Raw genomic sequence first — 57,671 nt, forward strand, 5'->3', positions numbered from 1 at the left:
TCGACTCATCGATCCGGCGTTGCACCAGGGTGGCTAGCGCTTCGGGATCATGACCGCTGCCGTTGATATGAATAGCTACCGGTCCCATCGACCGAACGTCTCCCGCACCGACACCAATACCAGGCGATGAAGGAGTGGGAACGTTCTGGATCACGCTCGCAGGCGGCACTTGGGAGGTGACGCCCTGAGGCACGTTGACGCCAGAACCTGCGCTGCCGCGTCGAACCATGAGATTATGATCAGCATCGATCCAGTGCTCCCGCACCGAGTCGTTATCGTTGCCGGCAAGCATCTTTACTTGGAGACGACCATTGTGCATGCGCGTCTCACCCGTCGCTAGGCCAACGTGACCTCCGGTTTGCATGTAGCCTTTGCCGCCAGTTTGAAGCAGAACGTCACTCCGCATGACTTTCGCCGGATCAATGGCACTCCCATAGCGCTGAAACGAATTCGCAACTGCGCTACCGGTACCCTTGCCTCCGGCGGCCTCGATCGCCTTGTTGACGAAGCGAGCGCACCAGGCGTTGCTTCTGCCGCGAACATCACCGCCAAGAGCCGCCGCCAACACTCGGTTGTCGGTGTACTCGTTCATGCCCTTGTACTTCTCAGCCCAGGCGACAGCGTCGCCCGTACCCGCAAATCCAGCGCCAGCACCAAGTGCATTCATCTGCTTACGGACGCCCGCAGCCCAACCGCCGTTCAATCCACTTGGATCATTCGCGGCGCCGGGTGGAGCATAAGTGCTACCCATCTTGTCGAGATCGGCACCGGCTCGTCGGTAGTTCTTCGCCACGACTGACCAGTCTTGCTGATCCCCGCGTCGAGATCGGCAAACCGCATCTTGCGAGCCATGCCGGTTGCCGGGTCCATGATGCCACCTGGGTTGTTGCCCGAAAGCACGACGCCGTTACCCGTTTCATGTGCGATGATGCCGGCCAGCAACGCGGATGGAATACCGTTCGTCCTGGCGGCGGCGACGATTTTGTCATACTTGCCAGCGGGGCGGTGCCGGCGAAGGCGGACCGGCTGATATCGTCAGCACCTCCGCTGAAGGACGGAATTTTGTCGCGCCTGATGATGCTGTCGGAATTGAACGAGGGGAGCGCTTGACCTGGGATGCTCTTCATCAAGCCAGGTACGCCGTCAAAGAAGTTGCGTCCGCTAGTCTGTCTCGCACCGCGCCCCGAACCACCCATAGTGTCATTCGGCCTGCAATATTGACCCCCTAAGCCGGGGGATCGGCGTCCAAAATTGCCCCCCTGTAGATTGGTCTGTTGCGCTGCCTGCTTTGGAATGAAGCAGGTGGTCGGGGATGCTGGTCGTGGAGACGATTGCGCGGATTCGGCGCGAGCACTTCATCAAGGGCAAGACGATCAAGGAGATCGCCCGCGACCTGAAGGTGTCGCGGAACACGGTCCGCAAGGTGCTGAGGTCCGGAGAGACGTCCTTCGAGTACGAGCGGCAGGTGCAGCCACGACCAAAGCTGGGGCGGTGGGCATCGGAGCTCGATAGGCGCTGGCGGCGAACGCGACCAAACCGGCTCGTGAACAGCTGACGCTGATCCGGATCTTCGAAGAGCTGCGCGGGGGCAGCTACGACGGCGGTTACGATGCCGTGCGGCGTTACGCCAGGCGGTGGAGCAAAGAACGCGGGCAATCGACCGCGGCCGCTTATGTCCCGTTGAGCTTTGCCCCCGGCGAAGCCTACCAGTTCGACTGGAGCCACGAGGTGGTCTTGCTGAGCGGCACCACGGTGATGGTGAAGGTCGCCCATGTCCGGCTCTGTCACAGCCGCATGCTGTTCGTGCGGGCCTATCCGCGGGAGACGCAGGAGATGGTGTTCGACGCCCACGACCGGGCGTTCGCCCTGTTCAAAGGCACCTGCACCCGCGGCATCTACGACAACATGAAGACCGCCGTTGAGACGATCTTCGTCGGTAAAGGGCGTCTCTACAATCGCCGCTTCCTGCAGATGTGCAGCCACTATCTGGTCGATCCGGTCGCCTGCACGCCAGCGTCGGGCTGGGAGAAGGGGCAGGTCGAGAACCAGGTAGGGCTGGTCCGGGAGCGCTTCTTCACCCCGCGGCTGCGGTTCAAGAATCTCGACGAGTTAAACGCCTCGCTGCTCGACAAATGCATCGCCTACGCGAAGGCGCATCGCCACCCGGAGCTGGTCGATCAGACGATCTGGGAGGTGTTCGAAGCCGAACGTCCCAAACTCATTCCCTATGCCGGGCGCTTCGACGGCTTCCATGCGGTAACGGCGTCGGTCTCGAAGACCTGCCTGGTGCGCTTCGACAACAACAAGTACTCGGTCGCAGCCAGCGCAGTCGGACGGCCGGTCGAAGTTCAAGCCTATGCCGATCGCATCGTGATCCGTCAGGATGGACGTATCGTTGCCGAGCACCCGCGATCCTTTGTCCGCGGCGATACCGTCTACGACCCCTGGCATTATGTGCCGGTGCTCGCCCGCAAACCCGGCGCCCTGCGCAACGGTGCTCCCTTCAAAGACTGGGTGCTGCCAGCCGCGATCGAGCGGATTCGGCGCAAGCTTGCCAACACCGACGATGGCAATCGGCAGATGGTCGACATCCTCAACGCGGTGCTGACTGACGGTCTGTCCGCGGTGGAAGCGGCCTGTGCCGAAGCGCTCGGTCATGGCGTCCATTCCGCCGATGTCGTGCTCAACATCCTGGCCCGTCAACGTGAACCCGCCCCACCGGCCAACATCATGACGCCGGCCGCACTGACGCTCCGTCATGCACCGATCGCCGATTGTGCCCGCTACGACAACCTCCGGAGGACCATCTGATGGAACGAACTCAAATCTTCGACCTCATGGGCGAACTCAAGCTCTACGGTATGAAGGCTGCGAGATCATGGCAACTGCCGTCAAGCGCCAGCACGAACCCCAGCGCATTGTCGGCCACCTGCTCAACGCCGAGATCAACGAGAAGCAGGCCCGCTCCATCAAATACCAGCTCACAATTGCCAAGCTGCCGCTTGCCAAGGACATCGCCGACTTCCAGTTCGATGGCACGCCGATCAACCAAACGCTGGTCAATGATCTCGCTGGCGGCGGCTTCATCGCCCAACAACGCAACGTCGTGCTGGTTGGCGGCACCGGCACAGGCAAGACCCACCTGGCCATTGCCATCGCCAGAAGCTGCATCCGATCTGGTGCCCGCGGCCGCTTCTTCAACGTCGTCGACCTCGTCAATCGCCTCGAGACCGAGACCCGCAACGGACGGCAAGGACGGCTCGCCGAGCATCTGACCCGGATGGACTTCATCGTGCTGGATGAACTCGGCTATTTGCCCTTCGCCCAGTCCGGTGGCCAGCTTCTCTTCCACCTCGTCAGTCGGCTCTATGAGCGCGCCTCCGTCATCGTGACCACCAATCTCGCCTTCGGCGAATGGCCGAGCGTGTTCGGCGACGCCAAAATGACCACCGCGCTGCTCGATCGATTGACCCATCACTGCGACATCGTCGAGACCGGCAACGATAGCTGGCGGTTCAAAAGCCGAGACGACGATCACGCCACCCGCGCTCGTCTCGCCTCCGCTATCCCGGCCAGCTCCGACGAGACGAGCGCTACCAGCAAAGCCCGCCGCGCAGTCAAAATTGGACGCCGATGAGGGGTCAAATTTGAACGCCGATTGACACACCGTCGAAAATGTAACGCCCCACACGCTCCGCCACACGGCGGCGACGTGGTTGATCCACCAGGGTGTCGATCTATGGACGGCGGCCGGCTATCTGGGCATGACGTTCGAGGTGTTGGAACGGGTATACGGCCATCACCATCCAGACCATCTGGCGGACGCGGTACGGGGTATCACAGCCAAGCGGCCCATGAAAAAAGCCGTGGTCTGATATCAATCTTGGGCTATTTCTTGGGCTTGAAAAAAGTGCAAAACGCTAAGTATCTGAAAGTCTTGGTCGGAGTGGCAGGATTCGAACCTGCGACCCCTGCGTCCAACACGCGCAAGGCGCGGCATGGCCGCGATAAGGCTCTTGGTATAATCAGACTGTGGATTACGAAAAATCTCTTCAGTGGTGCCGCTATCGACGATTCTCCCCCGGCGCATAACTATGACGCGGTCGCTGATATGACGAACAACACTGAGATCATGCGAGATGAAGAGATAACTTACGCCGAGGCGGTCCTTCAGATCGCCGAGCAGGTCCAAGACCTGCGCCTGGATTGAGACATCGAGCGCCGAAACGGGTTCATCGCAGACGATAACGGCAGGATTTGGTGCAATCGCGCGGGCTATCGCAACGCGCTGGCGCTGGCCGCCCGAGAGATCGAGCGGCCGTCGGTCCAGCAAGGCCTCGGATAGTCCGACCATATCGAGCAGCTCAATAACGCGCTCCTGCCGCTGCCGTTTCTCGACGTCGCCCGAAAGACTATCGGATATGATGCGTCCGACCGTCCATCGTGGATCAAACGAGCTAAGAGGATCTTGGTAGATGATCGATATCGCCCGCCGCCGAGCCCGCCGTTCGCGTTCCGCGAGCGTGGTCCAAGGCCGGCCTGCAAACTGAACGACTCCATCGTCAGGCTTGTCGAGCGCCATGACCATGCGCGCGATCGTCGATTTTCCTGATCCGGACTCACCGACGATGCCCAAAGTCTCTCCGGATCGCAGTTCGAAGGAGACGCCGTCCACAGCCGCCCGTGAGGTGCCATCCGGGCCCTCAAAGCGCTTCACCAGACCTGTCGCTTCGAGCAGGATGGAACGAGCTGGCGGCAACGATTGCACGGGCGGCTGTGTTTGCCGGCCAGGCAAACGCAGAATAGTCGATGGTGAGAGACGTGAGCCGCGCGGCCGGCCTGATGGCACAGCGTCCAGCAGCTGACGAGTATAGGGGTGTCGCGGATCTTTGAATATCTGGACGGCGGGGCCGCGTTCGACGACCTCGCCTCCTCGCATGACGAGGATCTCGTCGGCCACGCGGGAGACCACTGCCAGATCGTGACTGATCAGGATCAGCGCCTTGCCCCTGGCTTTGGTTTCCTGGAGGAGTGCCAGCACATGAGCTTGCGCCATCACGTCGAGAGCGGTAGTCGGCTCGTCAGCGATAAGGATGCGTGGATCGAGTGCAAGTGCCGCCGCGATGAGAGCTCGTTGACGCTGACCGCCGGATAATTGATGCGGCAGCTGCTCGGCCTTCGTCTCCGGCTCAGGGACACCGACGAGCTTAAGGAGAGCAATGACCCGCTGCGCGAGCTCCTCGCGGGATGATACCGCACCGTGGAGGAGTAAGCCTTCGCCAACCTCTTTGCCGATCGGACGAAGCGGATCAAGCGAGACGAGTGCATCCTGTAATACAAAGCCAATCTTGTTGCCGCGGATGCGCCGCCAGGCACGATCGTTAAGGCCGATCAGGTCCGTCCCCTCGAAGCTCAGCTGGCGTGCATGAACATCGGCGTGGCGACCAGCGAGGCCTATGAGAGCCCGCGCACTTACGCTCTTGCCCGAGCCGGATTCACCGACGATCGCAAGACATTGTCCCGGCCGCAGGGAGAAGGATATACTGCGCACAGCGGCTTTCCGGGCGATGCCGCGCCCGAAAGAAACACGCAGCGAATCGACCGTGAGGAGGTCTGCCTGCTGCAAGAGAGGCTGGGGGCGGGCCTGGGACATTCACGTTTTTCCTTCCAGACGGTCCTGTAGATGGCGCCCGACGATGGTGACGCTGAGAGCAAACGCCGTCACTGCCAAACCGGGTATGATCTCCAGCCACCAGGCGTAGATCACATAGTTGCGCCCGGCATTGAGCAGCGCGCCCCATTCAGGGGCCGGGGGAGCGACGCCAAGGCCTAGAAAAGCAAGACCCGAGGCCCATATAATCGCCTGGCCTACGCCGATCGTCATCATTGCCGTCAGCGGGTTCATGGCGTTCGGAAGAATATGCCTCCAGACAATACGGGGAAATGGATGACCCAGAACCTTGGCGGCCTCCACATACCCTGTCCCTTTGATGGCAAGCATCTGGCCCCTGATCATGCGCGCATAGCCTGGCGCTGTGCCGATTCCGACAGCTATGACCTCAGTCAATACGGACGGGCCAAAAACGGTCACGAACACAAGGGCGAGCAAGAGCGTGGGAATCGCAAAGAGCACGTCGACAATCCGGCTGAGGATGCTATCGACTATGCCACCAGAAAGCGCTGCGGCGACGCCGATAACGATCGCAATGAACATGCTCAGCGCCGTTGCGCCAAGTCCGATGGCGAGGGATTGGCCCGTCCCCTCGACTATTCGAGAGTAAAGATCTCGCCCCAATTGATCAGTTCCGAGCCAATGAATGATCGACGGAGACTGCAATGACGATCTCAAGTCAATAGCGAGCGGATCGTGCGTCTGCAGTACCTTTGGGGCCATAGCCGCGAAGGCAAAGAGGCCAATTATGATAAGAGAGACGGCAACCCGGAAGGGAACATGGCGCGTGATCGCCAGGACTTCTTTGAGCGAACGAGATATAGTGACTTCGGCCAACATGCTCATGTCAACTTGATCCTCGGATCAACCAGCCGGTAAGTCAGATCGACGATCAAATTGGCAACAACGAATACGCCCGCAGAGATCAAAACAGCTCCCGAGACAATCGGAACGTCTCTCGAGGACGTTGCAGCGACGAGGACTCCACCTAGGCCTTGACGGGCGAAAACCACCTCGATCAAAATCGCGCCCGAAAGAAGTTTGCCGAGCGCCCAGCCTGACAAAGTAATCCCGGGCAATGCGGCGTGGCGGAGGACATGGCGAAGCCTGACGCCAAAATCACTCATGCCTCGGGCGCGCGCGGACGTGACGAAGGGCTGCTCGAGCACGCGCGTGAACTCGTTCTGAACGACTTGTCCGAAAAAGCCCGACAGTTCAAGAGCCAACGCAAGTGTCGGGAGAATGAGCCCGACCGGGGAATTTCCACCGATGACCGGAAGAATGCGCAGCTTTACCGCAAAAACAACCAGCAAAATTGTGGCCAGCCAGTAAGGCGGCACTGTTGCCAAAAAGACTTGCGTGTCGTTGAGCAGCTTCGACCATATGTTGTCTCTGCCGGCGATGAACAAGGTTGTCAGGATGGCGATAATCCATGCGAACAGCAACGCGGCGATGGCCAGAATAATCGTAGGCCCAATCTGCTCCGCGATGATCCCTGCGACAGGGCGATGCTGCTGGTAGGATTCACCAAGATCTCCATGCAGGATTCCCAGCATGTATTTTCCGTATTGAACCATGAGCGGTTGATCAAAGCCGTATTTCGCATTGATCGCCGCGAGTTCTGCCGCGGACGCCGGCCCGACGTTGCCACTTGTCACATTAATGATGATCTGGGCGCGATCGCCAGGCAGCACACACTGAATTAAGAACGCAAACGTTGCGGCAGCCCACACCACCACTACGCCGGACAATATCCGGCGCGTGAACCAAACAATGGGATGATGGGTTGCTATCTTCATGGCATCATTTCTTGTCGTCAAAATGGGCATCATAGAAGACAGGTTCGCCAACTGACCCACGGTCCAGCCAGACGTCTTTCAGGGTCGGCTTGGTCGCCAAAGTTACGTCCAGCACAGTAAGGCCAATAACGGGTGCCTCATCCACGATCTTCCGTTCCGCCTGCTGATAAAGGGCGGTACGTTCAGCTCCATTGAAATTCTGTTCCGCCTTTTGAATGATGTCCCAAAGCATCAGATCCTGGTAGCGTGAGGGATTAAAGCGATTGGGCTCGCCATTCTGATCGGGCTTCCACGAGATCCGGAATATCTCAGCGCCGGGGGCAACCCAATAGAGGAGAACGACCTCATAATCATCGGGGCCGAGGTTTTTCCCGGCGAAGAAGTCAGCCGGATTGGTGGGTTGAAGACGTACGTCAAAACCGGCCGCCCTCGCCTGCTGCTGGACAACTTGCAAGGCTTGCTCGCCATCCGGCTTCAGAAAAGCGTACGAATAGGAAATGCGCACGATGAGCGGACTACCGTTCTTGACACGAACGCCCGTAGGATTGCGCTCAGTCCAACCCGCCTGATCAAGCAACTGATTGGCCTTGCGAATATCGTACCCATAGGACTGCCCGAGTTCAGGCAGGTATTCCGGCGAGCTCTGACTTAGCGCACCGTTGCCTTCGAACGGTAAAGAGCCGAGGAAGGATGTGTCGACCGCGGCCTTTCGGTCAGTAGAATAGGCAAAGGCCTTGCGGACGAGCACGTCGTCAAATGGGGGCCGGGCCGTATACAATGCGAGGCGCAGGGGGGTGCCCCCCGTCAGGTGCCGTAATACTGGAAAGCGGGAGTTGGTGTCCTTCCATGCGACAGCCGGAATATCGTATATGGCATCGGTCTCCCCCGCGATCAGCGAGCCGTATCGGACAGTCTGATCGGGCAGAAACTTCCAACTGATCCCGTCAACGTAAGCCGGCCCCTGATGTCTGGCGGTGGCCGGCGCCGAATTGTAGTCGGGATTGCGGCGGAAGATGACTTCTCGCCCATGGTGCCACTTGTCGACAATGAATGGACCTGAACCGACGGGATTCTCGCAATTGACCGCAAGTCCACGTTTGAGTGCCGATGGCGAGAGAATGCCTTGTGAGGATTGGGCGAAGACGTTCAGCAAGGGCTGGAACGGCACCTTCAATTTTACCTGCAACCTCAGAGGAGCAATTGCCCTTGCCGATTCGAAGCTGTCGCCGAGATAAGGAGCGGCAGTCGGATTGCGAAGATCGGGGTCATTGCTGAGCCAACCATTGATATTGTCAGCGATGGCCTGCGCATCGAGGGCAGTCCCGTCGGTAAACTTTACATTCGGTTTTATCTCGAATGTGTACACCTTTTTGTCGTCGGAGATGGTCCAAGACTCGGCCAGCCATGGCAAAATCTTGCCGTCCTCGTTGCGCGCAACCAGATTATCGCTGTACTGGCGTTGCAGATACCATTGTTGGACCCATCCTCCGAACAGGCGGGCAGGCTCTTGAAAATGCCCATAGCGAATAACGCCTCCTCGCTTTACGCTGCCGGCTAAGCCTTCCTGCGCATGAACGCTGGGCGCCAATTGGGACAGGCCGAAGAGCATGACAAGGGTAGCCGCCAGTGTTCTTGCTCGAGGGTTGAACTTGTCAGTGAAGCGCCTCGCTGACCGCGCATTCGATAAATGCATATCCGAGCTCCAGAGATTTGGTGTTGAGGAAGCGTCAGAGCGGTGAGCTAGCTGTGGCTCGTGCCGGCTCGAACGGAGTAGAAATGCCGAAATGCTCTCGCAATGTCTGTCCCAGATATTCTTTGCGAAACAGCCCGCGCTTCCGCAGGATGGGAACCACATTGTCGACAAACGCTGAAGTGCCATCGGTGAGAACATCCGGAATAATGTTGAAACCATCGACCGCGCCGGCGCGGAACCATGCCTCAATCGAATCCGCGATCTGCTCGGGTGTACCCACAAGCAAGCGGTGGCCAAAAGCTTGAACGCTGCTGATGATCTCGCGAACCGTCCGACCTTGACGCGCCAGAGCTTCAATCGTGCGATGGTGACCGACAGAAAACGGAACATGATCTGCATCAGGCAGAATCTCCTCCGGGATTGGCCTTTCGAGGCTGAGCTTCTCGACCGCCACACCCATGCTTCTTGCAAGGGCGCCAATGGCGCGCTCCAGATCGAGCAGCCCATCAAGCTTTTCTTTGCGACGAGCCGCTTCTTCCTCGGTGCCCCCGATACAGGTGACAAGGCCCGGCAGGATGAGCGGAGCCGCAGGGCGGCCGAATTGCCGAGAGAGCGCACGCAGGCGCTCTGCCTCCCGCAGAGCCGTCGTCAAGTCCCCGGCGGCCGCAAACACGACATCTGCACTGCGGGCACCAAGCCGTAGTCCGGGATCCGAACCGCCCGCCTGAACGATGACTGGGTGACCTTGGGGCGAAGCGGGATGCGTCAGTGGGCCTCGGATGCCGAAACTATTGGTATCGGGATCGAGCAGGCGGAATTGACTCTGATCTGCGTAAACTCCCGCAGCCTGATCGGCGATGACCACCTCGCCGCTCCAGCTCAGCCAGAGAGCACGGACCGTTTCAACGAAGTCCTCGGCCCGTCTGTAGCGATCCGCTCGCCCGACTTCTCGACCGCCAAAGTTCGCTACCGTCGCCGGGCTCGACGTCGTGACTGCGTTCCAGGCAACGCGGCCACGGCTGATGACATCGAGCGATTGGAAACGCCGAGCGAGATTGTATGGTTCATTGTAGGTCGTCGACGCTGTCGCGATCAGGCCAATCCGCTGCGTTTCGCGTGCAATCACCGCAAGAACTAGGGTGGGTTCGAGCCCATTCAGCGGTGGCTGGTGCGTAATGTCGAAACTTATCGCAGGAGTATCGGCGAGGAATACAGCATCCAGCAGACCACGCTCCGCAACCTTCGCAGCCCGGACGTAGTGCTCGATATCGAAAAAGGCGCTTGGATTTGTGCCCGGCCAGCGCCACGCGGCGGAATGGCCACCAGCGCCATGAAGATTTAGGCCAAGATGAAGCATGGAGTTAACCGAAGACATCACAGCCCCGAATGCGGCCTCGGAGCCACTTGGTGGGCCCTTGAGGACAAGTCAATCTCGGCGACCGCCCCGCCCTTTCGCGCAAGCTCACGCTGGATGTGCGCCGGGCAACAGATTTGAGGCATGGATACAAACCGTCGGCTGATGCTAGAGGACTCTCACCGAAGAAGATTCGGCTACGTGCTGTGATGTTCTGCGCGCGGGCGCAGCTCAAAAGAGCTTCAACCACGGTAGTTGCCGATTGACGCCGTCCTGACAGCCAGTTTCCAGCGGCTAGATGATCCCACACGAGTACACTCACATCGGAGCTCCAGAATTCATCAGCAAGCCAGCTGCTCCTCAGTAAGGTGTTCTGATGCCCATTCGCGATCGGACGTTTTGGACTCGCGATCGGGCGAGCAAGGATCGACTAGAGGATCTTTAGAGGTCGAGACCACGCAAACGCAATAGTTGAGTATTTCAATCTACTATCGTCTGTTGGCATCCCCTTCTATTGCGACGTCTATCTGTCCATCGCTTAGCCCAAATGGTCTCTGATCAGGCTCCCCGAACATGCGCTACGTGATTGCAGCGACTTTAATTGGCAGCGCCCGGCTCAAAGCGAAGGACATGAATTGATGCGCTCGAGAACACACGACAGATTTGGCGAGACATTGTTGATCGCATGCTGCCCCGTTGCAAAGCGACATCCGATCAATAAGGCCGGCCCAAGCCAACCATCTAATATTGCGATGAAACATTCTAGATTATAGATGCCTCGGTAAGGCAATGCTTGGGTGCTGAGCTTTGTTCTGCACCACCGTGGCGCCCGCTGCATTCGAAGATCCTGCGGATCTTCGCTTGATTGTCTTGCAGGCGCCGCATGTTCTCGCTTTTTCTATCGGTATGATGACCGACCGCGACTTTGCAAGAATGCCCGTCCTCGAGGCCCCCTTCGTGAGCGCGCTCGCTATGTGCACCGGACTCAGTCACTTTTGACGACAGGCTGCCGTGGAGCGTCAAACATCGGGAGCATCAACGTTCACGAAATCACTCAGTTGGGGTATCGCAGTCCGTCTCTTACCGGTAGGTGAGGTGGGGCGCGCCTGTCGTGATGACTCGCGCGCGATCAGCTTCATCAATGCCAGTTCGATCCGTGCTAGCCTCGAGGTCTGCGGCCATCTCCGGCGAGAAAGATCAGGGACGACACGCTCCGCGCCAGCATGGTGCACGACCGCAGCCCCGGCGTTCCGACCTAAGTCATCTCCGTCCTGCCGTTAGCAACAGGAGTGCAGCCCGCGAGCGCCAAGAGCTGCTTCCTTCGGCCATCCCGGCTGGTCGTTTTGGATCGACCCAGGAAGACTGATGCTATCAATTTTCATGCGTCGGTGCCTGGGATCTATCGCTACTTTGACCGGAAACGCGCCTGGGCTCGGAGATGGGAAGGAGGGGCCGATACGACGGAGCGCGGAAATTGCCCTGCGCCTACAGGTCACACCAAAGGCTTGTGCGGCGATATGTTCGTAAGGCGCGACCAACGTTGTCGTGCATTGTGTGGCGCATCGGCTGCAAACGTCAACGCCCCGTTTTTCTTTTCCGAACTGAGGCGCCCGTGCGCCATTCTTTGCCGCCGCGGGTTCTATGCGCCCGAATCGTTTGTGGCCCAGCCAAGTCTGGTTGGCAGTTCAACGTTTCGCGGCCGTACAGCCTTTTAATGTTGAGTTTGGCCACTACCCGTGTGTTGCGGATGCCTGGATCGGAGTCGCACGCCCGGCTCTTTTTTTTTGCGACCAGCGCCCGGCGCACCCACGCGAGGCCTCGCATCAGCAGTCCTAACAGAGGACAATGAGCTTCACGCCACCCCGGCCCGGACACAAGCCTGACGGCTGCGGCCAGACTCAGCTGTTCGGATCCAGCTAGCATCTTGACGAGCATTTCAAGGAGATCCACTCGGAGCCGATGCAAGCTGGCCCAGGCATACTTCTCCACGCCGCTCAAGCTCACCGATAGCAGCGCTTCCGCCGCGCTGCTTCTCCCCGGACCTTCACACGGCCCTGCCGTGGAGCGGATAGTGACGATGGCCGTATCTCACAAACTCTGCTCCGCAATGAACAACAGCTCGCGGGGGTAGTCGGAAAGGACCCCGCGTTTTCTTCAAGCAATGAGTCTGGTCAGCTGTTCGACAGCTAAGCCTTCTAGCATGGCAGCATCTTTATCCGGACAGCAGGCCGACTTGATGGCCCAAACTCTGGAACAGAAGAATGACTTGGATCGGCAGTCAGTCCGACCCGTACGCCCTCAACACACCGATCGGTTCGAGAACCGGAGCCGGTGCGCTTTTATCGACATTGCGGGCGTCTCGGTTCTGATCCTTATCGGATCAACTTCGTACGAATGATAGTGACAAGGCTACCAAAGGGAGACCGACATGGACCCATTTGAGGACGTCAACCGATCCGAGGCTCGGACGAATTACCTCGAGCCGCAACAAGAAGAGACAGCGCAAGCAGACTTTGAGCAGCGGCTTAGAGAGTCTCAGCCAATCCTCGCAGCATTGGCTTCACCCGGGGCTGGATCGAGCCGGACGGTAACGGACGGAAACAAGAGAGCGCGAGCTATCCCGGAGAATGAAAGGTGCACGGCTGCATCCTTTGTCAGAACACGCGCTCAACTTGCCGCAACGCTGGCGTGCGCTAACATTGCGGAACTCAGAAGAGAAATCGAACTCGCTGCGCAAAGATCAGCAAGATGGTCACGAGCGAGTGGATCAGTCGACCGCGTCGATAGTGGCCGCGTTTACGACGACGTGGTGGGATCGTCATACGTGGAGCTGGAGCGCTTTCAAAACCACGCCAGCCATTGCAAGCCACATGCGTTGGACCGCCAAAGCGCGATGGCCCATTTGCGTTCCATGGCCGCTTTGCGTTACGAGGCCGCCCCCTGGAATAGCTGGGGAGGCCAACGACTTGATCTGGGTCGCGCAGCGGCAGAGCACATGAGAGGAGATACCAGTTCTTCGCCTTTTGTGTCGTTGTCCGAGGAGGCCTCACAACTGCTCCTTTCGCCGGACGATGACAACGAGTATGGCGCCAAAGCAATTGCGGAAAACGCGAATGAGTTGCACACCTACACGGTGCCGAGGGTCACAACTTGGACGGCGGAAGACATCGTCAGTATTCTCGAGGACGGGACTGAGAATGATGAACCCGCTCTGGCATGGGTGAGTGATACCCCAACTGAGGAGCGTGAGGTACTATTTCTGGGCGGGAACCTAGATGACTATCGAACCGCTAGCGCATCTAATCCATACAAAAAGTCAGGAACAAACGACTGAGTGGTACAGGCGTCGGAAAGGGTGATTTGCATTTTCCGACGCTCGGAAAACTCAAAGGTAGCGTTTCACGCTACGAATGATACTCCGGTCCAACTGCGCCGCGGACTGGCCGCGTACCGCGCTTGGAAACATGAGAGTTTCAGCCCGAACCTGTATCGTCTCTAAAAGTTCGCCGCACTTATCCTCTGGTTGTAACGGCCCTTGCCGATCATTGCTCATTCTAGCTTTCCGCCTGGCCAGGTCAGGTTTTGCGAAGCTAAGATGAGTAGCAATAGAACGCGGTAGCCATGCCCGCCGACCAAAGCATGGATCGATACAACGCGATCAGCCCAACCGATGGTCGCGCTCCCCTCTTCCGTTGGGTGCAATCTGGCTGAAAGAGGTGCTTGTCGGCACCGCGGGCAACTGCTCAAGCTGCCGAAACCACGGATCGTTTGCTCAGAGAGCTTAGATCTGCGCCCGAACGCAGTTTACGAGCGGTGAGCAAACCCATAGCGGCGAGCCCAGATGATCTTAAGCGGATGGCTCAATCACCTTGTGGCTGCATTCGGCAGCACTGAGATTTCAGGTAAAAGGATCCCAAAAGAGGCGGATGAAAGATACGAGCGCATCCTCGGGGTCCAGGCTCGCGTGTCATCATCGCGAGCCCGCGGCTGCATCGACTTGGAAATAATTCTTACGATGATCGTAGACAGCGTGAGGACGTCCTTGGCGAGCTCATCTGAAGCGCTCAACTGAGAGCCTTGGCTCCACCCCACACGACGACTGCCTGAACCGCCGATCTTCCAATCCCTGAGATTTGAATGGAGATCGGCGGCCATCATGAGTTACCTGAGCATCAAGTCCGTGCAACTTGATCCTCGTCCGTCGAAACGACCGTCAGAAACACTCTGATCGTTCCTGACGATCGAAAGGCTCCGCATCCGTGCGAAGGTGCCCGCACGATTAAAGGATCAAGTCTTTGAAGGGCCCTCTGCTCTGTGCTCTTCGTTACCAGATGAACTTTGCGCCATCCGGCAGTTCGCAGATGAATTCGCCCTGGTTCACCAGTTCGGTGGTCCCGACAACAAGTTTCGAGGCTCGCACCGTCAGCTTGCCTTCGCGGCTAAGGCTGTGGCGGATGTACTCGGTCACCGCGTGTCCGGAGCTGTCAACGGTTTGATGAGCATTGGCGAAGCTGATGCCGTTCTGGACGGTCACCCTGAAGGCATTGATGACCAGACCGGCCTGCGTCGCCGACGCAGGCTTGCCACCCTCCGCGGTGGTACAGCGGCTCATGTCCAGTATCAGCTTTACATTCTTCCCCGCCTGGAGGGCACTGAGCACCTCGGTGTATTTCGGCGAGGGCTCATCGGCTCTCGCCGGCGCGCTCACGCTCGCGGCCAAAAGCAAGGACAACAGGATCATTAGTGCTCGGCCAGTAAACTTCATATGCTCTTCTCCCTCGATAAGTACCGCAGATTGCGCATTTAAAGACGTCGTGCTCGCAAGCTGTTTGTCTGATTCCAGACACAACGCGCGCTCGCGTCTGTACAAAAGCAGCCTGTCGCAACGAGGCGCAAGTCGCTGTGATAGCTATTCCGACATCACAACCTCGTAGGTCAGGTTTGCTGAAGTGGCTTAGCTTCGCGCGCGTCGACTACAACGATCTGCACAGGGTCGCCCTCCGCTTGGAAACAACAAAACGGAAGCCGGTTGCGCTTCTCCGTCGCAGTCCGCACGGGCGAGATAATGCAGTTCTCACATCTGCATAAGGAGACGATCTCCGAAAGAAATTCGACCAGCCGCAAGCGCCAGTTCGTCCGTCTTGCTGTGCAAGGGCCGTCTCCCCAGATGAAGCGTCCGCAATGAGGTGGTGGAGCGAACCCGACGCGGGGTCCGAAAAAGCTCACTCAGGGGACCCGATCTCGGCCTGATCGAACAGCAATGCCGGAAGGCACAAGGCAGCACCGTACTATGATCCCTCGCTTCGCGCGGCTTCCGTCCATCTGACCATTCGCCTCGCTGACTGAATCTATTCGACTCATTCCAAAGCTAAATCACCTCCTTCCTGGTCCGTCAGCTTCTCGAAAGCTGCACCTGCAACAATCTACGCCGACCGCCTGCACTTCGAAGGGAGAGAGAGATGAATGTTGATCCAGCAAATGCCGCAGACACTCCCTTTGAGGTTTACAACCCGCTAGAGGAGCCGCGCCGGGTCCACGGGCCACAGGACGAGCTTAACACCCAGATCGGCGCACCGGCGCCCAATTCAGACGATCAAGCAAGCTTCGAGCAGCAGCTGAATGACTTGAATCCAGACGACGTCGATTCGGTCTACCCAACCTCGGCTTCAGTCCCCATAGCGGCAAATTCCGCCGCCGCCAGCTCCTCGTCTGCGCCAGGCGCGGCGGCCTCGGAAAGCAGTCGCTATCCAGCCCCATCATTTGTCAGCGCGCGCGCCCAGCTTGCGGCAACGCTAATGGGCGCCACGCTTCAAGAGCTCAAGAACGAGATCGCCCTCGCCGAAAAGCAATCAGCGCGATGGGCGCCAGCGAGGGACAACGGTGTCGACCGGGATCGCATTTTCGACAATATAGCGGCATCGACATATCTCAAGCTGCATCGTTTCCAGAACCAGGACAGCGATTGCAAACCGCGCACGGAAGACACCACATCTGCAATATCACACGTCCGTAACACGGCGCGAGATCATTCTTCCATTGGAGATCCTCTGGAGCGATATCCCCTGGACCTGGCACGCCAGGCTGGATGGCATATGCGCGGTAAGACCGCTTCTCCATTCGTGTCGTTGGTCGAAGACCCTTCGAAACTCAGCGTCTCCCGAGACCACTGGGCGAGAGCGATCGCAAACAATGCCGACAAGCTGCATACCTACGTCGTGCCGAAGTCTGCGGTCTGGACGCCCGACGACGTACTGAGCAGTATTGGCCTTGCAATGAATGTGGAGGATAGCGACAACATCGATGCGGATGTGGATTTGATGTGTTCGCTTGGCAGAACGCCAACTAGTGAGACAGAGCGCTTGTTCCTGGGCGGCAATTTGGAAAGCTATCGAGTCGCCAGTGAAGACAATCCCTTCAAGCGGAAGACTGGAGAGTAACGATCAGTCAACTGGCGACTGCGCCATGCTCGTAGGTCCCTTAATGCTGACTAGATGACCACCGGAAGGAAGGGTCGTCCCAGCGAGCCCGCTTCAGGAACAACGATAATGGCTTGGCCACAGGCTCTGATACCTATCCCTTGACCCGCGCGAGGGACGGAGGGGCGCCCACATCCCAAAGAGGTACCCGATAGTGTGGCGGAGGACGCACTCGTGCCATTGTTTGTTCTTGCCCGGCCTCGTTCGGGTGCTGCGGCCTCCTCGCATCGACCCAGCCGCCGCCGACATCGATCGTTTCCGCAGCTCGACCTGCCATTGATGGTGCGATCAATCGCAAGAGCTCGAACGCGATCGCATCAAAGACCAACTCAATAGAGTCTCGCTCACGCGGCAAGCCGTGCCGTCGCACAATTGTCTATTCGCTACCTGGATGCGTTCCATCAAAAGAATCGATTTTGCCGATCTTGCCTAAAAGCTCCATAGTCGATCGTGATGTATGGAGGCAGCATTCAAGAATGTCGTTTCGCAATTCTTCCAGTCCCTTGCCGATCAAATCAGCTTGCGAGCTCCGGCGCCTGCATCCCATAGCTTAGCTCCTGCGCCTCGCATAGAAGCATCACGGGGCGCCACTGTCTCCCTGCTGAATTCGCACGCACAAGGTCGACCGCTCGACAGCGACGTCACACTTAAAGGGCCAGCAAAGACGACCGCCTTCACACACTGCCATCGCCTTTGGCTCAAGCTACGCTTTGATTGGACCGACGAAATGCTCACGACATTAAGGAGAGGGACGCGCGCTACGCGCAACTCGATAGTTTGGTTAGGACGTGTCGTCGTGGCTAAAGACTCCTTGCGAGTTCGAGAGCACCGCTACGGACCAGCGGTCAAAAGCACTTGAACCTCACCTAGCGTCAGATTGTAGGATTTCTGACAGTCGCGACACCGACCCCGCTCGCGTGAACTCTTCCTGACAGGTAGCAAGAATTGCGAACGTCTCAAAAGAACAATGCTCCGCTACGCCGCCCAATCATGCTGCTGAATAGCTCCTCTCCAGGGCCAGCGTCCCACACCGCCTATGTGGAGATCGAAGGACGCAGCGCCGATCCTATCCCAAGCGAATCAAGATGCGCCGTCCGAGAAGAACGCTGGCGGCCGCTATCTCGGCCTTGCGGGGCACACTCCAACTCCGAAATCGAGATCCGATCATTTTGGCGCTGTGCTCTCCGTGAGGCGAAGTGGTTCTGGTGTAGGCGCCGGGATCTATGCGCGATCGCAAAACTGTGGAGCTCGGTTCTGCAATCGCTCGCAGCTTTCGCTGGGCTGCGACATATGCGGGGACCTCGGGCGCGTCAGAACTTCAGCAGGGTTGACACCTTGCGTGCGAACAATTGCGAGCGAGAGGGTGCTCTTCCGGCCGCGAGGGGCATTGATCGTTTCGGCGTGCATCTCGGCCTGTGAAGCCAGTGGCCAGATGCCTCGCGTGATGTGTCCTTGAATACCGGAAAGACTTGCACTGTCGTGACTTCACGACACGACAGGCTCGACAGCCCAGCAAGACTGGCCGCAGACCAAGACGAATTGGGGAGTTTCCATGTCGGTTTCGCTCATCTGTTCAGCCACAAATCCGATCGTCTCCCGCGCTTGGGTTTCGCTTGCGCGGCTCGGCGCTATTCGTACTGCGGGGGCCGGGTCGGTGCGTGCAAGAACGGCCGTGATCGGCCCACGGACGCGTCAGCGGGCTGCCGCGGCTGTCACCCTCTTAAACAGAATCAGATCTGGCATGAGGGGCATGTTGAGCGGCGCCCACGCCGTAAGCAGGCCGCAGCGGTCTGTGGTCCATCCGACAACAATCGACCCGCAGATATTGATCGCCAGTCAACATGCTCCGCCCTTTCGTTTCGGGCTGTCCAAACTCACGCCAGTCCAGCCTCCTCTCAGTTCCATCGAGCCCCATGCTCAATCGTGACGCGCTCAGGTCTTCGTGGATGGACGAGAGGCAATGAAATGCGAATTCTCCTGGTTGATCACCATGCGGACTTTGCCCGCCACGTGAAGGAAGTGCTGTTAGGTTGCGGCTTCGCCGTTGACGTAACACGCTCGCTGGATGAGGCGGCGGCCGCGCTCGATTGCGCGAACTACCACATGGTCCTGCTCGAATCGACTTTGCCCGATGGAGACGGATTGGACTGGCTGAAGCAGTTGCGGCGCGAGGGACGGTCAATGCCCACCATGATGATGAGCAGTCTCAATGATCTCGGCCGGCGGATTGCGATTTTTAATGCGGGCGCGGATGATTTTCTGCCTAAGCCCGTGTCTACCGACGAACTCATTGCTCGCATGCGAGCGATTCTGCGACGGTCAACGCAAATGACGGCGCCGGTCGTGACATTCGGGAATCTGCATTTCGATCCGATCGCGCGACAAGTCTCGGTCGGTGGTCGACTCCTCAGAATTGCGCGCCGTGAAGTGTGCATTCTTGAACATCTGCTCAATCGCGCGGGGCGTACCGTGCCGCGCGCATCGCTCGAAGATAGCTTGTATACATTTGACGACGAGGTCTCGACCAATGCGCTGGAAGTCGGGATCTATCGCTTGCGCACGCATTTGAGCCAGGCGGGTGCAACGCTCAGGATCAAGACCGCGCGCGGTGTCGGTTACACCCTTGAACTCATTGGCGCAGCCTCGGCTGCCTAGCCGATCGAACTTGAAAGCGACACTCCCTTGAACATCGTTAACAATGCCGCCGGCGCTGACGAGCCGTCCATGGTGGCAGGCCGCTCGCACTGTGCCACTTTTCGCCGCCTCTGGTACACCCTGTGCGCAGTCGCTCTGTTATTTCCGTTTGCTGCCACAGCTCAGACAAAGCGAGATGGCACAGCAGAACAGCCACGCGCGGCGTCTGGCAGCACCACCGGCACGCTCAGCCTTACTTCCTCACAGGGCAAGACAGTTCATCTGACCGGACCGGCTGCGAGCATTTTTGTCGCCGACCCGGCGATTGCGGACTATCAGGCGCCCTCAAACACCACGATCTTCGTCTTTGGCAAAAAGGCGGGACGGACCAGCCTGTTCGCCCTGAACGACAAGGGAGAGGCTCTGGCTGAGCTGCGTATTGTCGTTACCCAACCGATCGAGGATCTGCGGGCCGCGCTAAGGGCTGAGGTCGGCGACTATCCGATACAGGTCAGCTATACTCCCCGGGGCGCGATTCTTAGCGGGACCGCGCCCACTGCCGATGTCGTCGAGAACGCCAGGAAGGTCACTGAGCAGTTTCTTGGGGCGGGCGCGCTGGTTGCCAACAAGATCCAGGTGGCTGGCTCGTTGCAGGTGAATCTCAGCGTACGGGTGGCAGAAGTCTCCCGCAGCGCCGTCAAGGATCTCAATATCAACTTCACCGCCTCCGGCCCAAACGGCGCTTTCCTTATTACCGGAAAAGGGGGCGGGTCCGGCGCGGCCGACGGCGGCGGCACGATCGGAATCGGGTTTAGCGCCGGCAATACCAATCTCAGCGCTGTTCTCGACGCTCTCGCGAGCGAGCACCTCGCCTCTATCCTGGCTGAGCCGAATCTGACGGCGATGTCCGGCGAAGCCGCAAGCTTTCTCGCCGGCGGGGAATTTCCGATTCCGGTCATGCAGGACAATCGACAGGTTTCCGTCCAATTCCGGCAGTTCGGCGTCAGCCTGGAATTCGTCCCAACTGTGCTTAGCAACAATCAGATCAATATACGTGTGAAGCCCGAAGTCAGTGAACTGTCGAGCCAAGGCGAAGTCAAAATCAATGGCATGGCGGTCCCTGCACTCTCGACGCGGCGCGCGAGCACCGTTGTGGAGCTTGCCAGCGGTCAGAGCTTTGCAATCGGCGGCCTCATCAGGCGCAACTTCAACACTGATATTGGCGAGTTTCCCTGGCTCGGCGATGTGCCGATCCTCGGTGCGCTGTTTCGCTCTTCATCGTTTCAAAAACGTGAAACCGAGCTGGTCATTATTGTCACGCCGTACATCGTGCGGCCGGCATCGAACCCGAACAAGATGAGTGCGCCGAGCGATCGCATCTCACCGCCCTCAGACGCGGGGCGCATTTTGACGAACACGGTGGCCCGGCCTCCGCGAGACCGCGATGCTCCTCGCACCAGCGCACCAGGATTGACCGGCAGTGCCGGCTTTATCATCGAATGAGGATCGTCATATGACCTTGCGACATTTGTGTCACTTGATCGCTATAGGAGCAACATTGGGTGGCTGTGCAAATAGTGCCTCGATCGATCTCGGGCCGGCTGAACAAGCAATACAGGTCGAGCAGAAGAAACGTATCTTGTTCCTGCGGAGCCTGCGTGGCTCCGAAAAGCGTCAACTGCGGAGCTTTATCGCGAACGCCAGTGGCGGCCGGCGGGATGCGCTCCATGTGGATGTCACCGGCTCACCCAGGCTCCTTGCCCAAGTGGCGCACGAGGCCCGCGCCATGGGCGTTTCACCTTATAACATCCGCCTGTCCGCTTCCCCCGTCGATTTACCGCCCCATTTCGGCGTGAGGATCGAGGCGATCACCTTTGATGCCCATCCTCCGATCTGTCCGTCGCTTTTGATCGTCGGACCAGCCGTGAACGACAATTCGTTCGAACCCACGCTTGGTTGCTCGACCAAAAACAATCTGGCAGTTATGGTAAACGATCCGCTCGACTTGCTGGATAATCGGTCTGTCATCACAAGTAATGGCGATCGCGCCGCCATTCCTCTGGCCAACTACGGTACCTTCGCCCCGCGTAACAAGAGCAACAGAGAAGATGGAGCAGGTACGGCAGCCCCGAACGCGGCGGGAACGACAGAACCGAATGTGCAGCCGCTCCGATAGCGATTTTTGGCGAATGTCCGGAAATCACAATCGCTGCTGCCATGTGGCTAGCAAGGAGAGGCGGCTCGATCGTGACACACAAACCCGCGCTATGTTTCGGGAGCGGTGACGATCAAGCGCAACGTGCTGCACAGCTCTCAGCGAGAACGGATGGCGGATCTTGTTCACCCGCACCAATGGATTTCGTCCAGAAATTCCACGTGGCGTGCGCGTGCTCAACAAGGCCGCCATCACCACCCTGAGCGCTTCGACAGTGAAACCGTGACCGGACGTGCCTAAGCGAGATCGAGGGCGGAAGACCGAGCCTACGATCTATGGGGCGTCTCCAAGAGGGTGACTTAGGCGTGGCGACCACGTCGGTCGTTTGGCTCCGCGCCGTTATGGCTATGGAGCACCCATTTGTGGCTCCAGTTCAGTAACGCGCTCGGCAGCAGGTCTGCATCATCGTCGTCCTATCCGATCAATGCAATGCCCTCTTGCGCGAGTACCACAGTTGCCCCGCGCTGGACGCTATGTAGGAGGCACATCGGATTAAGCGAACAATAACATGGTTTGTCCTGGGTGCCTGAATGCACGCGGCTTCAGGCGCGGGTTCCTGGGAATGCTGGTCAGGAACGCGCAAGAGTGCGCTCAATTCTGGTGCCGCCCATACCGATATCTCGTTGGTTCAAGGAGCGAGCGCCCCGTCGCCGCCTCACGCCCGACCTCCGAGTAATCGAAAGCCCCCGGATCGCCCGGTCCTCACGATCATAGCGCCGTGAAGGGACGGAGATCTGAAGATCAAGATGATCGCGAACGCTGTGGCGCATCACACCACCATTTCAGCTCAACACTTCAGTTGAAGACGCTGTTTTTCATCCGGCGCTTTCTTTTGCCTGCTCGAGCGATGCTACAGCGCACGCCGGCCATCATTCACATGTCATTCTACCTTTCCGCCGGCCACGTCAGATTTTGGAAAGCTAACGTGAGTAGCGAAATAACGAAAAAGCGATGCCAGCGGACTGACCATGGACCGATTCAACACGATCAACCCAGCCGATAGAGAGTCCACTGCGTCAGATGGCAGCGTGGAACAGCCGCAACAGCCGCATGTTGCGTTTGAGCAGCACCTGGCAGGCGCGCGAGAGGCGGGCCCCGTATATCCTCACGCGGCATTGTATGATGTCACTGACGAAGACGATCGCCTCATCCAGGCGGCATCGGCCGCTGCTCTCGATCGAGGGCCACCGCCGAGTAAAACCACCGTCGAAATTTATGATCGTCGGCTTCGCAAATTGGCCGACGCACTGAAGAAGTCTGGCAAATCAATCTCTGGGCTGGATGACGATACGTTGGCCGGTTACGCTAAGAAGCTGCTGCCGGGCGATAAGGTCATCGCCCCAGCATTGTCAATGGTCAGTCAGTACCGCGATCCTGACGCCGACGCTGGCCCCATCTCAACACATTATCGTCCTTCCAGGGAAGATGAGAGGCTCATCAGGAAGGCCGCCAACGCGGGTTTTGGTCGACGGATCGGCAAGAGAACGGCCGAGAGCTATGCGAGCCATCTGCGGAAGTTGGCGGTAGCGCTCCGACCCTTGTCCATGGCCGAGCTCAGTGATGATAGACTGCTTGGCCACGCAGATAAGTTGTTTCCAAAGGACAAGACGCTCGTCGCCGCCTTGAACGGCCTTCGGGATTATCGCGCGACTACCCTGCAGAACAATTTAGGCGGGGAAGGAGGCAGCTCGCGTCAGGTCATTCAGCCGTCCGCGCCCTCGCCCATGCCCCCGGCCGATGGGCACGCGATGGGGAGCGTCGCGGATGGGGGCGGCTCATTGCCGCCCGGGTTCGATGTTCCGCAGGTCAGGCATGCATTGGGTTTAGCGGCCCATTCTCCTATACAAAGTGTCGCCCAGGACGAGCTTTTCGATGCAGCGGATCGCGAGAACCTCGTGCCAGCGTCGACCTTCGATGCACCGGTGCCTTGGCCAACGATGAGTCCAACCATCCCCTCCCCGGTGCAAGGTATCGCTCAGGAAGAGCTCTTCGATGCCGCGGATCGCGAGAACCTCTTGCCCACCCCGACCTTCGATGCACCGGCGCCTTGGCCAATGATGAATCTAACAATCCCCTCGCCCGTGCAAAGTGTCTCTCAGGAAGAGCTTTTCGATGCCGCGGATCGCGAGAACCTCTTGTTGGTCCCACCCTTCAAGGCGGTGCCTTGGCCAACGATGAGTCTAACCATCCCCTCGCCGGTTCAAAGTGTCGCTCAGGAAGAGCTTTTCGATGCCGCGGATCGCGAGAACCTCTTGCCGGCCCCGGCCTTCGATGCACCGGGGCCTTGGCCAACGATGACTCCAACCATCCCCTCGCCGGTGCAAGGTATCGCTCAGGAAGCACTTTTCGATGCCGCGACTTGGCAGCCGAGCTCGCGGCAGCCGAATTCCGCCTCTGAAGATCACCCTAGACGGATGATGGACCAAGGCGCTGCGGCCCAGACCACGCTTGAGCAGACGTTCGCGGCAGCCGGCGACGCCTTTGATGCGTCTTTGAGCGTTCCCGAGGATTTCTCGCACGGCACCCAGGCCGCGCCCAATATGATGCACACGCTTCGCCGCTGGGGCCTCCTGCCGGATGCAGCACAGCGGATAAAGACCTACGACATTCTCGGTGAACGCTATATCGCCGTCTTGGGACCGGGAGGGCTCAATGATGTTCGGCTCGTCCATCTGCGGTCGCCCGCTGTCGGCGATACGTTTGATGTTTCCTTCGCCGTTCCCGAGAATTTTTCCCATCGCACCCAGCTGGCCCCCGACATGATGCTGTCCACCTTGGGGGATTGGGACTTCTTGCCTGTTGCGAAACATCCAATCATGAACTACGAAATCGGCGGCGAACGCTACACCGCTATCTTGGGACCGGAAGGCCCCAAGGATGTTCAGCTCATTCATCACCCTCGGCCCGCTTCGCCGGGTGAAGCTACGCCTTCGGCACCGAGGACTTCCTCGGATATTTACGGCGGTCTTCCCGCCGGCTTTGATTCGCCGGCACCTTTCGAATGGCGTGAGGACCCTCCCTCGGCACTGGCACAAAGCCTTTCCCTGCCGTCTGCCGCACCGGCTTCAGGCCATCAACCCTTCCCCCAAGTGCCTGAACTGGGAGAGTTGTTGGGCGACGACTGGACGCACGGCCCCCAAGAGGCTTCGCCTGCCGTGATCGACATATTGCAGATCCTTGGCCTTCTGCCGAGCCGCGACGTCCCAATGACCATGTTTTTGATCCACGGTCAGCGCTACACGGCCGAAAGCCTAGCGGGAGGCGGCGTTCTTCTGTTCCATCGGCCATGATTTGGCTGAACGAGCGGCTCGTCGGCACCACAGGCCCGCTGAGAGCGTGCTCCAGATGGGAGCCGTCCTAGTTGATGATCAGCAGTACCGAGTCATCCGAGTGGCAGCCCCTCTAGCTGCCGTACAAGTCGACGTCCTCGAGGGTGCAGGCGCGGAAAGCAACTCGAAATCGGCGAACAAGTTGTTGCGCTTGGCGCCGCAGCTGATCCAGTGATCCGGTCGGCGAGCCGTGGCCCAGAGGCTATCTGGGCGAGCCTGTCGGCCCGTCGCGCAAGATCCCAGCGTCCGTTGGGCGCACTCTGCAGATCGCAGCGTCAGGACAGGATGATCTAGACTAGCCCCGCCGCATAGAGTGCTTTTGCGACCGACTCGAAATATTGCGAGGGAACCGGGTTGCCGAGCTTTGCTTGGCCGAGCAGCTGACGCGTCAGGACATCGTCATCCACAATGTTGAGGCGCAGCGCGCGCGCCTCACCAAGCAGCTGTGAAGCAGCTTCGCCCTCGCCACGGCAGACCAAGACCGGCACGCCGGTCTCGCCGCGAACATAGCGCAGCCCAATCAACGTTGCCGATCCCCGCAATATCAACGTGGCCCGACTGATGCCGAGCGGAGCCTCGTTGGCCGACTCTTGCCGCAGACGCCGGTGCTCACGCTTCACCTGCGGATTGCCCTGCTGTTCCTTGTTCTCCCGCTTGGCCTCGGTTTCAGTCATGCGCATGTCCTGCATAAATAGCCAGCGCTGGATTAGGAGGTCAGCCAATCCGCCGACCAGAAAAGCTCCAGCGGCAATCCCAGTCAGCAATTTAACCTCGGTGAAAACGAAGCCAAAACAGCTCATCCCGCAGACTGGCAGGTACACCAGCGCTTTCCAGCTGGCGGTCACCGTGAGAAAGAAAGTCGCACTAAGCAAAACCACTTTAGCCAGTGTCTTGCCAAGCTCGATGGCCGAACGTTTCGAGGCGATGCGTTTCAAGCCTTTGATTGGATCCAGTTTCTCGAGCTTCGGCTTGAGCGGCTCCGAAGCAAACATAAAGCCGCCATTGGCCAGGACATTGGCGAGAAGAGCTGCTGTGACGGCAGCAGCGAGCAACGGAGCGACGGTCGCAATCGAAAGTTCTAGCAAGCCGCTGAGCGCTTGTGGCACTGCGTTTGTGAACGGCTGCTCCTGCAGTTTATCGACCAGTTGGACCGTCTCTTGCCACTTGTCCTTGATCGCACCCGCTCGCCACCACAGGCAGCCGAAACCGGCACAGGCGCTGACGCCGCTCACCAGATCCGAGCTGCGCGCGCTCTGCCCCTTCTTGCGGGCATCACGCAGCTTCTTGGGCGTCGGAGGAAGCTTTTTCTCCTCACTTGTAGAGCTCATTTCAACAGCTTCTTCAGATACTCAAGCATGTTGTTCGAGGTCAGGATTTCAGCTCCGGCGTATTCAAGCAGATAGACGGCGTAGCTAACCATGATGACCCCGAATGCAAGATTCTTGATCATTGGGGAGAGATCGTTCAGCTTGAGCTGAGATGCAAAACGGCCGAGTATCATGACTGAGACATCGACCAGCAGCAGCAGGGCCAGCACCGGCCCGGCAACTAACAAGGTCGTCATCACGATGCGATCGAGAAGGGCCAGACATTCCATTGCACCCTGCGCTGTCACGGCAGGCAGAAACTGATAGACAGGCCACACTAGGTAGCTGCCATAAAGGCCGCTCACCATGGTCTGCAGCCCGCCGACGAGTACGAAGATCGTAACTGCCGTAACGCCGAGAAAAAGCCCGGTCCCGGACGCTTGGCTGTGCGTCGCGGGATCCTCCCCCGCAACTTGGCTCGAAATTCCTCGTTGGGTATCGATGATGTCGCCGACTGCCTGTATGCTCCATAGTGGAATACTGAGCAGGATGCCGAGCATAAGACCGACGAACACCTCCTTCAGGCCAAGCATGGTAACGCTGACTAGGCGCGTGTTCGGGTCCAGGGTCTGCAGACCTAGCTTAATCTGAGCGAGGCACGGTAAGCCGATCGCAATCGTAAGGCTTCCCCGAACCAGACCGCTGATGCGCGGCCGGGTGAAGACCGGAAGCACCAGCATGATGCCGAGGGCGCGGGCCGCACTCAGGCCGGTTGCGGCGACGAGCTCGATCGTGCCCTGAACGAGAGCTTGCGCCTCCGCGGGTGACAGGCCAGCCATCCAAGCTCTGCTAATATCTTGCGGTGAGTGCTGGAAACTCGCTGAAGATGTGCTCGGCCTGGTCGATCAGTGGAGCACTGAGCACGGGAGAAAACCCGGCGAGCACGGCGACGACAACCAGAAGCTTGACTGTCAGTGGCAAGGTTTGATCCTGGAGCTGAGTTGCCGCCTGGATTAGGCCAATGATCAGTCCAGAGATGAGAGCTGCGAGCAGCGGCGGCAGAACCCAGATCATGAAGAGCACGAGCGATTGACTCAGGTGCGTAAGGATACTGGCTTCGTTCATGGTCAACCTCCTGGGGTCGTGTAGCTTAATACCAGCCCGTGCATGAGACGTGACCAGCCGTCGATCGTGACGAACAAAAAGAGCTTGAAGGGGACAGATATCACCGTGGGGGATACCATCGACATACCCATGGCCATCAAAATCGTTGTTACAATGAGATCGATCGTGATGAAGGGAAGATAGAGAAGAAAACCGATTTCGAATCCACGCTTGAGTTCGGAGATTAAAAACGACGGCACGAGAATCGCAAAATCATCTGCCGTGACGCTGCCGCGCATGTCCTCAGACCAGACGTGTTCCGTTGAGGACAGGAAGAAGCGGCGTTGCTCTTCATTGGTGAATTTCTTCAGATGAGCTCGGAGCGGCTCCTGTCCCTCCTTGGCGGCAGTCACCCAGTCATCGAAACTTTGGTAGCGAAGTTGCGGATCGGTAAGGCGGTTATAGGTCTGCTCGAAGACCGGAGCGCTGATGAAGACGGTCAGGATCAGTGCCGCTCCGTAGAGGACGATGTTCGGCGGTATCGATTGAGTCCCCAGCGCATTGCGCACGAGGAAGAGAACAACCGAGACCTTGATAAAGGCGGTCGTTGTCACGACAGCAAAGGCCAGCAGGCCAAGGCCGACGGTAATCGCAAGAAGCGCAAGGATGCTGGGTTGAACCTCAGTCATTAAGCGCCAACCTGCCGCGCAGCCTGACGGCCAGCTCGTCCCCGATCCGCACGATGTCGCCCCGGCCGATACGTTGGCCGTTGGCAAGGATATCAACGGGCCCATCCAGAGGCCGGCCAAGTTCGAACACGTGGCCTTCGTTGAGGGTTCGCAAGGTCCCCAAGGGCATCGGCCAGCGGCCACATTCGAATATGAGTGTGATCTCGATGCTGTCGATATCCGCCTCTGACGGAGGCTGCTGTTGCACCTGGTTTTGGGGCATCATATCTTCACTTGTTAGGGGGTGGGATCGCAAGCGGAATGATCCTCGCAGCACCAGCCTGTCGCCGCCAATCTCTGCAGGGGCCCACAATCGGTCTGCAGCGAGAATGATCTGTCCTCGCGCGAGTGGAATTACGTCCGGGAGCAGCGCGTCGCCTTGCTCTGCTCGGCGAAGAACGCCCATCGCGACGCGAAGCGAACCGACTTGGCCTGCAACGATGACCGGGAGTTCGGAAGGCAGCTTGGCCGTCTGTCGCGGTAATCGGCCGAGCAGCTCGCCGAGGGCGGTGAAGGCCGGCGGAACGGGACCGTCAAGCGGTGAGAATAGAAGCAGCCGCGCCTTGCTGGCGAGCTCACCAAAGGCGACGTCAAATTCAAGATAAGGCCTCGTATTCGGCGCTTCCTCGGTGCGAACAAGCTGCAGATTGCGCTGCGTCATTCTTTCCAGCGGAGCAAGCAAGGGTTCCAGCGCAAGTTCCAGGACCAGCGAACGCGTCGGCTCAGAAGGTAAGGTAAGGCCATCCTGCACGGTCCCAATCAGCGCTTCCGCAAGCGCAACTGGCAAGGACAGGATCAGGGTTTCACCATTTACTTCGAAGACGCAATCAAGCATCGACGTCGCAGCCGGCTCCGCCTGCCAGACGGTTCGGCTCACGCGCACAGATAGCGGCTTCTCGCCGAGGAGGGTTTGCAGAGGCGCACGCAACGCTGCGATCTCGTTAAGCCACGCGGTCACGGCGTGCGAGAGGATCAGCGTCGGCGTGAAGGCTGCGCGTTCAGCCGGCCGATATGGCGCGGATGCGGCTTCCGCGTCGCAGGCCCCTAGCTCGCGCGGGAGAGGATCTGCAATCATGTTGGCTCACCTCCCGTCTGCCCTGATCGGCCTCGCCGGTAGCGGAGCAAGACTTCATCATCGGCTTCGATTTCGGCGGCAGCCTCGAAATGTGCATTCGTGATGCGCCGAACGTCGTGATCGATCTCACGCCATTTCTGGCTCGCCGCTGAACGCTTGGTCCAAACGGCTCGGGCCTCAAGAGCCGCAGCCTCAGCTTGCTCTTGGGCAGCACGGGCCTTGTCAAGAACGCACTGCGCCGCTGTGATCTCGTCTGTGAGTCGCCCGATGATGAGATGATAGCGTCGCTGCAGTTCGCATACAGATATCGCATCGGCCGCTAGCATCTCCCGATAGAGCTCCGCCTCGACCTTTGCGCGGCGCTCTTCGGCATGTGCAAGATGCTCGCACGCTTGTTGGACAGCTTGAATCGCGAGGTGGCGCTTGGCTTCCATGTTGGACAATTCACGAAGGGCGCTTCGTTCCCGCATGTCCTTTACCAGCCGCAGCTTTGAGGCGTGAACGGGACTTAGGCCGTCAGACGCGATATCCATGCGACCGTCTCCTCAAAGCTGCACGCCTCACCCTGCCCCTGGCGCAAAAAGGCCCGCAGCTGCTCGATCGAGGCGATTGCTCGATCGGTCAACGGATCAGAACCTTGCTTGTATTCACCGACCTTGATCAAGAACTCGGCCTCAGCGTAGCGTGAGAGCAGATCACGGAAGAAGGATGCCGCCTTGCGATGCGGCACCGACACGATCGCATCCATGACACGGCTGCGGCTAGACAGCACATCGATAGCCGGAAAATGCTCTCGAGAGGCCAGCGCGCGGGACAGAATAATGTGGCCATCAAGGATGCCGCGTGATTCTTCCGCTATTGGATCGCCCGTGCCATCACCCTCAACAAGCACCGTATAGAAGGCCGTAATGGAGCCATGCTCGCCCATGCCGGCGCGCTCCAACAAGCCCGGCAACAGCGCAAAAACGGAGGGCGGAAATCCGCGCCGGGTCGGCGGCTCTCCTGCGGCGAGGCCGATTTCACGCATGGCGCGGCTAAAGCGCGTCAAAGAATCCATCATCAAAACGACGCGAAGGCCCTGATCACGAAAATATTCCGCCAGTGCTGTCGCCATGTGGGCGCATTGGGCCCGCTCCATCGCCGAACGGTCGGAGGTCTCCACCACAACGACGGAACGGTGAAGGGCTTCGCCAAGATGACGTTCGATGAATTCACGCACCTCTCGACCGCGCTCACCGATCAGCGCAACGATGGTGACGTCGGCCGCCGCGCCTCTTACGATTTGCGACATCAGCGTCGACTTGCCGCAACCCGCATCACCATAGATTCCGATCCGCTGACCTTCTCCACATGTCAGAAGGCCATCCAGGACACGAACGCCTAGCGGGAACGGCTGTTCAATTCCGCGCCGTTTCATCGGATTGGGCGCCCTGCCGCGCAGCGGTCTGGCTTCGCCGGCTTTTATCGGGCCCTTGCCGTCGAGCGGTCGGCCAAAACTGTCGATGACGCGGCCGAGCAAACCGGGGCCGACAGCCACTTCCTGCATTCGCCCGGTCGTCACCACCTCCGCACGATTGGACAGCCCCACCATGTCCCCGATGGGCGTGAGTAACACCCCGTCCGGCAACAGGCCGATCACCTCCGCCTCGAGCGACCATCCGCTACGAGGATCCTGCAATAGGCATAGCTCTCCGACCCGGGCCTCCGGCAAGACGGCGTGCAGCAGCGTGCCCACCGCCCGCGTGATCCGGCCGCGGACGGCGCGTGTATCGATGTGCCTGGCGGAAGATCTCAAGGACGAGAGTGCGGCCTCTACACTTCCTTCTGCGGCCTCGGCATCATGGGTCGCTCGTTGCCCGGTCACGATTCAGCTTCCTCTGACAAGCCAAACCCGAGACGCAGCGCGCGCAGCTGCGCGGCAAGTCCAAGATCGACATTGCCAAACTCGCTCCACAAGACACATTGGTCCGCACTCAGGGCCGGATCCGCCTCAATCCTGACCTTCGGCCGGCCCTCAAGTCCGTCATAGTCCTTGAACTCACTGGCTAGCAGGTCGGCCTTCAGTGGGGAGACGTGGAGGCAAACCTCCGTGTTCTTATATCTTTGCTCGATGGCATGACGAACGCCGTGGACCAGCAGCTCACCCGGGTCAAACGCGCCAAGCAGATCGCGAACGATCTCGAAGACCAGTTGCGGCAATTCCCGCTCCAGAGCTGCCTTGCGCTGGGCCAGTTCACAAGTCGCCTGCGCAATCAGCCGCGCCATTTCCTCTGCGCCAGCCTTTGCACCCTCGGCGCGGCCCCGCAACCGTTCCCGCTCATAAGCCTGGCGTGCCCACCCGCGCACCCGCTGCAGATGCCGCTCGGCAGCGGCTCGCGCCCGTACGGCATCGTGCCAGATCTCAAGCTGCGCAGCTGGGATCAGCGGTCCAAGTGGCCGAATCTGCGGGGCCGCGGGTGATGCGGGATCATCGGCCATCATGCTCCGGCAGCCTCTGCACGCAAATGCGCCACGACGAGGGAAAGCAGCGGGCCTGCTGCGCTACGGTGTTCAGCAGTCGGACTCTCGGCGGCCGTCCCAACAGGCAAGCGTAGAAGCACGCGGATACGACCAACCGATGAAGTCTCTTCGAGCCAGGCGCCGAGACAAGCGTGCCCGTCATATTCGATCTGTCGCGACAATTGCTCTGGATCGACGATCGGGGTCGTTGCGACGGCACTGGATAAATGCCGGACTGCGAAAGCATGCGATTCTGCACCGATCAACTCCACCAATATCGGCAGATCGTGCCTGGAAACCAGCTTGAGGATAGAGCGTGCATGCCAGATGCTGCCCGCGAGCAGCGCAGCCCGCCGCGGCTCATGCCCCAGGAGAGCATCTTCGTTCCAGTCGGCGCAGCTCACCTCGACCTTGCCGCCCAGCAGCAGTTCGGCGAGCCTTGGCTGCAGCCTGGAACTCTGCTGTAGCCGAGCCAACGTGGAAGGCGAAAGCAGCGGGTCAAGAAGCCCAGCAAAACGACCGGGATCGACCGAGGCAGCAAGCTCGCGCAGCCGATCGGCTGGGAGCGTGAACGAACGATTGGGTTTTGTGGATGACATTGATGCCGACATGAGCGTCCAGACTATGTCGCATCAGCAATCAACTTTTTGTCCGACTCCTGCTCAGCAGACACACGCGAGCCCCTACCAAACACGCTCAGGTTGCGCGATGATCGTCCAAACTGACGCATGCGCGGGCCCAGCAATACGCAAGATACGATGCCGAATAGCGCTCCGGCGCCTCCCACAGCAAGCGCAAGTAACGGGGCTGAGCCCGCTCTTGCTGACTGAGCCGCAGGAACTACCGGCGCGGCAGACTGCTCGATTGGAGCGCGCTCGACCGGCACGAAGACGACCGCGACCTTGTCATAGGACAGGCCTTCAATGCTGTTTGCGACGAGCATCTTGATCTGCGGCAACAGTGCCGAGAGCTTCGCGCTGGAGCCATGGCGAATGAAGACCGAGGCGGAGGACGGGGTCGCATCTTGTCGCAACAAGTCGTTCTTCGGCAGAACGACGTGGACGCGTGCTGAAAGGACGCCATCTATATCGCTGATCGTGCGCGACAATTCTTCGCTTAGAGCATAAACGTAACGTGCCCGCTCCTCGATCGGCGAGGCAACGAGGCCCGATCCCTTGAACACCTCGCCGAGATTCTTGAAGGATTGGCGCGGCAACCCCTCGACATTTAGCAGGTCAATCGAATAAGCGAGCTGCTTTTCCTCGACCTGGATTGTACTGGTCCCGTCCTTGGCGACAACACGGACAGCATCAACGCCCTTGCTAAGGAGAAGCGCGAGCATCTCATTAGCCTCGCGCTCCTGAATTTTGGTGTAGAGATCAGCCTTACAGCCGATCAGCGAGAGGAGAAGGGGCATCGCGAGACACATGCGAAGCCGCCGCCACGATTGACGGCCGCCACAGCTAGCCCTCTTCATATCGCCAGTCATCAGCTTACTCAGCCGGCCGATAGCAGCTTGTTTAGCGACGAGCTGACAGCGCTGGTGCCCTTAGAGACGAGGGAAACCTGAATAACGTCCCTGTATACGTCTCGCAGATTCGTCATCATCGACTCAAAATCGGCTCCAACCGGTTTAACATCCACATGTGCACCGACGTTATCCGTCTGCAAAAGCGGCTGCGTAGCCGGTCCAGGCTGCACATTAGTCACGGCAGCCGACGCAACCGCCGGAGGAACGGCGCGGCCCTGGTACATACTGGAAAGGGTTTGGAGGATTCGGTCACCCGGCGGACTTGCCAGCACATTCGTGCGCTGGACCTCCAATATCGGCGAAGCCGCTACGGGCCGATCCGCAGGCGGGAGAGCAGATCCCTGATTTGCAGATACTTGCGCTAGGGACTGCTCAAAGCCCGCCTGCTCGCCAGCAGCTGCGGGCGAGCAGGCACTGGAAAGACAGTCGGCAGAACTGGGAGAGATCGGCGCTGCGCCTAACAACATGGAATGAGTCATTGTGCTCGTGTGGTGAGACCTAGGCGTTAACCGATGAACCGATCAAGTTCATAGGCTGGCGAGCTGACGAAAACCTGACGGAGATCGGTCTGACTACGTCATCTAAAGATCACTTTTCGCTTTCAGAGCTAGGACCAAACTCCAACTTGATGATGAGCGGAAGGCGTCCGGGAATGCTCGCGCGACCCACGATCGTACATATTCTAAAAAGAATTCTTTGTGCCGGCGTTTTTGTCTGTATCGGGATAATGCGCTCGTCTGCTGCATCCCTTTCGCTGCCGTCCGCCCCTTATAGCTACACTGTTCTCGATCAGGATCTTCCTGCGGCGCTGCAGGAGTTCGGCAACAATCTCAATATCAGGGTCAATGTCAGCGCCGAGGTCAAGGGCCGGATTCGCGGACGAATGCCGGACCTGCCGCCACGAGAATTCCTTGATCGTTTGACTGCCCTGTACAATCTTCAGTGGTATTACGACGGGCTCGTCCTTTACATCTCCGCCGCCCACGAGGCGCAAAGCCGGCTCATCGTATTGAACCCGATCAGCTTCGATGCGTTCACCTCCGCCCTCCACGCGCTCAACATCTCGGATGAGCGCTATATCGTGAAACCGGCTCCGGGAGAGGGCCTCATCCTTGCTTCTGGCCCACCCCGATTTGTTGCGCTAGTGGACCAGACCCTTAAAGGCCTTGTGGCGGAAGCGCAGGCCCGGCGCGGCCCCGTCGCAGCCGAGAGGCCACAACGCGAGCCGGTTTTGATGTTGTTTCGCGGTTCCTCGAGCACGGTCTTGCGAGACGGGCGGCCGGAAGGTTCTCCCGAAACGCCGCACCATGAGGGCACTTTGCGCGAAACCGGTCCAGGCCAGAAGTGAGGTCGAAGATGCAAAACCGCGCCGAGCAAAGTCGGTCCGTCCGGCGTACGCCTATATTCATCCGATCGTCAGCTTTTCGAAAGCTACGGTCCCCAGCATGAGCCTGCGAGGTCTGGACGGCTGCCTTGCTTGGGGCAACCCTGATAGAGGGATCAGAGACCAGGCGCTCAAGGGAAATTAGGTAGTGCTGTCTTTGCAGGCGGCGCGAGTATTAAAAATCAATGTGGGCCTCCGCACGTGTGCTTCCGAGCTAGCCGAGGCTTCGCGTAACTCGATGCGCGTCATCAGTTGGAAGGAGGAACAGGGTGGATTTCAATGCAGTCGCCCCGGCGAATACGAGCCCGGAGCCCGACGCAGCACGGACGGCTTCAGATGCAACCGAATTCGACCGGCAGCTCAGCGACGCACAGGCTCCCGCTTTGGCGCAGGGCGTCGCCCATCCACTGCTGCAGGGCGAGGCTTATTCAGCCTATCTGGACGCGGGCCATCCCTACTCTCCATACTTTGATACCGGACACCTGTATCCGCCTTACGAAGATTTAGCGCATCCCCATTCGCCAGACTCGGGTTGGCAGGATAATCTAAATGCCGCGCCTGCGGCTGTCGCCGCGCCTGAGCCGGAAAACGGCGGGCAGCATCTCTCGCCGCAGACCATCGCTCAGGCGATCGAGGAACATCCCGGCTTCGATCAAGATCTGATATGGCAGAATCTGGATGTCGACCCGTCTGATGCCGAGCCACGGCACAGTGAGCCACAAGCGGGCCCATCGCATGCAGGACCATCGCACACCGCCCCTTTTCAGGGTGAGCCGTCGCACGCCGGCCCCTCCCATGCCCGGCCATTGCAGGCGGGACCGGCCCAACCTGGGTCTTCCGCAGCTCCGCCAGAACTTTCCGAGTTCCGTCTGTGGGACGGACATCTCGCCAAGGACTATTGGGTGTTTACGCCTCAAACAGCCACCGGCGCTCAGATGGACATGCTGGAGCGCAGCGGAGTGAAGCCAAGCAAAGACAACCCGACAACAGTTTTCGCCATTCTCGGCGTGCCTCATACGGCCGAATGGAGAGAGGAGGACTTCATTCGTCTCACACCTTCGCTAGATCCGACCCTTTGGCCTGAAGAGGGAGGGCAAGACCAACCTCTAGATGCGGAAGGTCCGCCCATCCCCTAACGGCTGCAGCCGTGCAACGGAAGGGCGATCTCCGCGGGGCCGACAAAGACTCAGAGATAGCAGGACACCTGGTGAGAGGCGAGCTTGCCGGCGGGTATTCGCGGCCACCCTTCTCTTTTCCGGCCACTCCTACTGCCAGACCAGCTCGCGAGGGGTAGCGGCCAAATCAAAGACCGCGCGAGCCGAATGCGTGAAACAGTTCTCAATGGTCCGCTGAGAGGACCCGCGAGTACGGTGCGATTTAAGAGCACCGCGAGACGATCATGCCGTCGAGATGAGGGTAAGGGCGTTCCGGATCAGGAGAGTCAGGGTATGACCGACCCCCTGAGCACCTTCAACATCGAAGTGCTTGCTCTGCCGCTTGTCCGCCGTTCCTTGGCGAACGATTGATCATTCGCAAAACGAGTACTCTAGCATCCGGCGGTAACGGCCTGCTGATAACAGCTCTCAGTGACGTATGCCCGCGGATCATCCAAAGCATGATCATCAGAGATCGACGGATTGATCCGCGAAAACTCTGTTCGGCACCCCAAGGTCTCTCATCTCCTTTTTGCAGCCGGGCCAAAGCAGCCACTTGCACGCGATGGCCTGTTTCAGAAGCCGGGCAAGGCGCACCTCCGTCGATAGCTTTTTAGCTCGTATCGTGAGACAGAGGCCAGCTCTCTACGGCAGCCCAGCGCAGATGCCCATCCGATCCACTGGCCCTCAGTCGCGCCTGGAGCCGGACCGATGCGCGCCGATGTTCCTGGAGACAACAGCGGCTGAATGATTCGAACCGGCACCGTCCTTTGCGCATCAAACTCGAAAGGCGCGGAGCCACCCGAGATCACTGAGCGCAGGAATCACAGCATTAATCCAGCCTCACTCTTCGTCAGCTTCTTGCAAGCTGTCCCTGCTAGAACGGCGGGAATAGGTCATCTCGCGGCGCCGCCGCTATCTGGGTTTTATGACATGGACACAGGCACAGCCGATATCGCAGCAACGGCGCCAGAAGCTGGCACAAACACCGACAACGCCGCGAACGGCGGCGACAACTCGCCCGCAGCATTGTTGCAGCGAGCCTTCGAAAAGGCTCTGGTTGCCGTCGCCACCCAGGTCATAAGCGATTCCCAGTCAGATATGGATGACGCTATGAGCGAGCTAGATGATGGGTGAAGGCCCGGATTATCAGACGCGCACAGGGAAGACTCTTCGGAAGGCAAGCCGAATCGAGAACGACCGGGCGAAGCAGCCGACTTGGCAAACCAGCCGCTAGACGCGTCTTAGGTGATCCTCCAGGTTGGCGGTGCGGCTGGTCGCAATCCGATCGCACTGGGAACTCTCGGAAGACGCCGCAGCGTCTAGCTTAGGCGGGCATAGGCCACACTCTTCGATGCGGATTCATCGAGTGCTTTTCAGTCAGCAGGTTTCAAGCGGAACCAACCGCTTCCCCATTGATGATCAATTCCGTCAGCTGGCTGTCCTGGATCGGTTCTGCAGCCGCCCGCGACATTGGGCGTCAGAGAGACCCTCTGAGATCATAAAGTCGGCAGCTTTGGCGCTCGCTGCGCGCATACCAGCACAGCTCCTGGACCGCTGAGACCAGCATCGAAAAATGTTGCGGGTACCTGATCAGTGAGGTCATGGCTGGTCTGTCGGTACGATTGACGCCCAAGCTTAGACAGCCCCGATCGCGAGATGAGAGCGGCGATCCAGATCGATACGCCGCCGCACCTACTATCTTCATCTGCCTCGCCGAACACGAAAAGCGGGCGCTAACGCCCGCTTCAGTGACTTACCCGACAAGCTGAGAACGCTTCGCCAGGCTTGCGGCCAACTCAAGCGTCCGACGGTGTGCCTGGATTCTCATTGCTGTCGATGATCGCCTGGTTAACCTGGCGTCCAGACCGATCGACCCAGCCCGAGCCTGGTTGTTCATAAATCGTCTGGGCTCCATCCGAAGTCAGCTGATCAAGCGTACGGCCCGCATTTGACTGCGTCACCTTAAGGTTGTTCTTACCGTCGAAGCGGTCTCCAAGCCCTTCGACGACCATGGCATTGTCGCCGTTGGTAATGGTCAGCTTCGAGGCCATCGTTTTGCCGTTGCCGATATCAACGGTGTCGATGGTAATTTTCGTGCCGTCGTCGAGCTGGAAGGTCATGTTCTTTTTGAAGTCAAAATCGATCTTGCCGTCACCGTCGGCATCGACGTGGGGGTCGCCGTGGATCGCTGTGATCTTGCCCGTTTGATTGTTGCGAATGAGCACCGTTCCGTCACGTTCGTCCACCAGCATCGAATACTTATCACCAAGCTTGATCTCGGCCCTGCTGCCCCTGACCTCATGCGACCAGACTGGCGCCGGCTGAGACGACTGCGTCGGTGCCTGGGCGACCGCAACAGGCACCATCGCAAGAGGCGGCGGCGGCGGAGGAACGAAGAAGACGGGGGCGGTAGAGGCAGGCGCTGCGGTTGCATACTGGTAGTTACCAGGCCCGCGCCCTTGTTCGCCTGCATCGATGCTCGCCTGATTCACCGCGCGTCCGGCCCCATCGACCCAGCCTTGGCCACTCTCATGGATCGTTTGGGCACCATCGGACGTCAGCTCGTCAAGCGTCATACCAGCATTGGACTGCGTCACCCTTAGATTGTTTTTGCCATCCTTGTCGTCGCCGAGCCCCTCGACAACCATCGCGTTATGGCCGTTCGTAATGGTAAGCTTTGAAGAGATGGCCTCACCATTACCGTAGTCGACGTTATTGACAGTAATTTTCGTGCCGTCGTCGAGCTGAAACGTCATATCCTTTTTGAAATCGAAGTCATCTTTGCCGTCTCCGTCGGCATCAACGTGGGGATCACCATGAATTACCGTGACATGACCAGTCTGGTTGTTGCGAACTGTCCAGGTGCCATCCTTTTCATCGGCCGTAATCGTGTACTTGTCCCCAAGGTTGATCGTGGCCTTGCCATCCTTGACCTCATGCGTCCACACCGGATCCACAGCAGGCTCAGAATTTTGATTCAGCTGGCTCATCAGCATGGTGGGAGGAGGAGGCGCCATCATGTACGCTTGGGTCGTAACGACGGCTGGCGTCACGACGACGGGAACGGCGACCGAACTGACGAGGGCTGGTGAGGCTACCGGTAGGTACTGGTAGCTCGCCGGAGCATACTGTCCCAACAAGGCGTTGAAGGCGGGAGTGACAACCGCGCCTTCTGGCACCACTCCATTCATCGAGTCGGGCGCGCCCACCACCGGAAGACCGGCCACGGGAAGATACGGCATTTAGTTTACTCCTGTTGCATAGACGAAATCTGTAAAACTGCGAGCGCTACGCATAGTCAACCAAGGTACGCAGCTTCGATTTGCATGAGAACGCACCATTAGCTCATCCGAACGAACGACTGCTTCTCTTGCCAGAACCACCAGCCCTAATGAGATCTTCCTCTCGCCGCACCACGGTAACCGCACGATCACATCACGCGCATTTAACTCACAAAGACTGTAGCCCGAATACCTGTCGAAAAGCTGACGACGATGAGCGAGCGAAGCCGCACGCACTTTGACATCGATCGCATGTGCGAGACGCATCCTTCGCTAAGCTGTATCGCAAGCTTCAACGCTCCTGTCCGCAAGAATCGTCTGGTACCAGATGTGCCCCTATGTCTTCGCGATACGCCACGTCTGCGGTTATCAACGAGTCATCCATCCTCACCGAGCAATCAGCGCTCCCGCCGGTCGTGCACATCATCTGCGAGGAGCGATCCATCGGTTGAGCACGCGCGCGCACCAGGCTCTCCGGCATTAGGATCTTCGCGGAACCTGACTTTTCGCAAGCCGCCCATGTTAGCCAAGCGAGTCAAGCGCGGACTGAGACCCGCACAACTCTATGACCTTATCCCGCTTCCGCGCTCTATCCGGCAGGCCACGCGCCTGTGCAGGGTCCGCAAGGTAAACTCATTCCTGAACGCGCAGCTAAGCACCATCCAACCCGGCCTTGACCCAAGCCGATTATAGGCGGGGCTGGGAACGCCCGGGCGAGCCGGTGATTGCGAGCAGATGCAAGGCTGCCGCAAAAGATCAACCCACTCGCCTCAACATGAGACTCGTCAGCTTTTCGAAAGCTAGCGCCCCTAGCATGAGGCCGCTGAAATCTAGGCGAGCAGTCGTCTATTGAGCGCAACAAGACGAGGATAGGAGAATGCGATGATCGGAGAAATGATCGGAAGCGCTGCCGGCGGATACCTTGGCGGCCCTGCCGGAGCGGCCATTGGTTCGGCACTGGGCGGGACCGTGGACAAGGTCTTTGACAAGGTGGTCCACACCTTGGTGCCCGACGAGGGTAACTACTATAAGGCCGCAGACGACAAAGACGCCGGCGACAAGAGCGAGGTACAACCCAAGTCAGATACTCTCAGCAAGAGCCCGGAGCTGAACCTTGGGCTCAGCACGCTCGGCGGTACGCCCATGTTCCTTTCGATTCCTGCGATCATCTCGCCGGCCCACAACTCGTAACAAGTCAGAACCAAGGTTATCCTAACAGAAAGGTAAGTAGACATGGCAGTTGACAATGTTGGCGGAAATGGCGGCGCTGCTGGTGCCCAGCCGACGGGCGATACGGGCTTCCAGAACCAGATGGCTGAATTCGAGCGTGTTAGCCAGAAAGTTCAGGCCCAGGCCGTGGCAATGCGTCGAATCACGACCGAACTCTCGTCCGAGAAGAAGGTCGCCGACGAGCGCGTTCAGTAGTTCTGCAAGACGGGTGGCTCACCGCGTTGCTACCGTCGCCGCGCTGTGAATGACGAAATCTGGATGAGCCGTACGGCACTGCCGTACGGCTTCTCTCGTTATTCAGGAGGTTATCGTGAACGACTCTGTTTCGCTCGAGTTCGAGGTGCTTTCGGGGCTCTATACCGGGCTCAAGGGAAAGGCAGCGGGCGGCGAAAGCATTGTTGGCAGCGGCCTCGATGCCGACATGATCTTCGTTGAACAAGGGCTTGAACCGCATCACCTTCGGATCATCGCGCAGCGCGATTCGATCGAGGTCGAGGCGCTCGCCGCCAATATCAGCATAGACGGCCTCGCGAGCATCACTTCAGGTGAGAGCGTCAGAGTGCCCCTACCCGCGGTCATTCATGCTGGCGCGATGTCCATCCGCTGGTCGACAGAGGATGTCCAGCCACTTGCTTCGAGCAAGCGCTCTCGCAGCTCGATCATCGCACTCAGCCTGGTTCTGCTCAGCTCTGTCGTGATCGGCACCGTCTCAATTATCCTCTCCCCCGGCGATAGAGCGGTGGTGCCAAGTACCCAGTCGTCGCGCGCCGTCGAGATTGCCACTAAGCCAACCGTCGATCATTTCGATCCGAGAGCTGCTGATGAAATGGCCCTATCGCTGCGGCAAGAAATCGAACGAGCGGGCCTTCTTGACGTTAAGATCGGGCGCGGCCCCGGCGTTGTGACCGCGGAAGGCACAATTGCGCCGAACCTCGTCGCAAAATGGAAAGAAATCCAGCAATGGTTCGATCGTCAAACCAACGGTACCACGACCCTTGTGAATGCTGTCACGGTGAAAGAGGAGAAGATGCCGTCTTCGATTGCTGTCCAAGCCGTCTGGCGCGGAAGCGAACCTTATCTGCTTATTGCCGGACAGAAGTATTTCGTCGGCGCGCTCTTAAGTAATGGATGGACCGTTGATCGAATTGAGGATGGACGTGTTCTGCTCAGTCGCAACGGCCGATCTGCCGCTTTGCCATACTAAGGTCTCTACCCTGCAAGAAAGAAGGAGAAGGCGATGGCTAGGCTGCCCCAGCACTCTGTAGGGCCCGGCACCTCATCGCAGGGATTAGATGCGGGCCAGCACGCACCGGTCATCGGCTCGCCTCCCTCGCGAGGTGATAAACTCGAAGTCGGAGGCGTCCATGCGGATAGCGGCACGAAGCGCGCGTCGTGGCGGGATGCGGTTTCGCATGATCTGCCAATTGATGGTGCGAGCGAAGCGGCGCTCGAGGTCAACTCCGTCGGCGCCATCCAGCGCGTCACTCTATTCGAAAGCGAAGCAGGAGCAAATGAGCTAGATCCGCGCGCGGTATTGGCTTCGCTCTATGGTCCCAATCTGTCCCGCGGACTACTCTCCTTCGTCGTTCCACGCCTCCGTCATCCGGACGTACTGCGCGCCGACAAGCATGGTGTTCTTCTGGAGCGCTTGACGCGAACGTTGGAGGCGACGCCGAATGACAAAACGGCGCGAGAATGTTTGGCAATCCTGCAGCAGGAACTACAGCGGCTATTAATGCTCCGGCAAAATCAAAACAGCTTAATCAAGGGCTAGCCATGGTCGATCCTGATGGATTGCAGCATGTGCCCGCTCCCCTGGAGCCAGAAGTCTCCAAATCCGGCGATATTCTGTCGATCTCCGGGCCGGAGCGCGACCTGCTTTGTGCGCTCTCGTATGTACATCTCGCGTGCGGGCAGAGCGCACAGAGTCTGGCTCTGTTGCGAATTGCAGCTCGCGAGCATTCCAACGACGTCGGTTTACTCCGCATCCTAGCTTACACGCTAATCTCCGAGGGCCTTGGCGACGAAGCACTCCACGTGTTGGACCGGCTGGACGCACTCGATACGCAACCCTCTTCCCGCATACCGATGACCCTGTTGCGCAGCCACGCCCTGCGTCACGCTGGCCGCATGCCCGAGGCTCGCGAGGTCTTCCAGCGCTATGTGTCACTGCGCGCGGGCAGGGCCCTCATCAAAAAGCAATAGGGATCTACCATGGCCAACGTCTTGCGTGACTTCATCGTGCGCGCTCCGGCCCACCCGGATTTCATGGTTGCCTTGATGCTGCTTCTGGCGATCGGCATGATGATCATGCCAATCCCAATCATCGTGATCGACATGCTGATCGGCTTCAATCTTGGGTTTGCCATATTGCTGCTGATGGTTGCCCTCTATCTCACCACACCGCTTGATTTTTCGTCCTTACCGGGCGTCATCCTGATCTCCACCGTATTCCGACTGGCGCTAACGATAGCAACAACGCGGCTGATCCTTGCCGAGGGCGACGCGGGCAGCATCATTCACACATTCGGCGACTTCGTCATTTCAGGGAATATCGCGGTCGGAATCGTCATATTCTTGATCGTGACCATGGTGCAATTCATGGTTCTTGCCAAGGGTGCCGAACGCGTCGCAGAGGTGTCTGCGCGCTTCACCCTTGACGCGCTACCAGGCAAACAGATGGCGATCGATGCGGAACTGCGCAACAGCCACATCGATCAGCACGAAGCACGTCGCCGACGTGCCGCCTTGGAGCAAGAGAGTCAACTTCATGGCGCGATGGATGGTGCCATGAAGTTCGTTAAGGGAGACGCGATCGCCGGGCTAATCGTGATCTGCATCAATATGCTGGGCGGAATCAGCATCGGTCTGCTCTCAAAAGGTATGTCGCTCGATGAGGCGCTGCATCAATATACGCTTTTGACGATCGGTGATGCGCTCATTTCGCAGATTCCGGCGTTGCTGCTGTCAATTACCGCTGCGACCATTGTCACGCGCGTCAACGGGCCCTCCAAGCTCAAACTCGGCGCCGATATCGTTCACCAACTTACCGCAAGTACGCAGGCGCTTAGGCTAGCCGCCTGCGTCTTGGTATTCATGGGGCTCGTTCCCGGCTTTCCTTTGCCCCCGTTTTTCGTGCTGGCCGTCCTGTTCGCTGCGGCAAGCTTCGTCAAGGTCGGCACCAAAGGCGACAAGCCTGCCGCTAAAATAGGAGCTAGCGTCGCTGCTTCGGCGCCGGCTCCCGCAGCGGCCCAGAAGCAGCCCGTACATACGGAAGCACTTCCGATCGCGTTGTTCCTTGCACCGAACCTGACGGATTCGATCGACAAAGACGAGCTGGAAGAGAGCATTTCGCGTGTTTCAAGGCTCGTCTCGGCGGACCTTGGCATCACCATTCCGCGCATCCCGGCCCAGATCGGCGAGAGCTTGTCCTCGTCGCAATTCAGAGTGGATGTCGATAGTGTGCCAGTTGAGCGCGATGTGATCAATCCCGGGCACCTGGTGCTCAACGACGATGTGGCCAACATCGAGTTGAGCGGCATCCCCTTTCAGCAAGACCCGGAAACGAATCGGGTCTGGATCGAGGAACGGCATGCAGCGGCCCTCAAGGCCGCCGGAATCGGATATCATCGGCTGAGCGAAGTTCTTGCCTTACGTCTCCATTCCACATTGACACGCTATGCACAGCGCCTGGTGGGTATCCAGGAAACCCGCCAATTGCTCGCCCGGATGGAGCAGGAATATCCTGACCTGGTGAAGGAGGTGCTGCGTACGGCCACCGTCCCTCGGATCGCCGAGGTCCTGCGCCGATTGCTCGATGAAGGCATTCCAATCCGCAATACCCGCTTGCTCCTGGAGGCATTGGCAGAATGGAGCGAGCGCGAGCAAAACGCCGTCCTGCTCACCGAATACGTTCGTGCTACCTTAAAGCGGCAAATCTGCTTTCGGTATGCGAACGCCCATCGCGTCGTGGTCGCCTTTATCATCGAGCGCGAGAGCGAGGAAATCATCCGCGGCGCAGTACGGGAAACTGCCGTCGGCCCATACCTCGTCTTGGATGAATGGCAGAGCGAAAAGCTGCTTGCACAATTTCGTCAGATCCATGCGACCATCGCGCAAAGTAAGAGCCAGCCTGTCGTCCTTGGGTCGATGGATATCCGGCGTTTCGTACGCGGTTTTCTCACGCGCAACGGGATCGACCTGCCTGTTCTATCGTATCAAGATCTCGCCGCCGACTTCACGGTCCAACCGATTGGATCCGTCAAGCTTCCAAAGGCGCCTTCCTCGCTTCTCACAGCTGCAAACTAAGAATGGGCAGCGCTTCCTCGTGAGTAACCTATGAGATCAAATAGAATCACGCGCCGCCGGTATTTGTGCTGCGCCAGTCCAGGGCCGCGGCCGGCTCTGCTTGCGATGCTGGCTAGTGTGCTGCTCGCTGGCTGCGCTGCCGGGGATAAACATGGCCTTTCACCGCAGCAGACGTCCACATCTGACCTCGCACACAGCGAAGAGATCGACCCTGCGGTGCGCGAGCGCATTTCGCACGCGCTGGGCCGAGATCCTGATGAAGGGGCTCTGCGCGATGCATTGAAGCAACAGCCGAACAACATCGATGCGGCGATTCCTCTTGCGCGAGCCCTGCTGGCAGCCAACCGTCCGGATGATGCGCTCGAGGTGCTCGACGGCGTATTATTGGCAGCCCCTGGCGACCTGCGCGCATTGAATGCCAAAGGGGTTGTTCTCGATCACGAGGGCCGCCATCAGGAGGCCCAAGAACTATACCGCCAAGCTCTCGCAGCGGAACCCGCAAACCCGATGCTGCGCAACAATTTCGGACTGTCCCTCGCCCTTGAACGCAAGACGGAGGCCGGCGATGCCAGCCCAGCACCGCAGGCGGGCGGCCGGAACGCATTGGCTCGTTCAAGATAGCGTGGCGATAAAGAGCGGGGCGGAATAGCGAAGTGATGCTCAGCTTGCCGACAGCTCGGCTTACTATGAACGCGGAACCTCAACCGGAGCCCCCGTCGATACAAATGGAAAGTGTTATGTTTCAGCACACCGTCAATCTATCTAGTAGCGAACGTGCTTCCGAGCCCGATGAAATGAGAACGAGCGCGACCGATGACTCTTCCTCCTACACGGATCGCCAAAGGTTCTCGGATGTATTCTCTACTCTGAATTTGGCGCCATCGATCTCCTCTCCTGATGCAAGTTCGCCGGCAGTTCCGCCATACGCGATGGTTGAAGAGCCGCCGGTCGTTGAAATCTCAAGATCTTCATTCGAGAGGAAGCTGGTGGACTTTTATGGAGCAGACATAGAGGATATTGCTGCTAATCCGCAGCGATACTCTCGCTGGGTGTCCCAAAAGGCTCAACGCACAGCGGACACTGCGTTTCGCTTCGGCATCAAGTCTATTTCGGAGAAAGCGCGATTTTTCAGCTATCAGCTCGGGAATAAGAGCGTCGGGCTTCTCAGAACGGAACCCGGAGGTCGCATGAGCGAGCTGTTCAAGGGCAACAATGATTGGCGCAAACAATTTCCTGGGCGAGATCAAATCACCTCAACGACAGCTTTCCGGGTTACCCATCCGCTCGTCGATAACGCGGGCGATATCTTGCTTGAACATCAGCTCCAGATCGACGGTAACGAACCGCTCGTTCTCTCCCACTCTTCCAATCCGGAAGCGAAAGCCCGCGCAGCAGCGTTGGGCTTTCTTGAGGTAAGTGACTCGATGATGGTGCTCGATCCCACCAAGCACGAGGACAAATGGAAGAACAAAGAAGGCAAATGGCAGCGAGCGGGTAAACCGCCTTTGTATCTTGCCGCGACTGAAGACAATAGCAGCAATGCCAAGTGTACCGAAAGTGTGGCAAAGCCCGCGAACGATCCGTATGATGATGACTATGACTTTATGTAGAGCGTACACGCACCACATGAAGAGCGATTGGCCAGATCGACTTTGGTGAGGTCAGGCTCGCACTGGATAACCTAATCCGCTCGACCGATAATCTACGCTATTCTGGCACCTTCGTCCTGGACTACTTCGGCGCAGTGTACTCCAAGGAGCTGCTCGCCGACTCCCAGCTCGCGGCCATGATAAATATTGTCAAGCTACTCATCTTCTAGAGCGAGATGTGTGATGGCGAGCCTGCCGGGTGTTGTGCCGACGTCATATCGCGCTCGATTGACCTGAAGTCTCCATTGGACGCGAAGTTCTCCTGACGCGTTGTGCGCAACGTTGTTCTGTGCCGTTGCGTACGCGAGTCCGTCGATTGGTCCGGTTTTTGCTCCACTGTTTGCCAAGACGAGGCGCGGCTCCCCGCCATGTCGGATTTTCTACCATAATGACCACTGTGGAACGAAAGGCGATGCCATGAAGAACCGGCTTTCGGTCACCGGCAAGGCGGCAGGCACCGCCGCTGAAGCCTCGGAGTCGACGACGCGCACCGCCCCGGCGGTCGAGCGCATAACTGAGAATGGCACCGGCTTATACCTTCCTGACGAGGCTAGCGTCTCTGCCGGCACGGTCAAATCAGATCGACCAGCAAGCTTCACGCTCCAGAACGGCCTGCAGGTCGTCGTGATCCCGGATCATCGCACACCCGTCGTGACTCAGATGATTTGGTATAACGTCGGTTCCGCGGACGAACCGCCTGGCAAATCGGGGCTCGCGCATTTCCTCGAACACCTGATGTTCAAGGGCACATCCAAACATCCGGCGGATGAGTTCCGCAAGGCCGTGCTGCGCGCCGGCGGCTATCAGAACGCCTTTACCGGATTCGACTTCACCAGCTACTTCCAGCACGTGCCTCGCGAGCACCTCGGCAAGATGATGGAATTTGAAGCCGACCGCATGACTGGTCTCATTCTCAACGACGAGGATGTGCTGTCCGAGCGCGACGTCGTGCTGGAGGAATTCAATATGCGCGTCGCCAACCAACCAGGTGCCCGGCTTGCTGAGCAGATGATGGCGGCGCTTTACCTCAACCACCCCTACGGCCACCCCATTATTGGATGGCGCCAGGAAATCGAAAAGCTTACCCGCGAGGACGCGCTTACCTTCTACAAGCGCTTCTATGCACCCAACAACGCGATCCTGATTGTCGCTGGCGACGTAACCACCAAGGAAATGCCCTCGCTGGTGAAGGAGACTTTTGGCGGCATCCCCGCGCAACCCTCGATTCCCCTGCAACGCCTGCGGCCGCAGGAGCCGACGCCGGCCGCGCAGCGCAGAGTGACGTTGGCCGATTCCCGCGTCGAGCAGCCAGCCCTGCACCGCTATTATCTCGTACCGCCGGCTCGCACCGCGGCCGCGGGGGAGGGTCCGGCGCTTGAGGTGCTCGAGCAGTTGATGGGCGGCGGTGTCAACTCATATCTCCATCTCTCGCTTGTCGTCGAAAAGCAGCTCGCGGTCACTGCCAGAGCGAGCTACCAATCTGCCGCACTCGACCCCTCGCGATTCGAGATTTCCGCCATACCAAAACCTGGCGTCCACCTCAGCCTGATCGAGCACTCCATCGACGAGGTAATCGCCGACATTGCCCGTAATCCCGTGAGCACCGAAGATCTGCAGCGGGCGAAGGCGCGGCTGATTGCGCAAGTCACCTACGCCCAGGACAGTCGGGAAATGCTCGCGCACCGGTATGGCCGCGGCCTGACGACGGGGCTGTGCATCGAGGATATTGAACGCTGGCCGGACGACATCCGCGCTGTCGGTGCACAGCAGGTGCACGAGGCCGTGCGGAAATGGCTCGACAAGAAACGAGCGGTGACCGGCTATCTCATCAAAGAGTCTACTCCACAACACTGGGAGAAGCCCTAGTGATTTATCCGATCCTTCTCGGCGGAGCGTCGCTCTCCCTCGCTATGCTCGCTTCGCCAAATTCGGTTGCCGCCGCGGGGTCACTTGGCCGACCCAGGATCAAGCGCCTAGTTTCGTCTTGCGGTATAGAAGCCTGGTTCGTGCAGGATTCTACCGTCCCATTGATCACGATGGAATATGCCTTCACCGGCGGCGCGACTCAGGACCCCGCTCAAAAACCTGGCGTCGGTCACATGGTGTCTGGCCTGCTCAAGGAAGGTTCCGGCGACTTTGACTTCAAGACCTTTCATCAGCGGCTAGACCGTCGTGCCATTGAGTTGGGTTTTCATGTGACCCCTGATCACTTCCGCGGTGCCTTGCGCACGCTCCACGACAATGCGGACGAGGCCTTCGAGCTTTTACGAACGGCGCTAACCTCGCCGCGTTTCGACTCGGCCGACGTCGAACGGACCCGTGCTAGTGTACTTGCGCGCCTTCGGCACGCCTCGACCGATCCTTCGTCTCTGGCTCATCGCAAGTTCCTCGAAGTCGCGTTTGGGGATCATCCTTATGCTCGCCCAGCCGAAGGCTCGCTGGAAAGCGTGCCGAAGATCGAGGTCGCGGATCTCAAGGGTTATGTCCGACGCGTGATCGCAAAAGACACGCTCAAAATCGCTGTTGTCGGCGACGTCGATCCAGCGGTCGTCTGCAAGCTGCTCGACAAGACCTTTGGCAGCCTGCCGAGCAACGCAGAAGCGATGCCGGTTGCCGAAGTCGTCGCAGCAAAGCCGCCGCAACGGGTCTTCATTCGGTGCGATGTGCCGCAGACAGTTGTGACTTTTGGGGGTCCAGCCGTCCGTCGGAGCGAGCCGGATTTCATGGCCGCCTATATCGTCAACCACATCCTCGGCGACGCCGGCCTTACGTCCCGCCTGTTCCGCGAAGTCCGCGAGAAGCGCGGACTGGCCTATTTCGTCCGTGAGCACCTTGTCTGGTTGGACCATTCAGCCATGTTTCTCGGCAGCAGCGGGACCTGCGCCAATCGTGCCGGCGAAACGGTCGAAGAAATCGAGAAGCAGGTCCGCCATATCGCCGAGAAAGGACCTACTCAGCGAGAACTCGATGACGCAAAGTCCTACCTGAAGGGCTCGCAACAGGTGGCTCTCAACACATCATCAAAGCTTGCGCGAACGCTACTGCAGAATCAGCTTGACAAGCTGCCCATCGACTATTTCGAAAAGCAGAATGCCGTGGTCGATGCGGTGACGCTGGAAGACGCCAAGAGAGCAGCGCAGCGGCTGTGGGGCGAGGGTCTGCTCACCGTTATCGTCGGCCGCTCCTCGAAGGACGCCGCGCAGCGCACCACCATGCCATCGGGGACCACACCCCCGCCAGGCGCCGATCAGCTAGACGCCGGGCCGACAACGCCGCGCAATTAAACTTTCTAGCAGCGCCGGCCGCTTAGCAAGCGCATCGCTCTTGCGCGCAGAGTGCATCTAGCACCCGCCTTTAGCTCGTCGAGCTATTCCGTCGTTAGGCAGCTACCATGCGGCCGCTCGAAGCTGCTTTTTGCGCAAACGAGTTTAAACAAGGCGACAATCCGGGTTGAATCTTCAGGTTAGCCAAAGTGGGCGCTTTAAAACCGGTGCGTACACTGTCTGCCGCTTCAAGTAAACGGCCAACGAGAGTACGCACCCGCCATGGCTATCGTTCATTCCACTAAGTCCTTCTCGATCCATAGGACGTCGCTCGGCGAACTCTGTGTCCAAGACAAAGATCGCCGTGCCGGCCACCAGACGCGCGCTTCTTTCGGACGTCCGATATCGCTTCCCCACCGATGCTGCGCCGTCCGCCGGCGCCCCGCTCCGGCTTCGATCTTGTTCTCCGTTGCCCGATAATCTCGCCGCAGAGCGATGCATGGTTGCTATTGCGTCACCAACGCGCTTCAGCCTTCGCATATCCCGACATTCATCACCAGAGTGAGAGTGAGAGCTCGGTCGTTCAGGGTCATCTTTCAGGAATTAACCAGCCGCTACGCTCTCGGCCGAAGAGACGACCATCTAATCCAGCAGGGCTTTGTGGTCTGCCAAGCCATAGCCGCACCGCGTCGCATCGCCTTGACTTGCGCTTTCATCGAGCTTCGCAATCTGACGCTACGTTAGTTTCCGTCGCTTCATGAAAAGTAGATAGCGGCAGCGACGGCATCCATAGATAACCTATGGCATCACAACGATCACCACAGGCGGACAGTTGATTCTTGGCCCGCGCATTCCAGCTGCCCACAAACCTCACGTAGATCACCAATACAAGTGATTACTTCCATTCTCAGGCCTGCATCATCGGACCACGTCACTCGCTTAATGTTGAAAACGTTTATCAGTTGCAGAGCTCCAGCATCGAAGGTTCATTGCCCCTTCTTTCTGCCATGATCGCGCCCAAAGCAGAGACGCGCCGATTGCGCACTTTGCGCGCGGCAATAGCGAGTGTCTCAGGAGATGTTTCTATGGTGAAGCCAGTTGTAATTGTGGTCGGCGCGGACAAGGGAGGAGTCGGCAAGACGACCGTATCACGAACGCTACTGGACTACTTCAGCGTCAACAACGTGCAAACACGCGCATTCGACACAGAGTCGCCCCGCGGAACGCTGAAGCGCTTTTATCCAGAGATCACCGAGATCGTCGACATGACCACGACGGCGGACCAGATGAAGATCTTCGATACCTTGAACTCAGGGCTATCCGTCACTGTCATCGATGCTCGAGCAGGACTACTGTCTTCTGCGTTAGCTTCCTTGCGCGACATCGGCTTTCTGGACTCGGCACGGTCTGGCCAGATCACATTTGCCGTGTTCCACATCCTGGGATCATCCATCGCTTCGCTAGACGAGATCGCGGAAACCGCGACTTTCATGAGCGGCGCAAAGTACTACCTCGTCAAGAACTTCATCAACGACACTCAATTCTTCCAGTGGGATCAAGCGACTTATAATTCCTATTTTCACCGCATCAAACATGCGACTGAGCTGACCATACCGAAGCTCAACGAGATGGCCTATGAGCAGGTGGAAGTCGCATCCGTCCCATTCATAGACTTCGTGGCAAACAAGGGACGGAACGATGAACCCGCGCACAACTCCTTCGTGCTGCGCGGCTATGTCCGGCACTGGCTGGCAAATGTCTGGAGCGAATTCGATCGCATCAACTTGACGGAATTGGCGGGGGCCAAGTCCGCTACCCGGGCCGGCGAAAAGTAGCGTCATATCCGGCGAGCTCCGGTCGGGCCTACGTACGGAACGAAATTGATCTGCTGGCTATGTTAGCGACCCCCATCTACATCATCTGCTCTCCTAGCCCGCAGGTCGGTAAAACCCTCATCGCTCGGGCTATGAGCGAGTTCTTGCTGCTGAAAAACGGCGCAACGCTATCGTTCGATGTGAACTTGAAAGAGCCGTCATTGCTCGACTACCTCCCCAACATCACGGAGACCGCGGATGTGATCGACACTTACGGCAAGATGCAGCTGATGGACCCTCTGATCATCCACGATCGGGTACCCAAGGTAATTGACCTCGGCTTTCACGCCTTCGACGAATTCTTCAAGATGTGCGAGGAGATAGGCTTCATGAAGGAGACGGCGCGCTGCTATGTCGCCCCTATCATCCTCTTCGTCGCGGGCGCAGACCGCATCTCCTTTCGCGGTTATGAAATGCTGCGGCGGCGAATTCCGCCGGCGTCGCTGGTCACCGTCCACAATGAATTCGTGCTGCGCGGCGAATTACCGGAAGCGATGGATCACGAGCGGGTGATTCGGATTCCCGCACTTCCGCTGTTCCTCAAACGATATATAGACCGGCTTAGCTTTTCCTTCACTGGATATCTGCGCAACGAGAAGGATTGGTCCACCGAGCTGCATCAATGGATCCGACGGAATTACAGCCTGTTTCGCGATCTGGATTCGAGTGTGACGCAGCGAAGGTCCGATCGTCGGCGGGGAACGGATGTCGATAGCCTACGTTGCACAAGGGCCACTTGAAAGTTCGCTCTGATCACCATCTATTCGTCCGGCCTATGAGTGGTGGTTGACCGCTGACTTCAATGACGTCCGCAACGCGAACGCATGAATTGCGGTATACGACTGTTCGCTTGGATCTCCATCCTTACGATCCTCCGCACAGACAGCGCGAGGGGCAGTTGACGGCAGCTCATTCGCCAATGGCTGATCCAGACAGCCCGTCCTCGAAAGAAGCGGTCACAGCCTTGACTTTGTGAGGGGCTAGGCCGATCGACGCGGTCTTCCTTCGGGAGGCGCTCATAGCTTTAGGTCGAATTTGCCGCGCACCTGATGCACGACCGCGCCTTTGATCTCGCGGGCGTTTTGGCGACCACATTGCGCAGTTGCTTATCGCGCGTGACCACCGCTGTTGAGAACTCAACGACGTTGCTGGCGCGATCGCTTTCGCCTAGCGCCCTCGTGAGGCTGGTTCGAAAGGACATACCAAGCTCTCACCGCAGCGCTCGTGCCGCTCGCGCGCTGGCGTTCACCCAGCGTTTTCCTTGGAAAAGGCGCGGCTAGGCTGGGTAGACACATTCTATTGCCCGCATCGTACTTGATGATGGCTGGTCAGGCGCCCCGTGCCGACATCGAAATGGCTTTCCTGGCCATCGCCCCCGCAGGCGGGAAAACTGGAAATCAACAGGTCGTCATCGTGATGTCCACTTGCGATGGGACGTCAACGCCTGCCAAGCGGTCCTTTTATCTTTTACGCATCAACAACGCTACAACCTGGCGCAGCGCGGGATTCGAGCTATTCACTCGCTCCTCTGAGGCGTGCACAGCGGATGTCGATGTCAATGACCGTCTGTGGAATGCTCAATTGGCTCGACACTGCGTCCATCGACATTTCGGGTTGTATTACCACGATCGCAACCGCGTCCGCTTCTTTGATTGGCTGGCGCGTGCCGTGGATCGCAGTCAGGCTGGTTAGCCTTCCTCACAATCGTTCTCATGGCTATCCCATGTTGTTGGTAAGGTCCACCTCGCCCATAGATTAGTTATCGAATAAGTGATTGTGAATGCCTATAGCAGGCCGGATCTACTTAACTGCTCGTCGGCCAACCAAGCTTGTGGAGCGCTGAAATTGTGCACGACACACGATCCGGGCGCCGTGAAACCGCGAAACTCTGCCGCGATTTGTTGTCACACGTGCGGTGTCGGGTGATATTGATTGGTAAGAGTTGCACACATCTTGCTCGCCGCCTCCGGGGACGAACGGGCGGAAAGTCGTAAGTCCTCGGCTGAACTATTCGGCAGAAATGCGGAGCCAAGCAACGGCCGCTCAGACGATTGCCATGCTTAATACTCCGGGGACGAATATCTGTGATGACTTCTATTGATGATACATTAAGTGAGATCAGATGGTTGCGAAACGAAATCTGGCGTTGCCGTCGATTACTTGGCACTGAACTGCCTGGCGCGCAGCGGGAGGCCGTTGAGAAGCGTCTGCATGAACAGCTTTCTGCCTTTGAGAGACTTCTGTCGACGGCGTTCCCATTAGCCCTGAGCTCTAAAGTGTATTCGGTCAAGAGCACCACGATCGGGCGAAGCGACTCCCCTGAAGCGCGCATCGAGAACGCCGCAATGGCATCAAGCGGTTGCCTCGGGAAGTCGATCAGTGGCTAACAAAAGAGGTTTTCCTAGCTCACTCTATTACTCGAGCCCGGCAGTACAACCCAAGGTCGTTCCAAGCTGAGACTCTAAGGGAAACGGCAATGAAGCAAACGTCCAACGCTAATATTCCGGCGAATCTTTTGCCTGTCACTACCGCTTAGCCACCTGCCCAAAAACACCTGGTCGCCGACCACAACGGTATATCGGTGAGGAGTACGGATTTTCTGCGCATGTCTGGCCATTCCCTCCTCACCTGACGCACTTGTCCTTCGGGACCGTTACAGCGAACCCATAGCAACGTCATGTAAGCCTCGAAGTCGCCGAATGGCTGCAGCTCTGATTAAAGCGCAACTGCTGCCAGTCGATCCACGGATCAGTCCTCAGATAGTTGAGCTGCGCGCGGCAGGCTGATGCTTCAGTCCGATCAACTTGCAGCCACCAAGCTGGCCAAACCCCGAGGCCCCGCTAGTCTGAACACCTCACTACCGTTCGAGTTCGCAACTGCCGTGCCTCACTCTCGATGAAGGCCTACCGGACGCCTGTTGAGAGATTGTCTCGACCGGTCGTTTCTGTCGGCAGTGGCGGTAGGCATCATGCGTCGGCATTCGCGGCGTAAGTTCTTGAAGTTTTCCGTAAGACAAAACATGGCCACATCGGCATCGTTACGGCCTGTAAAGCGGTCACAGAAGCGGATCACGTCTGGTTTGCACGACACCAAGACTTCCTCGGCCCGACGATCTCGCGCGCGAGCGTATCCTGTGCACCACGTCGCTGCGATCGCGATCGCAGCGAGGACGGCTGCATAGCGATGCGCATTGCAAGTCCAGCCCATTCGTCGCTCTTGATTCACCAAACCTCTCTTAAGCCGCATATACTTCACTGTTTTTCTTTGCCCCGCGAGGCGGATCTGTTTACCGGATTCCAGCGCCTCGGTAGCCACTGCTTGTTGTTCCGGGCGCCGCAATGATACCGGCGCTCGGAATCATCGTACCGCTAGGCGCAACACGCATTGCGAGGACCGGGATCAAACAGAGATCGGCCGTTTAGCTCTTGTGTGCCGATGTTGGCTCCCAATATGGCGTTTTGCTTCGCAATGCCTACATCCTGACGTTACGGGCGGTTCAAGCACTTTGAGCGCGCGGACAGCGCATATCATCTCATATCAGCGCGTTTTTCGAAGAGAGGCTGCCAACCTTCTCCTTCGCGCAGATCGGAAGGTGCGCCAGCCGGAGGCAGCGACTTGTGTATCACTGACGCGTTTTACGGCCGCACATTCGCCGAAGCACCATCTCCAATGCGAGAGGCATGGTTTCACCCTCAGGTGCCATGTCATAGCTCCTGCATGTGCGGTTGGCGACGCGAACGTCCAAGGTCCTACGATGCGGCGATTCAGGACGCAGGGTGGAGACCGATGCAAAGCCTCCCTTGCCACTAGCCGGCCAGGTATTCCTTAAAACGGCACGCCGATTGCTGGGTAAGGATCAAGCTGCCGCGAAGGAAGCGGTCGCGGCGGAGCCAGGATTCCAATGAAGTTAATTCGATTCATCATGATCGATCTAGCGCTGATGCTACTCGCACCTGAGAGTGCAAAGGCCACCATTGTGGCGACGGACGCAAACTTCGAATCGGCTCGCGAAGCTGTGGGATCCGTAATGCCGAGTTCTGGCCCCGAGCCAGTGATCGGACAGCTTTACCGCCAAGCCTCTCAAGCGGCGCTATTCGAACATGCGCTCGGCCCGCCAAGCAGACTGACAACCTTGCGCTGCTGGAAGGGCGCTTATCTCTCAATGCCAAGTGCAGCGAGCAACGCCCGATTGCCACAATCCTAGCGGCGCGAAGCTGCTCAACAAGACTCCGGTCTTGATACCAATCTGCAGTCCGCCCCCTACCCTAGGCCCTCACGCGAGCAGAAAAGCCCGTGCTGCCGCGGGGTCGAGTGGATCGTCGGAAGCATGGGGATCAGCTCCACTGCAGCCATTGGCCTCCTGACTTAGCTGAGAAGATACAGCACATGCTAAGGTTCATCAGAGAAGCCAAAAAGGGCTATATCGAAGTTGCCTTCAACGGTTCTCTCGGAAGCATTTTGCTAGATACGCAATTCAGCGTACCAGCCAAAGGCGTCACAGCGATTCTTGGTCCGCCTGGGTGCGGCAAAACTACACTCGCGCGCTGCATCGCTGGCGTCCAGCGCCTGCCGAATGGATTCTGTGCGATTGATGGGGAGATTTGGCAGGATGAGACTACGTTTCGACCGACTCATCTTCGTCACGTCGCATATGTATTTCGCCTACCGATTCTCTCTTCTCATTTGTCTGTACGACACACCCTTTTATACAACGCGTCCAAATCGGAACAGACACTGATCGATTTTGATGGTGTGGTCGAATTGCTCGCCTTGGCGCCACTGCTCGAGCGTTTGCCATCAGATCTTTCCGGAGCGGAGCGACAGCGACTCGCCCTTGGCCGTGCGCTGTTGGGCCAGCCTCGACTACTCTTGCTGGACGATCCACTCATTGGGCTCGACCGCTCCGCCAAATGCGAGATCCTGCCCTTTCTCGAGCGCATGCGGCAAACGCTTCGATTGCCGATGATTTACTTCGGCCATGACATCGCTGATATCGAGCGTTTTGCCGATTATCTCGTCATGATGAAGGATGGCGCCGTGACTACGGCCGGTCCGCTCAATGTCATTCAGAGCGATGCGGCGCTTGCCAGGCGGGGCGAAGCGGCAGTCTGTCTTGATACTACGGTCGGCGGGTATGATGGGCGCTATGGGCTGATCATGCTCCGCCTCAAAGCTGTGCGCTTTCTGATACCTGGAGTGCCGCTTACACCGGGCGCGCCGCTGCGGCTGCGCATCGCTGCCGACGACGTCAGCATTGCGCGCGAACCTCGGCGCGCAAGCTCTATCCTCAATGTTTTTCCAGCACGCATAAAAGCCTCTCTGCCGCACGGCGAGGCTGAGGTCACCTTGGTTCTGACCCTTGAAGCCGGCCGATCTGGCGTGCCGCTTTTGGCGCGCGTCACACGCCGCTCCTTTGATGCGCTACGGCTTAGCAATGGAGGGCAAGTATTCGCGGAGGTCGCGCGCGCCGTTCCGCTCGGGCTGCCGAGCGGTTGCTTGCAACGCCTACCACATTCGCAGGAGCACCTTCGACAGCTATGCCCGATGCGAGAAAAACACCAACAAGATCCCAGCCGTGATCGATAATCTACATGAGATCGATCCGAATAGTGTTCCGGGCAGTTCTCTACCTTCCAAAAGACGAATAGGCTACTGGCCGATGTGGCTCAGGATGTCGGGCACCAATGCGTACGCATCGGCGACAGGTGCAGCGACACTCGAGGCCAGCAAATGGGCACGCACATTATACTCGCAATCGATGTTGCGAGGGGAGAAAAGATCTCGATTTCGCAACCACTCGGCAGCAGGTGCCCTTTAGTCTTGGTATAAATGGGCTTGCCGAGGCCGCAGCCGTCGGCCCGGCCAGCTGTTTCTCGTTCTTTGGCGAATTTGCTGATCGCGAGGAGATCGACCTTATTGCGAAGCGTGCGGGAGATGCCGACGGGCGAGCCTCACCGCGGACTTGGCAGGCTGCTGCCTTGATCGTGGCGCGCAGCCGGGCCCAACCCGAGCTGCGGTGTTTGGTTACAACGATACCGGACGACCTGAACGCGACAGTGGGGCTGCCGAGCACGTCGGCTCCGCAATCGTCCATCAGAATCTTCGCCATC

43 protein-coding genes and 3 pseudogenes (1 of these 46 only partly in view) are annotated in these 57,671 nt (G+C 58.6%); 27 read left to right on the forward strand and 19 right to left on the reverse strand.

The genetic code is table 11. The features are described from left to right. Positions 1-793, reverse strand: the 5' portion of a protein-coding gene (locus tag I6F16_RS12130) for a hypothetical protein (RefSeq protein WP_225173754.1). The gene continues 41 nt to the left of window position 1, outside the view; only the first 793 of its 834 coding nucleotides appear in the window; the start codon lies at positions 791-793; the stop codon falls past the left edge of the window. Between the two features lie 519 nt (positions 794-1,312). Between I6F16_RS12130 and istA the strand changes: the two are divergent. The 3 pseudogenes from istA to I6F16_RS12145 all read left to right on the forward strand — a co-directional run. Continuing rightward, positions 1,313-2,811, forward strand: a pseudogene (gene istA / locus I6F16_RS12135) (IS21 family transposase). Next, positions 2,811-3,526 (forward strand): annotated as a pseudogene (gene istB / locus I6F16_RS12140) (IS21-like element helper ATPase IstB); the annotation flags it as partial. The pseudogenes istA and istB, both read left to right, overlap by 1 nt. Before the next feature lie 151 nt (positions 3,527-3,677). Then, a pseudogene (locus tag I6F16_RS12145) lies at positions 3,678-3,875 on the forward strand (site-specific integrase); the annotation flags it as partial. Between the two features lie 2 nt (positions 3,876-3,877). Here I6F16_RS12145 and I6F16_RS12150 read toward each other — a convergent pair. The 5 genes from I6F16_RS12150 to I6F16_RS12170 form a co-directional block, all read right to left on the reverse strand. Further along, the gene (locus I6F16_RS12150) at positions 3,878-5,653 is read right to left on the reverse strand and encodes an ABC transporter ATP-binding protein (protein ID WP_225173755.1); all 1,776 of its coding nucleotides are present in this window, start codon (positions 5,651-5,653) and stop codon (positions 3,878-3,880) included. Beyond that, positions 5,654-6,517 (reverse strand): ABC transporter permease, encoded by an 864-nt coding sequence (locus I6F16_RS12155; protein ID WP_036014795.1) that lies wholly within the window; start codon positions 6,515-6,517, stop codon positions 5,654-5,656. Then, a complete protein-coding gene (locus I6F16_RS12160) occupies positions 6,514-7,470 on the reverse strand; it encodes an ABC transporter permease (protein WP_225173756.1) in 957 nt (318 codons plus the stop codon). The genes I6F16_RS12155 and I6F16_RS12160 overlap by 4 nt, the downstream gene beginning before the upstream one ends. Before the next feature lie 4 nt (positions 7,471-7,474). Further along, positions 7,475-9,079: an ABC transporter substrate-binding protein gene (locus I6F16_RS12165; protein ID WP_225173757.1), complete on the reverse strand. Its 1,605-nt coding sequence runs from the start codon at positions 9,077-9,079 to the stop codon at positions 7,475-7,477. Positions 9,080-9,197: 118 nt separating this feature from the next. Continuing rightward, the gene (locus I6F16_RS12170; RefSeq protein WP_225173758.1) at positions 9,198-10,538 is read right to left on the reverse strand and encodes an NtaA/DmoA family FMN-dependent monooxygenase; all 1,341 of its coding nucleotides are present in this window, start codon (positions 10,536-10,538) and stop codon (positions 9,198-9,200) included. Between the two features lie 2,407 nt (positions 10,539-12,945). On the opposite strand from I6F16_RS12170, the gene I6F16_RS12175 reads away from it, so the two are divergent. Further along, positions 12,946-13,851: a hypothetical protein gene (locus I6F16_RS12175; RefSeq protein ID WP_225173759.1), complete on the forward strand. Its 906-nt coding sequence runs from the start codon at positions 12,946-12,948 to the stop codon at positions 13,849-13,851. A gap of 990 nt (positions 13,852-14,841) precedes the next feature. Here the strand turns inward: I6F16_RS12175 and I6F16_RS12180 are convergent. Further along, complete coding sequence (locus I6F16_RS12180) at positions 14,842-15,282, reverse strand: VirK family protein (RefSeq protein ID WP_225136088.1); 441 nt, start codon at positions 15,280-15,282, stop codon at positions 14,842-14,844. 694 nt (positions 15,283-15,976) lie between these two features. On the opposite strand from I6F16_RS12180, the gene I6F16_RS12185 reads away from it, so the two are divergent. The 5 genes from I6F16_RS12185 to I6F16_RS12205 all read left to right on the forward strand — a co-directional run bounded on the left by I6F16_RS12185 (position 15,977) and on the right by I6F16_RS12205 (position 25,132). Beyond that, positions 15,977-16,954 (forward strand): hypothetical protein, encoded by a 978-nt coding sequence (locus I6F16_RS12185; RefSeq protein ID WP_225136085.1) that lies wholly within the window; start codon positions 15,977-15,979, stop codon positions 16,952-16,954. A gap of 2,004 nt (positions 16,955-18,958) precedes the next feature. Further along, positions 18,959-19,648, forward strand: a complete 690-nt coding sequence (locus I6F16_RS12190) for a response regulator transcription factor (protein ID WP_225173760.1) — start codon at positions 18,959-18,961, stop codon at positions 19,646-19,648. 27 nt (positions 19,649-19,675) lie between these two features. Continuing rightward, complete coding sequence (locus I6F16_RS12195) at positions 19,676-21,130, forward strand: type II and III secretion system protein family protein (RefSeq protein ID WP_225173761.1); 1,455 nt, start codon at positions 19,676-19,678, stop codon at positions 21,128-21,130. A 10-nt stretch (positions 21,131-21,140) separates the two neighbouring features. After that, the gene (locus I6F16_RS12200; RefSeq protein ID WP_225173762.1) at positions 21,141-21,803 is read left to right on the forward strand and encodes a CpaD family pilus assembly lipoprotein; all 663 of its coding nucleotides are present in this window, start codon (positions 21,141-21,143) and stop codon (positions 21,801-21,803) included. Between the two features lie 1,007 nt (positions 21,804-22,810). Beyond that, positions 22,811-25,132: a hypothetical protein gene (locus I6F16_RS12205; RefSeq protein ID WP_225173763.1), complete on the forward strand. Its 2,322-nt coding sequence runs from the start codon at positions 22,811-22,813 to the stop codon at positions 25,130-25,132. A 329-nt stretch (positions 25,133-25,461) separates the two neighbouring features. Here the strand turns inward: I6F16_RS12205 and I6F16_RS12210 are convergent, their stop codons facing one another. Genes I6F16_RS12210 through I6F16_RS12260 form a run of 11 tightly spaced genes read right to left on the reverse strand, consistent with a single transcriptional unit; the run spans position 25,462 to position 33,894 of the window. Next, positions 25,462-26,499, reverse strand: coding sequence for an EscU/YscU/HrcU family type III secretion system export apparatus switch protein (locus I6F16_RS12210; RefSeq protein ID WP_036014818.1), 1,038 nt, complete (start codon positions 26,497-26,499; stop codon positions 25,462-25,464). Next, positions 26,496-27,317, reverse strand: coding sequence for a type III secretion system export apparatus subunit SctT (gene sctT / locus I6F16_RS12215; protein ID WP_225173764.1), 822 nt, complete (start codon positions 27,315-27,317; stop codon positions 26,496-26,498). Before sctT ends, I6F16_RS12210 begins: the two co-directional genes overlap by 4 nt. A gap of 10 nt (positions 27,318-27,327) precedes the next feature. Next, a complete protein-coding gene (locus I6F16_RS12220; RefSeq protein ID WP_036014823.1) occupies positions 27,328-27,603 on the reverse strand; it encodes a flagellar biosynthetic protein FliQ in 276 nt (91 codons plus the stop codon). Positions 27,604-27,605: 2 nt separating this feature from the next. Continuing rightward, positions 27,606-28,271: a type III secretion system export apparatus subunit SctR gene (sctR, locus tag I6F16_RS12225; RefSeq protein ID WP_036014825.1), complete on the reverse strand. Its 666-nt coding sequence runs from the start codon at positions 28,269-28,271 to the stop codon at positions 27,606-27,608. Beyond that, positions 28,264-29,385: a type III secretion system cytoplasmic ring protein SctQ gene (gene sctQ / locus I6F16_RS12230; protein WP_225173765.1), complete on the reverse strand. Its 1,122-nt coding sequence runs from the start codon at positions 29,383-29,385 to the stop codon at positions 28,264-28,266. The genes sctR and sctQ overlap by 8 nt, the downstream gene beginning before the upstream one ends. Next, a complete protein-coding gene (locus tag I6F16_RS12235) occupies positions 29,382-29,918 on the reverse strand; it encodes a hypothetical protein (RefSeq protein WP_124163627.1) in 537 nt (178 codons plus the stop codon). Before I6F16_RS12235 ends, sctQ begins: the two co-directional genes overlap by 4 nt. Beyond that, on the reverse strand, positions 29,894-31,249 hold the full coding sequence (gene sctN / locus I6F16_RS12240) for a type III secretion system ATPase SctN (RefSeq protein WP_036014832.1): 1,356 nt from the start codon (positions 31,247-31,249) through the stop codon (positions 29,894-29,896). Before sctN ends, I6F16_RS12235 begins: the two co-directional genes overlap by 25 nt. After that, on the reverse strand, positions 31,246-31,866 hold the full coding sequence (gene sctL / locus I6F16_RS12245) for a type III secretion system stator protein SctL (RefSeq protein WP_225173766.1): 621 nt from the start codon (positions 31,864-31,866) through the stop codon (positions 31,246-31,248). Before sctL ends, sctN begins: the two co-directional genes overlap by 4 nt. After that, positions 31,863-32,495: a hypothetical protein gene (locus I6F16_RS12250; RefSeq protein ID WP_036014837.1), complete on the reverse strand. Its 633-nt coding sequence runs from the start codon at positions 32,493-32,495 to the stop codon at positions 31,863-31,865. Before I6F16_RS12250 ends, sctL begins: the two co-directional genes overlap by 4 nt. Before the next feature lie 11 nt (positions 32,496-32,506). Next, positions 32,507-33,373 carry a type III secretion inner membrane ring lipoprotein SctJ gene (gene sctJ / locus I6F16_RS12255; RefSeq protein WP_275970535.1) on the reverse strand — a complete coding sequence of 289 codons (867 nt, stop codon included), beginning with the start codon at positions 33,371-33,373 and terminating at the stop codon, positions 32,507-32,509. Between the two features lie 8 nt (positions 33,374-33,381). After that, positions 33,382-33,894, reverse strand: a complete 513-nt coding sequence (locus tag I6F16_RS12260; protein WP_085969252.1) for a nodulation protein NolB — start codon at positions 33,892-33,894, stop codon at positions 33,382-33,384. Positions 33,895-34,067: 173 nt separating this feature from the next. On the opposite strand from I6F16_RS12260, the gene I6F16_RS12265 reads away from it, so the two are divergent. The 3 genes from I6F16_RS12265 (at position 34,068) to I6F16_RS12275 (ending at position 37,090) form a co-directional block, all read left to right on the forward strand. Then, entirely contained in the window at positions 34,068-34,763 is a 696-nt protein-coding gene (locus I6F16_RS12265) for a nodulation protein NolW (RefSeq protein ID WP_225173767.1), read from the forward strand. A gap of 305 nt (positions 34,764-35,068) precedes the next feature. Then, positions 35,069-35,935 (forward strand): hypothetical protein, encoded by an 867-nt coding sequence (locus tag I6F16_RS12270; RefSeq protein WP_225173768.1) that lies wholly within the window; start codon positions 35,069-35,071, stop codon positions 35,933-35,935. Between the two features lie 951 nt (positions 35,936-36,886). Further along, on the forward strand, positions 36,887-37,090 hold the full coding sequence (locus I6F16_RS12275; protein WP_036014843.1) for a hypothetical protein: 204 nt from the start codon (positions 36,887-36,889) through the stop codon (positions 37,088-37,090). A 662-nt stretch (positions 37,091-37,752) separates the two neighbouring features. Here I6F16_RS12275 and I6F16_RS12280 read toward each other — a convergent pair. Continuing rightward, complete coding sequence (locus I6F16_RS12280) at positions 37,753-39,198, reverse strand: DUF1521 domain-containing protein (RefSeq protein ID WP_225124634.1); 1,446 nt, start codon at positions 39,196-39,198, stop codon at positions 37,753-37,755. A gap of 921 nt (positions 39,199-40,119) precedes the next feature. On the opposite strand from I6F16_RS12280, the gene I6F16_RS12285 reads away from it, so the two are divergent. The 15 genes from I6F16_RS12285 to modC all read left to right on the forward strand — a co-directional run bounded on the left by I6F16_RS12285 (position 40,120) and on the right by modC (position 57,147). Then, positions 40,120-40,428, forward strand: coding sequence for a hypothetical protein (locus I6F16_RS12285; RefSeq protein WP_225124635.1), 309 nt, complete (start codon positions 40,120-40,122; stop codon positions 40,426-40,428). A gap of 42 nt (positions 40,429-40,470) precedes the next feature. After that, positions 40,471-40,662 (forward strand): hypothetical protein, encoded by a 192-nt coding sequence (locus tag I6F16_RS12290; protein ID WP_036014847.1) that lies wholly within the window; start codon positions 40,471-40,473, stop codon positions 40,660-40,662. A gap of 115 nt (positions 40,663-40,777) precedes the next feature. Continuing rightward, entirely contained in the window at positions 40,778-41,671 is an 894-nt protein-coding gene (locus I6F16_RS12295) for a hypothetical protein (protein WP_036014848.1), read from the forward strand. A 33-nt stretch (positions 41,672-41,704) separates the two neighbouring features. Continuing rightward, on the forward strand, positions 41,705-42,241 hold the full coding sequence (locus I6F16_RS12300; protein ID WP_036014850.1) for a hypothetical protein: 537 nt from the start codon (positions 41,705-41,707) through the stop codon (positions 42,239-42,241). Between the two features lie 2 nt (positions 42,242-42,243). Then, positions 42,244-42,672, forward strand: coding sequence for a hypothetical protein (locus tag I6F16_RS12305; RefSeq protein ID WP_225136083.1), 429 nt, complete (start codon positions 42,244-42,246; stop codon positions 42,670-42,672). Between the two features lie 9 nt (positions 42,673-42,681). After that, a complete protein-coding gene (sctV, locus tag I6F16_RS12310; RefSeq protein WP_036014853.1) occupies positions 42,682-44,775 on the forward strand; it encodes a type III secretion system export apparatus subunit SctV in 2,094 nt (697 codons plus the stop codon). A 117-nt stretch (positions 44,776-44,892) separates the two neighbouring features. After that, positions 44,893-45,396 (forward strand): tetratricopeptide repeat protein, encoded by a 504-nt coding sequence (locus I6F16_RS12315; RefSeq protein ID WP_225173769.1) that lies wholly within the window; start codon positions 44,893-44,895, stop codon positions 45,394-45,396. A gap of 116 nt (positions 45,397-45,512) precedes the next feature. Continuing rightward, on the forward strand, positions 45,513-46,385 hold the full coding sequence (locus I6F16_RS12320) for an Effector protein NopP (RefSeq protein WP_225173770.1): 873 nt from the start codon (positions 45,513-45,515) through the stop codon (positions 46,383-46,385). Positions 46,386-46,841: 456 nt separating this feature from the next. Continuing rightward, on the forward strand, positions 46,842-48,290 hold the full coding sequence (locus I6F16_RS12325) for a pitrilysin family protein (protein ID WP_225173771.1): 1,449 nt from the start codon (positions 46,842-46,844) through the stop codon (positions 48,288-48,290). Between the two features lie 44 nt (positions 48,291-48,334). Continuing rightward, entirely contained in the window at positions 48,335-49,708 is a 1,374-nt protein-coding gene (locus I6F16_RS12330; RefSeq protein WP_225173857.1) for a pitrilysin family protein, read from the forward strand. A gap of 1,064 nt (positions 49,709-50,772) precedes the next feature. After that, positions 50,773-51,522, forward strand: coding sequence for a hypothetical protein (locus I6F16_RS12335; RefSeq protein WP_036014946.1), 750 nt, complete (start codon positions 50,773-50,775; stop codon positions 51,520-51,522). Positions 51,523-51,581: 59 nt separating this feature from the next. Beyond that, positions 51,582-52,301, forward strand: coding sequence for a hypothetical protein (locus I6F16_RS12340; RefSeq protein ID WP_036014859.1), 720 nt, complete (start codon positions 51,582-51,584; stop codon positions 52,299-52,301). A gap of 613 nt (positions 52,302-52,914) precedes the next feature. Continuing rightward, complete coding sequence (locus tag I6F16_RS12345; RefSeq protein ID WP_225173772.1) at positions 52,915-53,253, forward strand: hypothetical protein; 339 nt, start codon at positions 52,915-52,917, stop codon at positions 53,251-53,253. Between the two features lie 395 nt (positions 53,254-53,648). Continuing rightward, positions 53,649-53,948 carry a hypothetical protein gene (locus I6F16_RS12350; protein ID WP_225173773.1) on the forward strand — a complete coding sequence of 100 codons (300 nt, stop codon included), beginning with the start codon at positions 53,649-53,651 and terminating at the stop codon, positions 53,946-53,948. A 1,999-nt stretch (positions 53,949-55,947) separates the two neighbouring features. After that, a complete protein-coding gene (modC, locus tag I6F16_RS12355) occupies positions 55,948-57,147 on the forward strand; it encodes a molybdenum ABC transporter ATP-binding protein (RefSeq protein WP_225124645.1) in 1,200 nt (399 codons plus the stop codon). The last annotated feature ends 524 nt before the right edge of the window (positions 57,148-57,671 follow it).

Origin of the sequence: Bradyrhizobium sp. IC4060 (genome assembly GCF_020193715.1) — a bacterium.
Classification (GTDB): domain Bacteria; phylum Pseudomonadota; class Alphaproteobacteria; order Rhizobiales; family Xanthobacteraceae; genus Bradyrhizobium; species Bradyrhizobium yuanmingense.

Coding starts and splice junctions, on each gene's coding strand:
- I6F16_RS12150 (WP_225173755.1), bottom strand. CDS start 5,653: ATGTCCCAGGCCCGCCCCCAGCCTCTCTTGCAGCAGGCAGACCTCCTC.
- I6F16_RS12155 (WP_036014795.1), bottom strand. CDS start 6,517: ATGAGCATGTTGGCCGAAGTCACTATATCTCGTTCGCTCAAAGAAGTC.
- I6F16_RS12160 (WP_225173756.1), bottom strand. CDS start 7,470: ATGAAGATAGCAACCCATCATCCCATTGTTTGGTTCACGCGCCGGATA.
- I6F16_RS12165 (WP_225173757.1), bottom strand. CDS start 9,079: ATGCTCTTCGGCCTGTCCCAATTGGCGCCCAGCGTTCATGCGCAGGAA.
- I6F16_RS12170 (WP_225173758.1), bottom strand. CDS start 10,538: ATGTCTTCGGTTAACTCCATGCTTCATCTTGGCCTAAATCTTCATGGC.
- I6F16_RS12175 (WP_225173759.1), top strand. CDS start 12,946: ATGGACCCATTTGAGGACGTCAACCGATCCGAGGCTCGGACGAATTAC.
- I6F16_RS12180 (WP_225136088.1), bottom strand. CDS start 15,282: ATGAAGTTTACTGGCCGAGCACTAATGATCCTGTTGTCCTTGCTTTTG.
- I6F16_RS12185 (WP_225136085.1), top strand. CDS start 15,977: ATGAATGTTGATCCAGCAAATGCCGCAGACACTCCCTTTGAGGTTTAC.
- I6F16_RS12190 (WP_225173760.1), top strand. CDS start 18,959: ATGCGAATTCTCCTGGTTGATCACCATGCGGACTTTGCCCGCCACGTG.
- I6F16_RS12200 (WP_225173762.1), top strand. CDS start 21,141: ATGACCTTGCGACATTTGTGTCACTTGATCGCTATAGGAGCAACATTG.
- I6F16_RS12205 (WP_225173763.1), top strand. CDS start 22,811: ATGGACCGATTCAACACGATCAACCCAGCCGATAGAGAGTCCACTGCG.
- I6F16_RS12210 (WP_036014818.1), bottom strand. CDS start 26,499: ATGAGCTCTACAAGTGAGGAGAAAAAGCTTCCTCCGACGCCCAAGAAG.
- sctT (WP_225173764.1), bottom strand. CDS start 27,317: ATGGCTGGCCTGTCACCCGCGGAGGCGCAAGCTCTCGTTCAGGGCACG.
- I6F16_RS12220 (WP_036014823.1), bottom strand. CDS start 27,603: ATGAACGAAGCCAGTATCCTTACGCACCTGAGTCAATCGCTCGTGCTC.
- sctR (WP_036014825.1), bottom strand. CDS start 28,271: ATGACTGAGGTTCAACCCAGCATCCTTGCGCTTCTTGCGATTACCGTC.
- sctQ (WP_225173765.1), bottom strand. CDS start 29,385: ATGATTGCAGATCCTCTCCCGCGCGAGCTAGGGGCCTGCGACGCGGAA.
- I6F16_RS12235 (WP_124163627.1), bottom strand. CDS start 29,918: ATGGATATCGCGTCTGACGGCCTAAGTCCCGTTCACGCCTCAAAGCTG.
- sctL (WP_225173766.1), bottom strand. CDS start 31,866: ATGATGGCCGATGATCCCGCATCACCCGCGGCCCCGCAGATTCGGCCA.
- I6F16_RS12250 (WP_036014837.1), bottom strand. CDS start 32,495: ATGTCGGCATCAATGTCATCCACAAAACCCAATCGTTCGTTCACGCTC.
- sctJ (WP_275970535.1), bottom strand. CDS start 33,373: ATGACTGGCGATATGAAGAGGGCTAGCTGTGGCGGCCGTCAATCGTGG.
- I6F16_RS12260 (WP_085969252.1), bottom strand. CDS start 33,894: ATGACTCATTCCATGTTGTTAGGCGCAGCGCCGATCTCTCCCAGTTCT.
- I6F16_RS12265 (WP_225173767.1), top strand. CDS start 34,068: ATGCTCGCGCGACCCACGATCGTACATATTCTAAAAAGAATTCTTTGT.
- I6F16_RS12275 (WP_036014843.1), top strand. CDS start 36,887: ATGGACACAGGCACAGCCGATATCGCAGCAACGGCGCCAGAAGCTGGC.
- I6F16_RS12280 (WP_225124634.1), bottom strand. CDS start 39,198: ATGCCGTATCTTCCCGTGGCCGGTCTTCCGGTGGTGGGCGCGCCCGAC.
- I6F16_RS12285 (WP_225124635.1), top strand. CDS start 40,120: ATGATCGGAGAAATGATCGGAAGCGCTGCCGGCGGATACCTTGGCGGC.
- I6F16_RS12290 (WP_036014847.1), top strand. CDS start 40,471: ATGGCAGTTGACAATGTTGGCGGAAATGGCGGCGCTGCTGGTGCCCAG.
- I6F16_RS12300 (WP_036014850.1), top strand. CDS start 41,705: ATGGCTAGGCTGCCCCAGCACTCTGTAGGGCCCGGCACCTCATCGCAG.
- I6F16_RS12305 (WP_225136083.1), top strand. CDS start 42,244: ATGGTCGATCCTGATGGATTGCAGCATGTGCCCGCTCCCCTGGAGCCA.
- sctV (WP_036014853.1), top strand. CDS start 42,682: ATGGCCAACGTCTTGCGTGACTTCATCGTGCGCGCTCCGGCCCACCCG.
- I6F16_RS12320 (WP_225173770.1), top strand. CDS start 45,513: ATGTTTCAGCACACCGTCAATCTATCTAGTAGCGAACGTGCTTCCGAG.
- I6F16_RS12325 (WP_225173771.1), top strand. CDS start 46,842: ATGAAGAACCGGCTTTCGGTCACCGGCAAGGCGGCAGGCACCGCCGCT.
- I6F16_RS12330 (WP_225173857.1), top strand. CDS start 48,335: ATGCTCGCTTCGCCAAATTCGGTTGCCGCCGCGGGGTCACTTGGCCGA.
- I6F16_RS12335 (WP_036014946.1), top strand. CDS start 50,773: ATGGTGAAGCCAGTTGTAATTGTGGTCGGCGCGGACAAGGGAGGAGTC.
- I6F16_RS12340 (WP_036014859.1), top strand. CDS start 51,582: ATGTTAGCGACCCCCATCTACATCATCTGCTCTCCTAGCCCGCAGGTC.
- I6F16_RS12345 (WP_225173772.1), top strand. CDS start 52,915: ATGGCTTTCCTGGCCATCGCCCCCGCAGGCGGGAAAACTGGAAATCAA.
- I6F16_RS12350 (WP_225173773.1), top strand. CDS start 53,649: ATGACTTCTATTGATGATACATTAAGTGAGATCAGATGGTTGCGAAAC.
- modC (WP_225124645.1), top strand. CDS start 55,948: ATGCTAAGGTTCATCAGAGAAGCCAAAAAGGGCTATATCGAAGTTGCC.